Source organism: Paenibacillus sp. VTT E-133291, from assembly GCF_002264395.1.
Lineage (GTDB): Bacteria > Bacillota > Bacilli > Paenibacillales > Paenibacillaceae > Paenibacillus_AQ > Paenibacillus_AQ nitricinens.
Genome location: NZ_NFVA01000054.1, coordinates 1 through 48,054, shown reverse-complemented (window position 1 = coordinate 48,054; position 48,054 = coordinate 1). Strand labels below are relative to the sequence as shown.

46 protein-coding genes are annotated in these 48,054 nt (G+C 37.6%); 34 read left to right on the top strand and 12 right to left on the bottom strand.

From position 1 onward, the window contains the following. Positions 1-125: 125 nt before the first annotated feature. From CA598_RS20155 to CA598_RS20140, 4 genes are all read right to left on the bottom strand, one after another. Positions 126-1,202 carry a hypothetical protein gene (locus CA598_RS20155; RefSeq protein ID WP_094877666.1) on the bottom strand — a complete coding sequence of 359 codons (1,077 nt, stop codon included), beginning with the start codon at positions 1,200-1,202 and terminating at the stop codon, positions 126-128. Between the two features lie 172 nt (positions 1,203-1,374). Then, positions 1,375-2,718: an FtsZ/tubulin family protein gene (locus CA598_RS20150; RefSeq protein WP_094877665.1), complete on the bottom strand. Its 1,344-nt coding sequence runs from the start codon at positions 2,716-2,718 to the stop codon at positions 1,375-1,377. A gap of 12 nt (positions 2,719-2,730) precedes the next feature. Then, a complete protein-coding gene (locus CA598_RS20145) occupies positions 2,731-3,162 on the bottom strand; it encodes a hypothetical protein (protein ID WP_094877664.1) in 432 nt (143 codons plus the stop codon). 761 nt (positions 3,163-3,923) lie between these two features. Next, entirely contained in the window at positions 3,924-5,147 is a 1,224-nt protein-coding gene (locus tag CA598_RS20140) for a hypothetical protein (protein ID WP_094877663.1), read from the bottom strand. A gap of 621 nt (positions 5,148-5,768) precedes the next feature. Here CA598_RS20140 and CA598_RS20135 point away from each other — a divergent pair. Together CA598_RS20135 and lepB are read left to right on the top strand one after the other, a co-directional pair. Continuing rightward, positions 5,769-5,972: a hypothetical protein gene (locus CA598_RS20135; protein ID WP_094877662.1), complete on the top strand. Its 204-nt coding sequence runs from the start codon at positions 5,769-5,771 to the stop codon at positions 5,970-5,972. 251 nt (positions 5,973-6,223) lie between these two features. Further along, a complete protein-coding gene (gene lepB, locus CA598_RS20130; protein WP_094877661.1) occupies positions 6,224-6,814 on the top strand; it encodes a signal peptidase I in 591 nt (196 codons plus the stop codon). Between the two features lie 81 nt (positions 6,815-6,895). Here lepB and CA598_RS20125 read toward each other — a convergent pair whose 3' ends face one another. After that, positions 6,896-7,597 (bottom strand): hypothetical protein, encoded by a 702-nt coding sequence (locus tag CA598_RS20125; RefSeq protein ID WP_094877660.1) that lies wholly within the window; start codon positions 7,595-7,597, stop codon positions 6,896-6,898. Then, on the bottom strand, positions 7,587-8,372 hold the full coding sequence (locus tag CA598_RS20120; protein WP_094877659.1) for a ParA family protein: 786 nt from the start codon (positions 8,370-8,372) through the stop codon (positions 7,587-7,589). The genes CA598_RS20125 and CA598_RS20120 overlap by 11 nt, the downstream gene beginning before the upstream one ends. Before the next feature lie 829 nt (positions 8,373-9,201). Between CA598_RS20120 and CA598_RS20115 the strand changes: the two genes are divergently transcribed. After that, entirely contained in the window at positions 9,202-9,612 is a 411-nt protein-coding gene (locus CA598_RS20115; protein ID WP_094877658.1) for a hypothetical protein, read from the top strand. A 317-nt stretch (positions 9,613-9,929) separates the two neighbouring features. Here CA598_RS20115 and CA598_RS20110 read toward each other — a convergent pair whose 3' ends face one another. Continuing rightward, entirely contained in the window at positions 9,930-12,065 is a 2,136-nt protein-coding gene (locus CA598_RS20110) for a type IA DNA topoisomerase (protein ID WP_094877657.1), read from the bottom strand. 149 nt (positions 12,066-12,214) lie between these two features. Between CA598_RS20110 and CA598_RS20105 the strand changes: the two genes are divergently transcribed. From CA598_RS20105 to CA598_RS20095, 3 genes are all read left to right on the top strand, one after another. Continuing rightward, positions 12,215-12,868, top strand: a complete 654-nt coding sequence (locus CA598_RS20105; protein ID WP_094877656.1) for a hypothetical protein — start codon at positions 12,215-12,217, stop codon at positions 12,866-12,868. Between the two features lie 268 nt (positions 12,869-13,136). Then, positions 13,137-13,985, top strand: a complete 849-nt coding sequence (locus CA598_RS20100; protein ID WP_094877655.1) for a tyrosine-type recombinase/integrase — start codon at positions 13,137-13,139, stop codon at positions 13,983-13,985. Positions 13,986-14,119: 134 nt separating this feature from the next. Further along, positions 14,120-14,353, top strand: a complete 234-nt coding sequence (locus CA598_RS20095) for a hypothetical protein (RefSeq protein WP_094877654.1) — start codon at positions 14,120-14,122, stop codon at positions 14,351-14,353. A 273-nt stretch (positions 14,354-14,626) separates the two neighbouring features. Here the strand turns inward: CA598_RS20095 and CA598_RS20090 are convergent, their stop codons facing one another. From CA598_RS20090 to CA598_RS20080, 3 genes are read right to left on the bottom strand one after another with little or no spacing between them, the layout of a single operon-like run. Continuing rightward, positions 14,627-15,100, bottom strand: coding sequence for a YhjD family protein (locus CA598_RS20090; RefSeq protein ID WP_094877653.1), 474 nt, complete (start codon positions 15,098-15,100; stop codon positions 14,627-14,629). 11 nt (positions 15,101-15,111) lie between these two features. After that, entirely contained in the window at positions 15,112-15,411 is a 300-nt protein-coding gene (locus CA598_RS20085) for a hypothetical protein (RefSeq protein WP_094877652.1), read from the bottom strand. Then, complete coding sequence (locus CA598_RS20080) at positions 15,404-15,601, bottom strand: hypothetical protein (protein ID WP_094877651.1); 198 nt, start codon at positions 15,599-15,601, stop codon at positions 15,404-15,406. The genes CA598_RS20085 and CA598_RS20080 overlap by 8 nt, the downstream gene beginning before the upstream one ends. Before the next feature lie 153 nt (positions 15,602-15,754). Here CA598_RS20080 and CA598_RS20075 point away from each other — a divergent pair, with 153 nt between their 5' ends. From CA598_RS20075 to CA598_RS32005, 4 genes are all read left to right on the top strand, one after another. After that, a complete protein-coding gene (locus CA598_RS20075) occupies positions 15,755-16,042 on the top strand; it encodes a hypothetical protein (RefSeq protein ID WP_256990571.1) in 288 nt (95 codons plus the stop codon). A 59-nt stretch (positions 16,043-16,101) separates the two neighbouring features. Further along, positions 16,102-16,995 carry an ATP-dependent DNA ligase gene (locus CA598_RS20070; RefSeq protein WP_094877650.1) on the top strand — a complete coding sequence of 298 codons (894 nt, stop codon included), beginning with the start codon at positions 16,102-16,104 and terminating at the stop codon, positions 16,993-16,995. An 89-nt stretch (positions 16,996-17,084) separates the two neighbouring features. Then, the gene (locus CA598_RS20065; RefSeq protein ID WP_094877649.1) at positions 17,085-17,429 is read left to right on the top strand and encodes a hypothetical protein; all 345 of its coding nucleotides are present in this window, start codon (positions 17,085-17,087) and stop codon (positions 17,427-17,429) included. Between the two features lie 534 nt (positions 17,430-17,963). Further along, positions 17,964-18,284 carry a hypothetical protein gene (locus CA598_RS32005; RefSeq protein WP_143812431.1) on the top strand — a complete coding sequence of 107 codons (321 nt, stop codon included), beginning with the start codon at positions 17,964-17,966 and terminating at the stop codon, positions 18,282-18,284. 94 nt (positions 18,285-18,378) lie between these two features. Here the strand turns inward: CA598_RS32005 and CA598_RS20055 are convergent, their stop codons facing one another. After that, entirely contained in the window at positions 18,379-19,254 is an 876-nt protein-coding gene (locus CA598_RS20055; RefSeq protein WP_094877647.1) for a hypothetical protein, read from the bottom strand. Between the two features lie 1,557 nt (positions 19,255-20,811). On the opposite strand from CA598_RS20055, the gene CA598_RS20050 reads away from it, so the two are divergent. Both CA598_RS20050 and CA598_RS20045 read left to right on the top strand, forming a co-directional pair. Next, positions 20,812-22,140: a replication initiation protein gene (locus tag CA598_RS20050; RefSeq protein ID WP_094877646.1), complete on the top strand. Its 1,329-nt coding sequence runs from the start codon at positions 20,812-20,814 to the stop codon at positions 22,138-22,140. Positions 22,141-22,181: 41 nt separating this feature from the next. Next, positions 22,182-23,162, top strand: coding sequence for a site-specific integrase (locus tag CA598_RS20045; protein WP_094877645.1), 981 nt, complete (start codon positions 22,182-22,184; stop codon positions 23,160-23,162). A 113-nt stretch (positions 23,163-23,275) separates the two neighbouring features. On the opposite strand, the gene CA598_RS20040 is transcribed toward CA598_RS20045, so the two are convergent. Next, positions 23,276-24,157: a helix-turn-helix domain-containing protein gene (locus CA598_RS20040; RefSeq protein ID WP_094877644.1), complete on the bottom strand. Its 882-nt coding sequence runs from the start codon at positions 24,155-24,157 to the stop codon at positions 23,276-23,278. Between the two features lie 228 nt (positions 24,158-24,385). Here CA598_RS20040 and CA598_RS20035 point away from each other — a divergent pair, with 228 nt between their 5' ends. From CA598_RS20035 to CA598_RS19925, 22 genes are all read left to right on the top strand, one after another. Further along, a complete protein-coding gene (locus CA598_RS20035; protein ID WP_256990570.1) occupies positions 24,386-24,610 on the top strand; it encodes a helix-turn-helix transcriptional regulator in 225 nt (74 codons plus the stop codon). 230 nt (positions 24,611-24,840) lie between these two features. Beyond that, a complete protein-coding gene (locus tag CA598_RS20030; protein ID WP_094877643.1) occupies positions 24,841-25,236 on the top strand; it encodes a hypothetical protein in 396 nt (131 codons plus the stop codon). Positions 25,237-25,286: 50 nt separating this feature from the next. Continuing rightward, complete coding sequence (locus CA598_RS20025) at positions 25,287-26,009, top strand: transcription termination/antitermination NusG family protein (RefSeq protein WP_094877642.1); 723 nt, start codon at positions 25,287-25,289, stop codon at positions 26,007-26,009. A gap of 47 nt (positions 26,010-26,056) precedes the next feature. After that, a complete protein-coding gene (locus CA598_RS20020) occupies positions 26,057-26,515 on the top strand; it encodes a thioredoxin family protein (protein WP_094877641.1) in 459 nt (152 codons plus the stop codon). Between the two features lie 93 nt (positions 26,516-26,608). Beyond that, positions 26,609-27,013 (top strand): hypothetical protein, encoded by a 405-nt coding sequence (locus tag CA598_RS20015; RefSeq protein ID WP_094877640.1) that lies wholly within the window; start codon positions 26,609-26,611, stop codon positions 27,011-27,013. Between the two features lie 139 nt (positions 27,014-27,152). Further along, positions 27,153-27,656 (top strand): metal-dependent hydrolase, encoded by a 504-nt coding sequence (locus CA598_RS20010; RefSeq protein ID WP_094877639.1) that lies wholly within the window; start codon positions 27,153-27,155, stop codon positions 27,654-27,656. Between the two features lie 17 nt (positions 27,657-27,673). After that, positions 27,674-28,117 (top strand): type II toxin-antitoxin system PemK/MazF family toxin, encoded by a 444-nt coding sequence (locus CA598_RS20005; protein ID WP_094877638.1) that lies wholly within the window; start codon positions 27,674-27,676, stop codon positions 28,115-28,117. A gap of 698 nt (positions 28,118-28,815) precedes the next feature. After that, positions 28,816-29,211, top strand: coding sequence for a pilin (locus CA598_RS19995; RefSeq protein WP_094877636.1), 396 nt, complete (start codon positions 28,816-28,818; stop codon positions 29,209-29,211). Between the two features lie 12 nt (positions 29,212-29,223). Continuing rightward, positions 29,224-29,520: a hypothetical protein gene (locus CA598_RS19990; protein WP_094877635.1), complete on the top strand. Its 297-nt coding sequence runs from the start codon at positions 29,224-29,226 to the stop codon at positions 29,518-29,520. A gap of 143 nt (positions 29,521-29,663) precedes the next feature. Beyond that, positions 29,664-30,464, top strand: coding sequence for a hypothetical protein (locus CA598_RS19985; protein WP_094877634.1), 801 nt, complete (start codon positions 29,664-29,666; stop codon positions 30,462-30,464). Then, complete coding sequence (locus CA598_RS19980) at positions 30,461-32,362, top strand: VirB4 family type IV secretion system protein (protein WP_094877633.1); 1,902 nt, start codon at positions 30,461-30,463, stop codon at positions 32,360-32,362. Before CA598_RS19985 ends, CA598_RS19980 begins: the two co-directional genes overlap by 4 nt. Positions 32,363-32,366: 4 nt before the next feature. Beyond that, positions 32,367-34,895: a hypothetical protein gene (locus CA598_RS19975; protein WP_094877632.1), complete on the top strand. Its 2,529-nt coding sequence runs from the start codon at positions 32,367-32,369 to the stop codon at positions 34,893-34,895. A gap of 171 nt (positions 34,896-35,066) precedes the next feature. After that, complete coding sequence (locus tag CA598_RS19970) at positions 35,067-36,881, top strand: peptidoglycan DD-metalloendopeptidase family protein (RefSeq protein ID WP_094877631.1); 1,815 nt, start codon at positions 35,067-35,069, stop codon at positions 36,879-36,881. A gap of 88 nt (positions 36,882-36,969) precedes the next feature. Further along, entirely contained in the window at positions 36,970-37,404 is a 435-nt protein-coding gene (locus CA598_RS19965) for a hypothetical protein (protein ID WP_094877630.1), read from the top strand. 163 nt (positions 37,405-37,567) lie between these two features. After that, the gene (locus CA598_RS19960) at positions 37,568-39,769 is read left to right on the top strand and encodes a CpaE/TadZ family protein (RefSeq protein ID WP_143812428.1); all 2,202 of its coding nucleotides are present in this window, start codon (positions 37,568-37,570) and stop codon (positions 39,767-39,769) included. 149 nt (positions 39,770-39,918) lie between these two features. Next, on the top strand, positions 39,919-40,683 hold the full coding sequence (locus CA598_RS19955) for a stalk domain-containing protein (protein WP_179283719.1): 765 nt from the start codon (positions 39,919-39,921) through the stop codon (positions 40,681-40,683). A gap of 192 nt (positions 40,684-40,875) precedes the next feature. Then, positions 40,876-41,922, top strand: coding sequence for an S-layer homology domain-containing protein (locus CA598_RS19950; protein ID WP_094877627.1), 1,047 nt, complete (start codon positions 40,876-40,878; stop codon positions 41,920-41,922). Then, positions 41,919-44,966, top strand: coding sequence for a CARDB domain-containing protein (locus CA598_RS19945; RefSeq protein WP_094877626.1), 3,048 nt, complete (start codon positions 41,919-41,921; stop codon positions 44,964-44,966). The genes CA598_RS19950 and CA598_RS19945 overlap by 4 nt, the downstream gene beginning before the upstream one ends. 68 nt (positions 44,967-45,034) lie before the next feature. After that, a complete protein-coding gene (locus tag CA598_RS19940) occupies positions 45,035-45,619 on the top strand; it encodes a hypothetical protein (protein ID WP_094877625.1) in 585 nt (194 codons plus the stop codon). A 20-nt stretch (positions 45,620-45,639) separates the two neighbouring features. Next, positions 45,640-46,056, top strand: coding sequence for a hypothetical protein (locus CA598_RS19935; RefSeq protein ID WP_094877624.1), 417 nt, complete (start codon positions 45,640-45,642; stop codon positions 46,054-46,056). A gap of 22 nt (positions 46,057-46,078) precedes the next feature. Continuing rightward, positions 46,079-46,978, top strand: coding sequence for an SAF domain-containing protein (locus CA598_RS19930; protein ID WP_094877623.1), 900 nt, complete (start codon positions 46,079-46,081; stop codon positions 46,976-46,978). After that, positions 46,975-47,919, top strand: coding sequence for a CpaE/TadZ family protein (locus CA598_RS19925; RefSeq protein ID WP_094877622.1), 945 nt, complete (start codon positions 46,975-46,977; stop codon positions 47,917-47,919). The genes CA598_RS19930 and CA598_RS19925 overlap by 4 nt, the downstream gene beginning before the upstream one ends. The last annotated feature ends 135 nt before the right edge of the window (positions 47,920-48,054 follow it).

Below are 48,054 nucleotides of genomic sequence, written 5' to 3'. Positions count from 1 at the left end.
GCTACTACTGCCTTCGCCATTCGGGACTTCGACCCCATAGATAGCGCCCATGCTGGGCGCTCATAAAAAAAGAGATACCTTATCAGGTACCTCTTTTTAGTAGCTGTCTTTATTTTTGATTTATCCTACTTGCTCCATTGCGACTGATCTTCTGGTCGCTTCCGAAGAATAGCCATTTTGTAGGGCCCTTCAAGTCCATCTATCATTTCAAGTTTGAATAGCTCACTCGCCGCCGATCCATCCGTAAAACATTGGTGTATGTAATGGTAAGTCGAAGGTTCGCAATAGTTTCTTATCTTTCGACCAAATAATAGACGAAGCCGATTTAAGTGAAAACCACCTTTAGGGTAGTCATGAGCATCAATCAATATAAACCCGCTTGGAGAAAGCAAATCGTAAAAGAGTCTAAGAGCTGGCATAAGATTCTCAAGTTTACCAAAGGAAAACCAGAGGATACCTTTAGGATCGTAAATTATATCTTGAGGGTCAGTGATTACTTGTGGCAGCGCATAGGCATCTAATTGCTCATATGTAAACTCTACCTGCGATGTTGTTACTGGTGCCTGATGATCCATTGGAGATCCATCACTGGTCCACATTCTGATTTTACAGTTCAAGCGTGCAGCCAATTCTTCAGCTAGCACCAATTCTTCTTGGCCATTATTTGCAGCAGGAGCTACTATTCTCAGTATTGGGGATTGAACGGGCCAAATTTTCAATAAAGGCTCCAGTTGTTCTATGACAACTGGCATCCAGTTAATTTCCTTTTTGAACCTACGAGTCTGGTTTCCCCATCCAGCAAGCGGACCATATTTTTCATATTCGATCCGGTGAGTAAGCTTTAATAAGTGAATTGTTTTTGCACATATAATGAGATTAACACTCAAGATAAAAATTAAAGTAATAACCATAATTTTACACGATTGAAGTAAAATCTCTTCTGCAAAATCAAAAGGCATCGATACTACTCCAAACGCAGATAAAAACAGGTTTGTTAAAGTAATAACTAACAAAGGAATAAAAACATATATGCAAATGTACAAACTTATTATAGATAATCGGTGAAGTATACGGAACGCTGTACGAATTTTAGGGAATCGATTTATGGTTTTAACGAAAAAATATAAAAGCATTAAGGAAACTAAAACTGACACTCCAAGCCCCTTTAGTAGGACAAGTAAGAATTCTATAGCTCTATCCATAAATATCTCCTTCTTGAATGAAATTAGCCCGTTATACGAATTATGTTACACACATAATCTGATTCTTTTTATGGCTTTCTAGAAGTTGCAAAATCTCTTGTTGTGTTAGTTAAAAAAGTGGGAAACGTATCACTGTGATGACGTTTCCCACTTTTTTATTAAGTGCTTATTACTATTTAGTTGAATCTTTAAATGGATTATAGGCAACACTTTTCTTAGCTACCTTTGTATCTTTCTTATCGAATGGATTTGCACCAGTGATTTTTCGAGCGCTTACTGCTGATGTGCCCTGAAGTAGCGGCTCTCCCATAGTAAATCCACTCGCTTGCTGCTCTCTCTCCACTTTTTTACGGAGTAGTTCCTCTGCTTCAACTCTAAGGTTTTTTGCTCTGGCAGGCAGGCCGCTCATATTTGCGATCGTATAAACAAGGATTTGTCGAGTTGTGCTCGAGGTAACTAATCCAGTATAAACACTTACATCTGGTATTTCTTCATTAAACCTGTTTCTAATTATGCCGAGGGCATCTTGATTAAGTAAATCTTTCCGATCTTTCGGTATCACGATAACTAAACCTAAACTTTGAAGATCTTTACTGTAACTAAAATCATTAGCCAATACGTTACGTCCCTTGTACGTATCTACTATCTCATTTATTAGGTCTTCTCGTGTGTTTATTTCAAGCATGTTAATTTTTTTCTTTGCAAATGTTAGAATACCCCCTTTGCAGAGAATCTGATTCATCAAGTCTGTAGCATCCAGCGTGATATCGCCTTCCATGCTAGTCAGGACATTCCACTCATGCATAATTGACGCAACTTTGTAGTTACTATAAAAATCCCATGTTAATTTAGGTGCTTCTGGGTCATTCATGTGGTCTGTAAATATTTTTTCATTATCAAGGATTACTATATTTTCGAGTCCACGATAAATCTCCCCAGATAGATCTTCTCTAAAATCAGTCAATTTACTCACTAGTTCCGAAGTTGCGTTGTACGCATTAAGGCTCTCAACAGCATCCGGCCGTGGCAAAGAAATGATAGCACCAGTTTTTATTCGTAAACCATCGGAGATAGCATCTACAAGAACATTAATTGAACCAGTTGCAGTTCCTCCACCCATGGAACCTCCAACATAGATCATGTCACAATCCTTCATTACTTTAGCAATAACTTCGAATATTCTGGCTCCATTTTCTATAAACGCTTGCTTGCCTATTTCAGGATCTTTTCCGACCCCACGTTCGTAGCCTTCAAGCGAAAGCTGCATTGATTGAGGAATGTTTTTCAATTGGCCCATATCACCTAAGTTCGAGTTTACTATCATGCAGGGGTATATGGATTTTTGTGTTACTGGATTTTTAATTGCAGCAAAAGCATCTACAATTTTGGAGCCGCCTTGTCCTAAACCAATAAAACCATACTTTATTCCAGCAACAGCATTCTTAGTAGTCACGAATTGCTCAAGGGGCCATTTTCCGTCAAGAGATAAAGAAATCCGAGTAATTAGGTTTTCCATTGTTTTTCCTCCCTATTCTCTAGTGCCTGATATATTGTTTCTCTTTAATATTCCTTCTTGGTAGATTGCAGCTGCAATTTTACTTCCTCGTAATATTCTTTGATCAACTTCAAACAAGTCTCCTAATATTTCCTTTGCAGTCTCCCCAAATGGAGTTAAGTACAGCAAATCTGCTGTTCCCTCCTTACGTATTTCAACCATCATCGCTCCCTCCAGTTTTGCCACTCCCATACTTACCGGATAACGGAATTTAGTCGTCTGTTCAATTGAACTAGTATATCTTTTGAACTCTTCCTGTATTTGTGTCTTCGAAATTCCTTGGTCGGCATCCATTATGAGAGTGAAAATATCTAAAACCGTACCATGAAGATGATTTTTTACAAGTTCAAAAATAGGGATATTTTCTCCTGCATATTTATTTTCCAGGTCTGAAATACTTAACAAACTTATCCCCTCGCTTCTTAGGATTCAAAAATCCGCTATCTTTATTATACAATAAAAGGCGATTTAATTCAATTAAATAATACTAAATTGAATAAATGATGCACAATAAAAACCCTTATGTATAAAGGGTTTTTATTGTTTCGATGTATTAAGTTGAGCATAGTTGAATTAATGATGCACTAATGTTTTCTTAAAAAAGAATTATATAGATCAAATTTTACATGTAGTTTGACTTTGCTTACTTCTACCAGTGCTAATAGTGAAAAAACAAAAAGAGCCGTCCCAAGAATGGACGACTCTAAAATGTTAAGATCGATGCGAAAGCAGCTCAGTCTCATCATCGATTAATATGACATCATTGGCTTCTATGGCTGCTTTTGCTCCTTTAGAAAGCATACGCTTGTAGAAAGAAAGAACCATATCAACAATAAATAGCTTGTATCCATTAGCGTTAGCTACAGTTCGGATTTCATGAAGTAATCCAAAATCATAACCCTTATTATGCCGGGGAAATGGGATTAAAGATATTAGTCAGATGAAGTTGCTTCGTTTTGTGAGAGATACCCAATTGGAGGACAAGAGTTTCAGTGAGTTTGTCCTTAGTTTGTTGAATTTCCACTTTCAGCGTTTTCTCAATTTGCAACTATCTGCAAGTGGCTAGACTGATTAGATTCCTTAATGTACCAAACTGCGGCGGCTGCGTGAGAATTTCTGAGCAGTCTTTCTTTATCTTTATCCTCTTTCCTATATATCCAGTACATTTATTCTACAAGGTCCTGTTCTTCGGTTTGAAGTTTAAAAGGACTTTGTTTTCCATATCTTTGCTCAATCCACTGCTGATCAAATAAATCTACCCGCTCCCAGTATAAATCTTCGTCCTCATTAAAATCGAACGGATTAACAAATAGAAACTTTTCAGGGATAGAGTTCACCATATTATCAATCAATTCCGTTTGACTTTTTATATCATGTCTTATCTCGAAAGACTCACCTGACCACTCTCGGAGTATTTTCTTTCTTATATATCTTACAACTTCCATGGCTCCTCCCTGTAGAGGATTTATTTCCTGCCTCAATGTATAATCTGGGTGAGTGTTATCATCACCTTCTACTCCAAGCGGATCAAAAATAATAGGTACCGTTGTAGTACCTGGGAAATCGCTATTTGTTTGGTGAGCTCTTATTTCTTTGTTGTTTTGATCTACTAATTTTGCACTATCACCCGGAGCTTTTTGTATAGCATACTTAGTTATTTCCACTTCCCTATCAGGAGAGAAGGTTGTAACTTCATACTCTGCTCCTCTTACTCTTAGATGGCTTCCTTCAATAATGCTAATATTCATTACTGGGCTGATACCTAGCTTCTTAAAAACACTTGGGCCTAAACTCAAAAGTCTCATTCTAATCGACTGTTCAATAGAGTCAGCCACCGTTTCTATACTTATACTGTAAGTTTCATTCGCATTAACTTTAGGTCTAATCCCCTTGCAGAATACTTCATGCAGAGAAAATGGACGCCATGATGGGAAAAAATCACGATCCATGAGTATTCCTCCTGTCCCAATGACTTCCCAAGTGAAGTCTTGATCTGGGAGAATTCCGATTTCCCAACCATTCCCTCTAAATTGCAAATCCATACGAAACATTTTAAATTCATTAGTGGATTTGTTTAAAAACACTCCAATAATAGAAGACTCACAATCACTTTCCAGGTCAGCCATGATAGTTTCTAAAACAAATTTGAGTGGGCTGTCAGCTTGGTCCACATTCTCAAAATTTAATTGATCCTTTATAGAAGGGAGAATCTCTTCAAGCTTCGGCAAGAGAAACGATGGCTTCCCTGCCATGTAAATCATCAATCGGTCATCAAATCCAATATATTTGAGCCCTACATCTTGTTGAACGTGAGTTACTTCATTAGTCATCCGAAAGTCACTAATAATGCAACCTTGATTTTCATTTTTTATTGCTGCAATTAATGTCATTATGAAACCTCCTAATTATCTCATTAACTTACAAACACACTTTTTAATACAGCAATACTTACGTAATGGCAAGAAAGCTAGATTCAGAATTATTATAGAACTTTAGTAATTTTTTTATACCTGTATTTGAGCTAATGATGGTATTGAGATCGGACCGCTTTTAACACATCACTGTAAATTTTGATTTGTGCTCTATTCGAATTGGTTTAGATGGAAGCGCTTTTAGAAGTTACTAGAATCAATATATTTATGTACTATGGCTTGTGTTTGTGTACACAAATAATTACAATAAAGTAGATTGTACACTCGTCTGTGACCAATAAAGCGCTAGACTAGCAAAATAAATTATTAGTCTGATGTCGATGGCGAGAACCAGTAATCAACCGGAGGTAGTATGGAAGTAGAAATGGCGAACGCTCCCTTTGAATCGTTCGTGGACTCCAGGATGCTTTGCTGATTTCAAACGCGGGGTAACAACGACCGGTCACCCTGCCAGGCGCGTTTTGTGGAAGTCTAATGCTAAGTCGATTATGTGTTAGACCTTTGGTGCATGGAACAATCATAGTTGAGTGTATACTGATACATTTATAATTAATTATACCTACTCTGGAGGTACTGAAAATGAATGAAACTCAAGGAATGAGAGATCAATTGCACGATTGTTTTTTAGATATAAGAGGTGTTAAACCGAGCGAAGAACAAATCATAATTGTTGCCGAAGAAATCCCATCTTTCATTAAAGGATTAGCTCAACAATGGGGATGGTTTGATACAGAAGTTAGAGAAAAATTATACCTGTGGTTAGAGTCTAAATATTCGAAATAATAACGAAAATACAGTAAATTCCATGACCTTAACCGCTGCAATTAAGTTGGCTAAAAGGAAGTTAATGTTTACGAATAATAAAGATTTAGACTGAACGTCAGCTCCGGCTGCGGTGGGCGGCGCAGCTGTGTAAAACTTATATCTATTAGAAAACTGGGGATATTTCATCTCAAAAATAATGAATCGCCAACAAATACATTATAGGCTTTATTTTCTTCGTTCAATTATCTGATTAAATAAGGGATGGTTACATGAAAAATAATACTATCGTTGATGACTCGACATCTAAAGAAAATTCATTCACTATGAGATTATTTACTTCCAGCTGGGAGCTAATAAAAAGTGTTATTTATGCAATAGTTATTGTTGTTTTAATTCAACATTTTGTTGTATTACCTACTATTGTATCCGGTGATTCAATGAAATCGACAATGATAAACAATGAAAGGTTTTTATCCTTAAAAGCGATTTATTATTTTTCAGATCCACAGCAAGGTGATATTATCACCTTTCATGCTAGTAAAGTTAATGATTATGTTAAAAGGGTGATCGCTCTCCCTGGACAGGTGGTGGAGATAAAGAGCAATGTTGTTTATATAGACGGATCCCCTTTGCCAGAAAAATATCTACTTCCAATTAGAGAGTACTATGCTCAGAATGGAACAAGTGTCATAATGAAAGATTTTGGTCCTTATTCTGTTCCTTCAGATAGTTACTTTGTAATGGGAGATAACAGACCAAATAGTTTCGATTCGCGTGATTTTGGAGCTATCAAAAAAAGTAAGATCATCGGAAAGGCGGTTATTTCTTTTTGGCCACTTGATAAAATAAGATTTCTTTGAACTTGGAGTTTTCCTTTGATTACTTCGAAAAAAAGCTACTGCAGATTTTCTGCAGTAGCTTTTTGAATATATGGATATTTATTATTGAGGTCTTAGTCGATTAACTAAATGTGGATATTCTTGATGGATTAACAATCTAATGGCTTCATTCACAAATCTATATTTGAACCCTGTATCGTCACCAGCTAGTTCTTCAATTATGAGCGCAATTTCGTTTTCGATGTAATAGGACCTTTGTGTATGGGTATCTATAAGTCTTTCCTTTTTAAAGTGTTTAACTTTATAAGGTACAGGTTGTGTCATTTCTGCGTTAGAAGTATTCATATTTTGTGTATCTACAGCTCCTTGAAGGGCGTTTCCCCCGCCCATTTTGTTGTTTAACGCTTCTATTTCATCTTGTATTGTTAATTCTGGATGGGTATCTGTAGAGTGTTTTAAATGTTCACCACTTGCTTGTCGACCCTTTGCCTCTTCTTGCCCTTTTAAGGGGTCAGAATCGACTTCAGGAGGCTTAGGACCGTCTTTATCTTTCCCCTGTCTTTCTTCTTGCCCTTTTAGGGAATCAGGATCGTCTACAAGAGGGTTTGGGCCGTCTTTATCTTGGCTTTGTCCTCGTGATTCTCCTTGCCCTTTTAGGGGATCAGAATCGACTACAAGAGGCTTAGGATTGTCTTTATCTAGGCTTTGACCTAATTCACTCACTTTTTTTGGAAACAAGGCACTATCTCCGGTAAGAACTCTACTTTTCATCCTTTCCTCGATAGATTTTATTTTAGCGGACATTATCTAACAACTCCTTATAGAATGGTTGATATTGTTTTATAATTGCTTTCAAATCTGGATTATCATCAAAGCCAAATGAAGGAAGTCTTCCGACAGCAGCTGTGCGTTTAATAATAGTATCAAATGTGTAATCCGGGTAAGTCTCAGCCACAAGATTTGAATAAAATTCATTGTCTTTTCGTCTGCTATCTATCATAGAGCGTAAAATCCCTATGACTTTTAAATCTGAATTAAGATGGTCCTGAACTTTTTCAACAGTTTCCAAGTAGCTTTTTAAGGAAGAAAAGCAGAACGCGCTTGTCTCAAAAGGTATGAGTACATAATCTGAAGCTGTAAGTGATACGATACAAATTTCTCCCCGCGCAGGAGGACAGTCTATAATTATAAAATCATAGAGATGTTTAACTTTTTCAAGTGCCTTTTGTAATGTGTGCTGATAGAGCACCTTTCTATCACGAAGTTCTATGTGAAAGTAGGGTCCTAGTGTATTGATGTTTTCATCACCTGGTAGGATGTGAAGCTTCTTGTTAATTTGATATATGTAATTACTAGCATCTTCATCTAGGATGGCATTATAGACCGAATTGTCAGTAAATTCGAATATATCCTCTACACCTGTTAATAATTGTGTGAGATTTCCTTGGCCATCTGCATCCACTGCAAGAACCTTGTATTTTTTACTTAGCAGATGGCATAGGATGCTAGAAACAGTTGATTTTCCGGAACCACCTTTTGTGATGCCGACAGAAATAGTCTTCGCGGATGAGTCCGCCATATTCGTAATACCTCCTATATTAAATAGTGGTTATGATGCCTCATTTATAAGTTTAATTGATTTTAAAATAGTATGTCAATCTAAAGACAACTTACGTTTCAATTATACCTTTCGTTCTAACACCAATTAAATAATTAAATTAAGATATATAATTAATACTAATCATGCATTTATGTATGAATTTAAACATGCATGCATAAATGAATCTATACATAAATGTATTTATAAAAGTAAATTTACAACTACATATAAAACACAAAGATCAACACATATATAATTACAATCTGCAACGTATAGTTATATAAAAAGTAAAATTATATTTATATATGAATATAGTTTTATAAATGTAAACGTATTAAGAATTTAATTAGAGAATGCATTACAATCTATTGATAAACGTATATATAGATTTAAAATTGTAGTTATATACAATATTGTATTTAAATTAGGATATGAAGTTGGATTTATTAATGTAAGATGTTTTATATTGTGATTATAAAATAATATTTAATCTATATTTATATTTGTTTGCATTATTAAAGAGGGTGATATTTATGAGGTATCCACATTTCTTTATTTTGAATGGTTAACATAACTTAAAACAGGTAAACCAGCTACAACCCGTATGAGGGTTGCAGCTCGTCTCCTGGTTGTACCTCCGGAAATGCCGATTCGTTGCGATCGTTCACGATGTTGAAAAGTCCTGAGGATCTTAAACCTCCATCTCATGCTCCTGAACCGCCAGACTTAATAGAACCATATTAGCATTCACTTTATCATCCATATAGATTCATAATTAGTTATGAATCTATAATGGAGAGTGATTATATTGTTTATAAAAGCTGTAGGTAAGGATATGAAAATAATTAACAACAATAATACTTCTGTAAGTATCGGAGGAACTGTCAATGGGCACTGCGTAATGGATTCTCCAAATACCATTTGCGGTTTTCCAAAATTTGAGAATCCACTAGAATTAATTTTTCTTGAAGTTGAACCAGAAGGGCAACCTGATTTCTACAAAGTTCCTTATGAACCGACTTATATTTTTGAAAGTAAAATGAGAATAACTCGTTCTATTTCCTTGGATGAACTTAAATCCATGGATAGTTTCTTTAAGGAGCGTTGTGAACATTACGAAAAGGAACTTCAAAATGGACAAATTTCAAAAGTAAGTAGGCCTGATAACAATTTTCAGAAATTCATAAAATCATTCACTAGAAAGAAAACTGAATCTTAAAGCACAACTGCAGGAGCGAATTCATGGAAGAGGATCGTTTGGATAATAAGGTTACGAAAGTTTGATAGATCGAAAGATCGCACGATCGCACGATCTTGGCATACGTTTTGTTTGAAATGTGAAAGACTGGCGAGGATTTATAAAATGGATTGGTGTCAGAATTTTTAGTCTGAAAATAAAGTAGTAGGTAGGATCGTCAGTATACGTGCTTAGCTGGAGCAGGGTAGATCTTGTGCCGGTGCTTTAGGATGAGTTACGGCTTTAAGCGCAGTTCCAGCATCAGTCTACTACTTTATTTTCTACTTTCAGAGATAGATTTACTTCTTTAATTTCCTGCTGTTTACAAATTCGAGTTTAATTTCAGCATTCATTAGTATAAGTTTTGCTTTATATTCAACCTTAGATTTATTTTTGAATTTTATAGTTTCCGTTTTTCCTTTACTAATCAAATCATTAACATGTTTATGTGAAATCGTTTTTCCATACTGAACTTTCCATATCGTAAATTTACAACCTTCATTGTAACGAGAGCAACCAAACCCTCTTGTACCCTCTATAATTTTACCAGCTTTACAAATGGGGCAATCACCAAAATCATTCTGAATTCGATTCGCAACATCTGTTTGTTGATCCTTTATTTTCTGTACAATTTTATTAGTGAACTGTATAACATTATGCATGAACTTATCATGGGCTGCTTGACCTTTTGCAATCTCGTTCAGCCTCTTTTCCCACATTGCTGTCATTTCAGCACTTGTTAAAACTGCTAATTCTAATTCTCGTAATTTTGATACTAATTCTCTACCTTTTGAGGTGGGAGATATTTTTCTTCCCTTCAGCTCGATATAACTCTGATCCTTTAATTTTTCAATTACAGAATCTCTAGTAGCTGGAGTACCTAGCTGTAGATCAGTCATTCCCTCTTTTAACTGAGTGTCTGATATTTTACGTCCAACATGTTTCATTGCTTTGATGAGTGTGCCTTCAGTGTACGCTGGTGGAGCCTTGGTTACACGTTCTTTAGTATTAGAACTAATGCAGAAAGACATTTGTTCAGGGTCGAAATTGAAGTTCGATATTTCATTCATTTCCTCACTGTTTTCTGTATTCTCAGTATCTTTATTTTTATTTTCATTTTTTAATGTCTTATAGACCACTTTCCAACCTTCATCCATGGTTTCTCGAATGGAAGTCTTAAATTGTTCGTTCTCAATTACAGTGTTGATTCGATGATGCCTGTAGTTCGCGCTAGGATAAAAATGTACTATAAAACGACGTACGATCAAGTCATAAAGTTTTTCTTCATCTATGTTTAAATTGCCTGGTAATTTTTGTGTCGGAAAAATAGCATGGTGGTCTTCAACTTTCTCTGGTCTACAAATGTTTTTATTACTGGAAGAAACTAAATTTGTATCTCCAGCAAATATAAGAGTCTGGTATTTATCTAATGATCTAAGTAGATTAAAAACCTTGTGCATAACTGGTATGTTGTCAGCTGCAACAAAGTTTGATGATGTTCTAGGATAATGAATTATCTCGTGATCCTCATATAGGGATTGTGCGATTTGTAGAGTCTTTTTAGCCGAAAAACCAAACATCCTGTTTGCGTCTGACTGGAGATCTCCTAAATCATATAGTAGAGGAGGTTTCTCTGCTCCGTCTTTTACTTCGTAAGACTCTATCCTGCCAACTTTACCCTTAACCTTATTAGAAACTCTATCTGCTATTGTACGATCGACTACGTCTTCCTCTGTATGCCATAATCCAGTATAAGAAGTATTTTCTTGTTGAAAGTTGGCCTCAACTGTGTATGATGTTTGAGGTTTAAAGCGTTCCAATTCATCTTGTCTATCACAGATCATTGCCAGAACTGGAGTTTGAACCCGACCAACAGATAATACATTTCCTGGACCGCCAAATTTAGTTGTAAAGGCACGTGTTGCGTTCATTCCAATTAACCAGTCTGCCTCGCTTCGGCAGCGTGCGGCAGTCAACAAAGGATAGTATTCTTCTCCATTCTTCAAATTTTTAAAACCCTCACGAATAGCTTCTGGAGTAAGCGAAGAAATCCATAATCTTTGAACCGGTTTCTTAATATTAAGGTACTGGAGGATATATCCAGCAATCAATTCGCCTTCGCGACCAGCATCACAAGCATTAACAATAGAAGAGCATTGCTTGGACAATGTATGTATAAGTTTAAGTTGATCTTTTGTTTTTGTGGAAGGAATTAACTGAAATTTATCAGGCACAATCGGCAGATCTTCAAGGTTCCATCGTTTATAACGATCATCATAATGGTCAGGCTCAGCTAAGCCTAAAAGGTGCCCAACAGCATAAGTTACGATATATTGGTTGCTTTCGAAATAACCCGATTTTTTTGTTAAGCCACCTAATGCTTCAGCAATCTTTCTTCCCATATCTGGTTTCTCGGCAATTATTAGAATAGTCATTTTAAAGCCTCCTATATTCTTTAGGGAGTCATTTCCTACGAATATAGTAACAAACATATAATTTACTGTACATAAACGTTTACAATAAAAATGTTTATAGTATGATTTACATACAGGCAACAATACTAAAGAATAGGGTGTCGATAAAAATGATCACGAAGAATACTAATATAATTCTGAGTACAACTGATAGCCGACTGGTAAAAATAGAAAATCTTCGAAAAATAATGCTTTCATTTTGTATTAGACAAACATCACAAAAAGATACTTGTCAACAAAATGAGTTAGAGAATAGAAGAAGGCAAAAGAAAATGTGGATACAAGCTTTGATAATTATAAAAATGTATTGTTCTACACTTACAGAATTGATTGATGAATTAACATTGTGTTTAAGATGGATAGAGCGTGAACGATTAATACTAGATGCTCCAACATATCTCACAAAAGAGTATGAATCCTTAGGCAGACAGCTGGATCACATGAATGAAAACGGATATTATGCTGGAGAAGCCATGATTAGAGTGGCTCTATTGCTCCAGAATAACCATTTGCGCTTGGGAGCATCAGAGATACAAGCTGTATTCTCACTGAGTGATATTGAGTGGCAACAGTATGCAGCTAAATGCAAGCTGAACCAAGTCGAGGAAAATGATATAATCCATGTGCTTACGGGAAATGTGGGAACAAAAGCAATTCAGGATTTTGTAATTCATGTTTTTTTTAAGAGAGCCATGGAAAATAACATTACAAGAGATAAAGTGAAATGGAATGCTGCTAGTATTTTCAAAAACATATTAGTTTGATATTATCTAGAAGAAATAGGGAAAAACTCAAGCAGATGAGGCCAAGTTATGAATATAGCCTTTCTGCTTTTTGTGTATTTTACTGTTAAGGACAATTTCTCCGAATTATCTTTGCCCTTTATTTTACATAACTCAGTTCTATTGAAACTGGAAATTAAACCTTTCGAACCGTTGGTTATGCTGCAAATATAGCAAGTGGAATATTTTATATGGAATATATTCTTAAACTTTTGTGAGGTACAATAAGCATGTGAGGGGAGGCTGAACTATGAGTATATACAAGCAGGAAGAGTTTGAGAAATATCTTATTAAATCCGATTTGACAGAGGCAACAGTGTATACGTACCTTGTTGAAATCAGGAAATTTATGAGTTGGTTTCAGCAAGTTTATCCTAAAACTGAGTATTTTAATATAAATCAAGAAATTATCAAAGGGTATTTAAAAAATCAAGAAATTGACCAAAAAGCAGTAACAACAATAGATAAAAAAATCTCTATCATAAAAAAATATTTTGATTTTTTATGGATGAACAATTATTTGGCTGGTTATGATCCTAGCGTTAAGATAAAAAGAAAGGGAAAGAGAAGTGATCGAGAATACTTAACTGAACCTGAAATAAATCAGTTGATTTCATTGTTAGAGATGATAGCTACACGGGATGATGACATCATTACGAAAAGAATGCGAGCACTTACCTATTTATACATGTATACAGGATTACAGATGAAAGAAGGGGGATGTTTACTAAGAACAGATATTCTTCCCATTGAAAATGGATTTCAAATCTTCATCAGGGTTGGATCTCAGCGAATAGTTGAAATCACAGGTGTTTATGCTGAACCGTTAGATGAGTATTTGACATTGTTGAATCAAAACGAAATGTACGTCTTCCCTGGTCGTGGTGGAGGGCATCTTCAACCAAAGTCTATACATTTAATATTTCAGGATTTATCCAACAAAATGGGAGGGATCTCTATCCTGCCCCGCAAATTAAGAAATACCTACGCTGTAATGCAATATAAGAGTGGGGTATCTATCGAGAGAATAGCGGCAAATATGGGGGTTAACCAGTTACAGCTGCCACAAGAAATATTAGCTTTAAATATAAGTCAATAAAGTGAAGTAGGGGAGCACCAGAATGGTTACGACTCATTTGAGATCCGACGACTTTTGGATAGTGGGGTTTCAATTGTTGAAATTAGCAAACAGCTAAACAAAGACTATCGCTATAGTGAAGGGAGCGTAGGTATATGGAACTGAGTATAAGGACTGTTGAAGAGTGGAAAGATGTATTGCTGGTTAAAGAAGGTCCGGAGTATGGTAAACCTAAAAATACAATTGACTTGTCAGCAAGAGTATCGGTTGAGGTATGGATGCTTATAAGCCAAGCAAAAGTAATTCATGTACCTGAGGTTATTCTGCTCTTGGAGATTGAGAAAGTTTATGAAGCTTATTTTTATCTTATGCCGAGAATGCGAGAGTAGAAATAATTTGATCAACTTAATTACCACAAGATACACACAGAACAACTCATTTTGTACGCTTATTTGTCAGTGGCCGCTCCTGGTTTCTTGATGATCGCAAAATATGTTTTGCGTAGTCTATGAACAAGTACTAATCGTTTTTTGTATCGTACGCGTCATTGACAACGCTGGATTTCCAAGTGAAGATCATGCTATCAATATTACAACTTCTTCAAGACCCTAGTAACAATATGCAAAAAATCCCGCCGACCAATTATGGTTGACCGGATTTCGTTATTTCAGGTGGTCTTTTAATATTACTCCGAGTTCAGCTGTATATTTAGTCAACCTTAAACTTATCTGTGTACGCATAACATCTCGAGTTAATCCAAAGCGTTCCTGATATCCTCGACAAAAGATTTTGTAATACGTGATAAATTCATCTTGCTCATCCGCCAGCATTTTGATATTCCGCAGCTTCAGTTCTTTCTGCAGTCGATATGTATCCTGCATGATCCGGCGCTGTATGGATTCGCCAGCCATCAAGAAGGTGCGTTTAAGAATGCTGCTGGAGTGTTCGAGTTCCTTCAGGCTCTTGCCGACCATCGTATCTATGTAGGGAAGCAAAATGAGGTCTCGAACCATCGTGCGTTCCTCCGTAGTTATCATTTTATCTGGGTTCTCACGCTGCTGTTCCTCGTACTTCTCAACATGCTCAGTCATGATCATTTTCGTTTTCCAGCGTTCATTACCGTCTAATTTGGTCATAGTGACCCCTCCTAATGATAAAGCCAGTAATCAATATTAGTACCACCACTGCCGCTCTCTGCGCCTTGTTGTGGCGTTTTTTCGTACGGCACGTTCCGTTCCCAGCCCTCGATAATAATTGTTGTCTCTATAGGCTTAGACACATCCCAATCTATATAATGCTCCGCAGATAGCACCTTAAAACCCTTGATTATCTCCGCCGGGTGGCGTCCGCTCAATCGTCCCAACTCTTTGATGTTTGGCATCCGCCTGAATTGATATCTAAACTGCGATATAATTCGCAGCAGCTTGCGCGGAGTATCATCAAGCATGATGCTTCTCCGCCACAGGCTGCCACGAGAGGACACTCGCTACCAAGAATACACGCGGCGCTCCAGTGGTCAGGCAAGTAGCCCTAATACGGCCGGCACGAATGCCGAGGATCTCGATCTTGCGTTGCGTTATCTTCTCCGCCTTGTCTTGGTATATAATTTCAACTATTTGGCCGGCATTCATTTTCATGTGACCGCCTCCACTTATGAGAACATTTGTTTGTATTATAACCGTATTAGAGAAATTTAAGCAATGGAAAAAAGAGACAGCAGGTCCCATAATCCAAGACTTACCTGCCCTCCCCTGTGCATCAAAAGATTATAATTATGGAGAGGTGAAACTATGTTTATATCCCCTATGTTATTACAAACTGCTGCTGGACCATTCAGTCACAGCGATTATATATTTGAACCGAAGGATGTGCGTGGGTTGCCCCTGATGAGCCGTAAAGAGATACTGGCGGGATTAACCCTACCGTCTAATAGCTTTGGAGTAGTACCGCACGTAGAAGGTGATGGAGAGGCATTATTTGAGCAGATCGTAACTCGGGGTATGGAAGTCGTAGTAGGTAGTATCTACATAAAAGTGTACATAAAGAAATATGTACATAATTCTCAGTTATACCAGTGATCCCATATACCTCTAGAATGCTCATCATGATATGTTGATTATGGAGAGGTGTAGCATATATGTTAAATCAATCAATCAAACCTATGTTGCTGTATCCGTTGCAGCCTAATCAAATAAAAAGCTGGAAAAATAATAGTTTGAAATGGGATGGCTTTAGAATACTGATCCACTATGAGAATGGTAAAGTTCGTGCATTTTCAAGGCACGGTACGGAAATTACATCGAGATTTCCGGAATTGTTAAATATACAGCTTCCCGTAAAATCAGCGATCCTGGATGGAGAGTGCATAGTATTTGATTTAACCCAGCCCAAGGATCAGCCACCGAAATACTGGTGGGATGATGCTATGGCAAGATTTAATATCAAAACTGAGTCAGGGGTTAAACGAATTGTTACCACGTTAAGGGCTCATTTTCCTTTGTGGGACATTTTATACTTGAATGGTGAACCGATAACACAGAAGACCTTTAAGGAGCGCAGAGAAGTCCTAGAATCGGTTGTAAAACAATCAGAGACATTATCAGTAACCCCTTTATATGATAACGGGCACGAACTGTTTCAAAAGGCTAAAGAACTGGGTCTTGAGGGTGTGTGTCAGTATAATGGGGATGCTCCAATGATTTTAGATGGGCGTTCAGAACGTCACGTTGTTAAGGTAAAAGCGTATCAATACATTACGTGCCAGATAGAATCTATGCGGATCAAGGGGAGCTTTGGGTGGGGTCTATCAGTAAACGGTAAGTATGTTGGTATGCTGGAATTTCCGCCTGGCCATGTAGAAATACGTGCGTTTAATCATATATCGAAGCAGCTCATATGTGGCGAAAGTAAAGGCTGGCGTTATCTTGAGCCGTTAATAAGTTGCAAAATCAAATTTCAATGTTTCACTAAAAACGGAAAACTTCGTTCTCCTAAGTTTGAAGGATTTTGTACACCTATTTCTGTACAATGAAAAAGCTGAAGATATCCTTGGTCCACAAGCTAAAGGATATGTTTGAGTATTTATGTACAGGTGACTTTATGTAGATACTAGGTAAGCGTATGAACAGCTTATACGAGACTGGACGTAGATCTCACGCATGGCAAAAGGTCATCAACTGGACCTATGCAGATGTTTTCATAACCGGATATCGCAAACAGGAATTTGGTTGGCTAGCTGCTGTACCGTCCGGTTCATCTGGTGAATTACGTCCAGCTGGGATTATAGAACTCGGTGCGTCACCGATCCATAAGCAAGCATTCAGAAGCGTTGCCCATCAGCTTGTAAAAGGCGAGGATAAGGAGTTTGTACATCTTGAGCCAAGATTACAGGCAAAGGTGCGTATGAGGAACTGGACCAAATCTGGAATGCTACGAAGTCCAGTATTTACAGAGTTTATAATATAAAAAAGAGTCACCCAGGATTGATTAACTAAACATTTATGTATCATAAGTACATTTTAATTGTGTTAATGTCGCTTAATGATGCAATATGTAAAAATAAAGTAATAGACTGAAAATAAAGGGCAAGTCGGTATGGAACTGAACGAGAAGCGCCAGCGGCATGGCCAGCAGTTGCAGCTCACGCCCCTACTATATTCCCGATGAAGTCGAATAGATGATAGGTATCTTTAAACCACGTACCCTTCTAAAAGATGGGTACGTGGTTTTTTCGGGGCTATAGTCTGCGTTTTCGTTTTTTTTGTTCTATGAACAACTTCAAGCTAATGATAAAGAGGGAATTAAAATGTGTATACAAAGTTGTATTTTAGAAAAATATAAGGATGTTACACATACAATTTTAGAGGAAGATGAGGAGGGATTGTCCTGAGCAAAAATTTTAATTTTGATCTCAATAATCCTAGAAATGTAGTTGGGATCTATTGGGGGAAAAATCCCATAAAAAATGGAGAGGATCTATTATACGAGGGTCTTCCAATATTGATGTGGATTGATAAAGACGGAAATCCTTTGGAAGTTAGCGCGTACTATAAAATATACGGTAGACATAGTCCTGCCCCACCTGAAGTAAGGGCAGCGTATTCTGAATCAGCGTGTAAGCCAGAGGCTCAGAAATTAATTTATGGATGGAATAACCCTCCTGAAGGCGAAGGTACTTACACATATGTATTGCATAAAGTGGAGTTTTCTCGGTCAACGGACGAAGATTCTCATACTACTAATCCTACAGGGCATGGTACAAACTGGGAAGGTTGGGGGACTGGCCACTGTCATGTCTACTACACAAAATCACCCAAATAGAATCATATCGTATTGGCTAACAATAACAATTAAGATGTAAATTCAATAAAACAGCAACCTTAGATTCTTGGGTCTAAGGTTGCTGTTTTATTGATTAATTTCCTTCAATTTTAATGTCTTTAGAATTAGATTGAAACTTCATCATTAACTCAGTCATAGAATGCATGTGTTCTTTAGTTAATTGGTCTATTTTTAGGTTGCTATTTTCTTGCCACAAAGACTTTTCTTTTAATAAGGTTTCTTTTGCGGTCATCTCCATTTCTTTTTTTAGGATTTCTAGCTCACGTTCATGAGCCTTCATTAATTGGTCGATTTTTGAATCATGCTCTTTTTTTTTCATATCATTGTCTTTTTCTAGTTCTTCGTTTTCCTTACGTATTCTGATTACTTCCTCTTTTTGCATTTGTAATTCTTGTTCATATGACTTTCTTTGTTCTACTAATTCATTTTTAACCTTAATTGCTTCTTGTTCGATATGTAGCTGTTCATCAATCTTCGCTTTCAATTCTTTTAATTTATCGTTATTCAAACGATTTAATTCCTCAAGCGTAGCTGCTGTTTTCTCTAAAAGATCCATTTTTGTTCGAAGATCTATTTGCGTAGCTGAAGCCTCGATTAGCTCCTCCTCTTTTTGTGAAAGGCGCTTCTGGATATGAGAAAACTCAACACGAAGAGACTCTAACTCTTGGGATAAATTAGATGCTTCTTCTAGAGAGTTTAATTTTACCTCCTCAACCGAATCCGCTCCACGTTGATAGATCCGAATCAAGATATGATAGACACGGTTCATGTGCTTCTCAAGATCCTTCAGGTCGTATTCAACAGCTGGATCGTGTTTCTGGATCTCTTTTATCACTTCTAGCGCCATGAGGGACTCTAGCCACTCACCAGCATCCATTCCGGATGCTTCAATCCTACTATTTACTACTTCTAGTGCTTCTTCGCTCATTTTAATCCCTTTTGTCGCCATCTTTATTATCCCCTTATTTATGAAATTGGTTAACCAATAAATCCTTATTTTATAAGGAAGTTAACTGGTTAACCGCGCAAAATAGGTTAACATTTTGTCTAGTATAGCATAAATTTCACCCATAAAATAGTAGATTCGGACTGATGTATGGTGCTATAATGAGACAGCGTTCTAACTTCCGATAATGGAAGTGTATCGGAAGTTAGAACGCTGTCTTTATATGGAGTTAAAAGAGGGAGGAGATGTGAGATATGTTGCATTACAATAAAGTTTTGTTCTAAACAATAAAGTTTTGTTCTTAGAGGATAATTACAATAGAGTAGTGTTTTTAAATGGGGGAACATGTGTTTATTCGGTCCAGTTTTAACTATATAGACCAAGACTTAATTGTGAAAATGCGGCAGTACAATTGCCGTAGAGAACTAAACTTTATTGTAAGTAACACTTTGCGTTGTTTGATGATTTTTAGATTTAGAACAAAACTTTATTGTAAGTTGAAAAATGAATGTCCCAAAAAACGTTGATTTTTCAACAGGTAAGAGAACAAAACTTTATTGTAATGACACAAGATAGTGTAGTGTTGCTTTTGGAGAAGAAAAGTTATTAGCACTGAAATGTGATTGAGAGAATTGTTTAACCTAGGTTTTATTAAACAACCGTATTTAAGGTTTAAATAATGTCCATAAAAACGGAGTATAACAAGTATGTAGTTTTCTTCTTTTCTATTAATTTGAATAGGAAGTTAAAAAATCATAATTTTTTTAAGAGTTTATCTTTGAAAAATAGTGTTTTGGACTAAATATTTAAAACTCGAACAGTCTAGTTTTTGAAATAATTAAGAATATTATAGATTTGGCTCCTTTTTTATAGACATATAACTGTATTAGGTCTCAGTCTGATATTGATTTTCTATTAGGCGACATATATTTTAAAAACTCTGTATGTTTCTATTATTAATTTTGTTTATATTTGTTTTATTATGTTTTGTACTGTTAGGAGTTAGTAGAGTGCTAGAGCCATATGGGTTTGAGAGGCTATATGTCCATAAATAAGGAATGAAATGTCCATATAAAAGGAGTGATATGTCCTGAAAAAGGGAGTCATAAGACCAATCAAACGGAGTGATATGTCCATATAAAAGGAGTAATATGTCCTGAAAAAGGGAGTCTCAAAGATAATTGATTCAAAAAATGTATTGATATGTCCATATAAACGGAGCCATTCAAACGTATGAGAGATAATTTATTTAAAACACAGGATATATATGGAATAAAGAGTTGCAATAGCTCCTTATTTCTGGACATATTACTCGTACGCTCCGTAAATCAGGACATATAATAGTAAAACCTCTAAAGTCGCTCCTTATTTCTGGACATTTACATTTGCATAAGATCGCTAGACTCCCTATCTCTGGACATATACATAAAAAACTTAGCTTTTTGCATAACGGAATAGCTAAGTGGAAGTTATATGACAGAGAAGAAGGATTATGAAATATAGGGGATTCGCTCAATCAATATACTTCTTTTAATATTAATAAGAGGAGGTGGAACGGTGATGGGGTTTATAGAAATACATGATAACGATGAAGATACACTAGAGTACGATGGGGAAGGCCAATTAGCTATGAAATTTACTACAGAAGTGGCTGAAATAAAACCTCACTATTGGGTCAATCAATCTAGGGAAATGATAAATGCTCGACATGATCTAAACATTACAGAAATGAAAGTAATAACTTCGATCATAAGCCTTGTTCAACCTTCAGATAGAGAATTTAAAACTTATACATTGTATGTCAGAGATTTAGCTAAATTATTTGGACAGACAGGGGCATCATTATATGAACGTGTCGAGCAAACAATAACGCAGCTACAATCTAAACAAATTACTTTTGAGAATGATAAAGAAATTAAACGTATAACATGGGTTCAGAGTGCTACTTATTACAAGGGTGAGGGTCGAATTATTATTAAACTCTCTGAAGATTTGGCACCATACCTGCGTGAATTAAAAGCATTCACAAAGTACCGTTTAATTAATACTATTCAATTAAAATCAACTTATTCTTGGAGAATATATGAATTACTAAAAGAAAGAGAATTGCAAAGTAGTCGGATTATTAAAGTCAAAGAGCTTCGACATAAGTTAGCTATAGCGGATGATAAGTACACAATGATAAAACATCTGAGAACGGTCATCGAGTCAGCTCAAAAAGAAATTGAGGAAAAAACAGACATTTCTTTTAGTTATGATGTTTATAAAAAAATAGGAAGAACAATTGAGTCATTTATCTTTCATATTCGGAAGAATAATCATAACGTGGAAACAAGGCAAAGCCTGGATCAAACTACATATGACGTAGAACGTATCCTTCATTTACTTGTGAAAAATGGTATCCATCGTAAAAAGGCAACCGTGCTCCTGCAGAATTATCACCCATATTACATAGAGGAGAACGTTCGTCACGTACAAAGAATAAATGCAGGTCAAAATATTAGTAACCTTGCCGGCTATATTGTTAAGTCTCTTGAGGAGAATTATGCCGATTCACCTTATGTAAAAGAGAAAGTAGCTGATCCTTTCTTTGGTGTTGGATTGTCTAATGCAGCAGGGGCATTAGAGATGGTTACGGCAAAGAACATTGATTCATTAAAGGAAATTGTAATGACTTATCAGGATATAGTAATGCGCGCTGCTGCAGAAAAATCAGGAGATAAGATTATTTCTCTTGGTAGGGAGCGGGACGAGCTTCTAATCAATGCTATAACCAATATTCAAATAGAACGAGCCAAAAGTAAAATGCCACCTCTTATATTTGATGATGTAAGCAACGACTCACAGCTAAGAAAGGCATTCCAACTATGGCAGAGCAGTGCGGAGTAATACATTGATATATGAGTTATTGAAATCGGAGGTGGTCCGCGGTGAGTAAAGAATTAATTCTTGTAGATAATGAAACTGATCTGAGCAATACCGCGGAGGATCTTGAGGCATTAAATTTGAGCGCTTTTGGATACTTAGGTAACTCAAAAGCAGAAAACACGAAGAAAGCTTATGAAAGTGACTGGCGTGACTTTCAGAATTGGTGTTTGAAATTCAATCTTATATCTTTGCCTGCAACAGCACATACGATTAATCTCTATTTATCATCGTTAGCGTTAAGTGGGATAAAAGTAGCTACAATTCAAAGGCGTGTAAGTGCGTTGGTAAAAGCTCATGAATACGCAAAGTACGAAAATCCGGTCGATATTACTGTTCGAGATACAGTGGCTGGTATTCGTAGAGAACATGGTAGTAAGGAGACAGGTAAAAAGCCGATTTTAGTGGAAATGATAAAGCAAATGATTAATCAGGTCCCAGAAAATAATAAAGGGATAAGGGATAAGTCACTTCTGCTACTTGGTTTTGCCGGTGCTTTTCGGAGAAGTGAACTCACAGCTTTGGACGTTGAAGATATTCAAGAATCCTCTGGAGGTTTGATTGTTCAAATTAAGAAATCGAAGACTGACCAGGAGGGTGAGGGAGAACTGATTGGTATACCGTATGGTAGCCAACCTTTAACTTGTCCGGTTCAGGCCTATTTGAACTGGTTGAAGATCTCAGGGATTCAGAATGGACCAATATTCCGAAAGGTAAACCGTCACGGTCAGATAGGAATGAATCGTTTATCTGATAGAGCAGTTGCTGATGTAATAAAATTATATATAAGAAAATGCGGGTTTGACGCTGATGATTTTTCAGGTCACAGCCTCCGTTCTGGTCTAGCGACATCAGCTGCGATGGCTGGAAAAAATGAAAGAGAAATCATGGGGCAAACCAGACATACGTCAGAAAAAATGGTGCGTAAGTACATTAGGATGGGTACACTTTTCCATGAGAATGCTGCTAAAGATATCGGTTTATAGTATTTTTTTCGAGGAAATCAAGGAGTTTGACTGGAGTTGTTGATTTAAATTGAAAAAAGCGTCTACACAGGTTGGTTTTAGCAATCTGTGTAGACGCTTTTTTTGAAAATCACCTATTCATTTGATTCTTCATCAGTTGCTCTTTGATGTGAATCTTCTAAGACATTCATTAATAATGAAACGATTTTTTCTTTATCGCTTGCAGACATTGGCTTACCAAATGCTTGAAAGCTGTTTGAAGCAATGAAATCAATAAGATCAGGCAATTTTGGCATTTCAGTATGATAACCATTTGTTTCATCGACATATCCATATAAATAATCGGGGGTGACTTCGAATATTGGAGCTAAGCTATAAACATCCTCCAACCGCGGTCTTGCTTTCCCGTTCATTAACTCATTGAGTTTTATGTCGGTAATGTTGGTCTTAAGGGAAATAAACTCTAAAGGTAAGACTGATTGATTAACCAATTCAGTTAATCGTTCTCCGAATTTTTTAATACGTTCATTGAAAATTTGAGGCTCCTCAGATTTCACGACGCTGTCGCCGACAGTATAACCAGCCATAATGAACATTTCTTCTTCAGGAACTTGGTATGCATGAGCAAGTTTTCTTAAAGCATCAGATGAAACTCCGCCATCTATTCGATCGGTCTTACGGGTGGAGCCTTTCTCTAGTTTTGCAATATAAGAATGACTTAGGCCAGTAAGTTTCATAGCATCTCGAAGTGACAGTCCATGAGATATTCTTAATTGCTCAAGATATCTTCCAAAGCTAGTTTGCGTTCGAGATCTTTCTAGTAACTCTTCTTCAGAGAGTTCCTCCACAATCATTTTTGTAGTCTTGCCTTTTTTCTTTTTTACTGATGAAGAAGACGTTAAGTTAGATAGTTGCATTTCAGCTCTTAATTTTTCTCTCAAAAAGTTACGCTGTTCTTCTCGCATTTCATTCATTAACTCATTCTTCAATAGTTCTCTTTCATCTGAAGTTAACATAAGAGTTCACCCTTCCTAAATTTGCCCATTTTTACCCGAAATGAATCATTTGTAATCAATAAAATACAATAAACAGTCAATTTACTGTATATGATCGTTGACAGTTACTTGGAATACAGTTATATTATGAGTATAATTTCAAATGAGTATTCAAAATATAAACCACTCTGGCCCACACCAGAAAAGGTAATACTGCTTCCTATCATACTTTAGAAAGGACGGTAATCGTTGAAAGCTTGTTCCACTCCTCAATACATAATTACTAATGACCTTAAGGGAATAAGAAAAGCAAACCAGCTAAGTCAACAAAAACTAGCTAAGTCTGTAGGGGCAGACAGACAAACGATTATCAAGATAGAAAAAGGAGGTTCCCCTGAACTTTGGTTGGCATTTGCTATTGCAAGATATTTTAAAATGGATATCAACGACGTTTTTTTTTGCGAAATTCTGTAAACATATGAATACAGAAGTTTGTGTTTGAATTAATCATATCAAATTGTTATAAAAAGTCAAAGTCACAAAAGTATATTTTTGATACAGAATTTTATATCCTGTGTATTTAGTCATTTACATTATAACACATCACATCAATCGCGAATAGAATACTTGCCACAATTCGACAAATGGCGACAAAAAAACATGAAGCGTAATTGCCTTAAACACTAAAGTGAAGGAGGTGCCATGTGAGCAGCTATTTAGAAATGAAGGCCAGTTATCAAAGTGATCGAAGCAAAGCATTAAAAGGTCGAAATAGAAAGACAGTTGTTCATTTAGGTGATTATTTTAGTCAAGAGGAAAAAGAAGCGCTTTTGAATCATCGTTTGAGTAGCAGTGCAGTATCATCTTGCAACTTTGCTCTTGATACCTTAGGCATTCGAGGAGAAAAAATTGATGAAGAGTTGTTGAAGTTGTTAGATCCTGTTGAAGAGAAGGTAATTGTTCTTCGGATTGAAAAGCAAGAAGATTTTTCTTCCATTAGTGATACATGCCAAATACCCATTCGTGAGGTTATGGAAATACTTCGGAAAGCTACGCGTAAGATCACAACGTTTATTCGATTAAACAGGATTCAGAAATAAAAATGCTGTTATCTTAGATCAAAATTCACATTTACAAAGGAGAATGAGCAATGTCTTGGTACGCACTTCAAGTTAAAACGGGTCAAGAGTTTGAAATAGCCGAAGTGATTTATAAATATGCGAACTTCAAGAACTTAGCCGACAAAATTACGGACATCTTCTCCGGTGTGAAAAAGATCGTAAAGATGACTAGTAAAGGTCGTAGGATTGACGCTGAGCCAGTATTAAATGGTTATATTTTTGTTAAGCTTTTACAAGATATGACTGGTGAAATATGGCATCTATTAAAAAATGTACCTGGTGTATTTAAGGTACTGGACATGCTGCCAATCAGTGAGGAAGAAATAGAGCACTTGCAAAAGAAATGTGTTGGGGAAATCGAATTTAAAATAGAAGTAAAAGATGAAACTGAGTTGGACAAACAAGAACACATTACAACCGTAATAGATGAAAATGAAGAAGCACATCTATGTAGTGATACTACGCTCAATGAAGTTAGGAATGATCTGAATGGAACTGATGCATCTGATAAATTAGAAGTGAATAAGAAACAAAGATTTTCACAAAAAGGGGAATCTACTCCTTACAGCTATATAAAAACATTGATGTACTCCTTCATAAAGGGAGGAAAAAAAGTCTTTCGTATCCCGCTTCCCGTTTATCGAGAAATTCTGGAGGCAGATGAATTACTTGAAAATCCCCAGAACGAAAGAAATCCGTATTTCATTTTATGGGTCGCCAAGCGGCATTTCAGAAAACTTTTAATGACATGAGAAATCTCAATTACTTAAAAATAAAATCTGAAATCTTGGGAGGAAACATGAAAAAGAGAAAGCGAGTAGGATTCATTACATTTGGTATAGCAATTGTTTCCATTTGTTCAATTATTTCGATAGCCCTTATAAAAAACTACACATTGGCACCAGAAGAAGAAACAAAACAAGATGTAAAAACTAATTTCATTGCTTCTCTTCCACAGCAAATGAAGGAAGTTTCTTCTGAAGCATTAGTTAGCCCAAGAGAAGACGACTATTTGATTTTTTATTATTCCAACGACTGCATTATAAGTGAAAATCTCGTTCCATCTATTGAGGAATATAGTAGTAAGAGCAATGCGCTGCCCATTTATGCAATCAATGTAATGGATGAAGAGAATGAGAAGTTAGTGGAACAGGAGCATATTATAGGGACTCCAACCGTTATACATATGAGGAATGGAGAAGAGGTATGGAGAACTATTGGTAAGCTTGATCTTAACCAACTCCCAACTATATTATGAAGTCAGACACTTTTGTTGAATATGCGATGAAACGCATATTCGGTAAAAGTGTATTTGTGTTTACATACAAAACTATCTTCAGAAAGGAGAGTTATGGCGAAATCTAATCAGAACAAGTCAAAAAAAATAAAGGATGAGAAACTGGCTTTCATAATTCAGAGACCAGATCCTTCGACCGTTCCTATTTGTCGAGTTGCTATTTCCCAATACTCTACCATTTCAAGCACTCTCACTATGATCAAAAGTATCATTAATCAACTCAAAAGGCATCCAGGTAATCGTATAGTTAAAAGAATTTCAATTCACAGTCATTGGTTAGAGGTTGAGTTGGACCTTTCTAATAGTTCAACACCTGATTTTTGCGTATCAGAGTTAATCCAAAAGTTGAGTTTTAGTTTATCTCAAGTCGGAAATTATCCAGCCGATTTGGAGTTGAAAGAAGTACTAGTGGACAATGAAGGTATAGTAACGATTAAGAAAGATAGTGTAATCTATTGAATACAGAAACAACATGTGTTAAGATTAATTCATAAATTACTTAATTATTTTCGCAAATGAATAATTCTTATATTTCTATTTTTAGAGCCTTCCAATTGGAGGCTCTTTTTATGTTCTCCAAAAAGAGAGGGGAGAGAAAATGTACGCGAAAACACATGTTATTGCAGGAGCTGTAGCTGGTTATTGTATGTATCCGTCTTGGGCAGGTATTTTAGCTGGTTCGATTGGTGGATTGATCTCAGACATTGACGAAACTAAGAGTTATCTAGGACGATTAGTTCTTCCAATATCCGTTATCTTAAAATATACGATAAAACATCGGACACTCTCGCATTCCTTGCTATTTGCTAGTGGGTTAACCATTGTATTAGCTCCTATTCTGTTTCTTTTTTTTCATACGTGGTTAATTTCATTGGCCTTTTTTGCAGGGGTAATTTCTCATATTCTGGGCGATATGATAACGGGAAGGGTACAGCTGTTTTGGCCATATCAGAAAAAATACGGAATAAGGATGCCTTTTCTGGTATATCGGTTTGTTGATATATTTTTTCGATCTGCCTTAATTGTATTGATCATATACAAATTAATTTCAGGTGATGTTATTGCACATCTCCTTGCAAATACAAAAGATCTTCTGGGATAGAGAAGGGAGTCGGCAACATGGGGATGCCAGCAGTAAATGAACGAGGTGCTACTAGTAATCATTCTGATGAATTTAAAAAGGGTAGGATATTAAATGAATCTAAAAAAAAAAGAATGATGGTATCAAGAGGAGAAATTTATTGGATTAAGGATACTCATAAGGAAGTAGGAAGTGTTCAAAAAGTAGATGGTTTTAGACCGGCTTTGATTATATCAAACAATAAAGGTAATTATTACTCCACTACGGTTGTGGTAGTAATGCTCTCAGGTCAAGTAGAGAAGGCGATGCGAAAAAAATTGGATTGTCAGATTATCATAGATACCATTGTAGGAATGCAGGTTGTTATGTGCGAACAAATCCGAACCGTGGACAAAGTTCAACTTGATGACCATATAACGAAGTTATCAAAAGAACAAATGCGAGCTGTCGAGGAGGTGCTGAAGCTGCAGCTAAATTTATAGAGAATTATTTTAAAGGAGAGGGGAATAGTGTTAATTTATTTATTCGGAAGTTTGCTTATACTGATTAGTTTAATTGATCTGTCATTAACCATGAGGCGAAAGATCATTAGATACCCAAACTCTCATTACAAGTTTTTTTGTATACGATGGCTAAAACAATTTGTTATGTACGGAGATACATGGAATGGATTTAGAGTAACGACATTGATAGATCGGATTTACAACCGTGTACTTCTTATAGTTGGATTGCTGGCTGTGAGTAGACTGGATATAGACTATATTGGCATATATCTGCTAATGTTTGTTCCTTCAATTACTATTGTCATTTTGATTGAGTCTTTAAAAAAGATAATAACAGGTAGAGATATAAGTGTGGGATTAGCTATTGTTCGGAGCATTTATTTTACATGTATTTTATATTTACTGGTTGGTAGTATGGTTTTTTTATACCAAAATGATCACGATGGAATCCGAATAATTTTATTTCTTTTGGCTTTGCCTTTCTGTAATTCAATCTATAGAAAATTCTATTTCAGGTTGAATCGAGATGTTACATAAAATAATTTGAGAATAGAAAAAAGACTTCTCTCTTTCATAGAGAGAAGTTTTTTTTTAGGGTAGGGGGTGACTTGGGATTTTGATGATGAATTTAATTTAGGAAACCGGGCCAATAACACTTTGACATGGAGGATAAAAGAATGGGGATTTTAAAGACAAAGCGATTTTGGTTTGAATTGTTTTTGGTAATGGTAGTATGCTTTACTTTTGCAGCAGTCGCACACGCCACAACACTCGATCCAACGAATGGTAATGCATTAAAGGAAACCATTAAGGGCGGATCTACAAAGGCTGTTGAGTATTTTCGATATTGTGTAGGTTTTCTAGCTGTTGCATTTATTGTTTGGGCTGGTATCCTCTTTTTGACTGCGAACGGTGATTCACAGAAGATCCAAGCAGGGAAAGAAAGAATTAAGTGGACTATCGGGGCAGTTGTATTGGTAATTCTCGCAGATAAAATTGTCGGTGTTGTTTACGGCATTATTCCAGATTCGACTCCTGTTGACCCTGGGACAGCAGCGGCGCCAAAAAAATAGGGAGGCCATCTTATGTATGGAGAACAACATTTATTGGCCTTTAAGAGTAACGAAAAGAGCACAGTCATTTATAGTTTGACCTACCCACAAGTTGGATGGTGGGCGCTCGGAGGGTTGATAACTATGAAATTGGGGGGGATTATTAGTCCGATTCCTGGTATTGGTCCTTTCGGATATATTTTTCATCTCATTCCGTTCTTAATTTGCTTAGCTTTTGCACACATCAAACATCCAAGAACAGGTTTGTCGCTTCACAAGTATATTTTTAATTATATTCATTGCCGAATTAGAAAGCGTAAATTTTTGTGATGTTACAAAATGACATTAACACTGTCAAGTCACTCCCTTGTTCACTCGGCAGAGAATTTATAAAGGGAAGAAAAAAGGCTCGCCATACAGGCGAGCCTTTTTTTGATTAGAGATGAATATGGAAATAAGGGAGGATACACAAAATGACGGATTACCTTCTGGTCGCTGGACTGGTTGCAGTATATCTATGGCTACATTTTAGCGGGAAGAGGAAAAAGAAAGGATCAAAGAAAACTAAAGCTGCAGATTGGTTTACGGTTAAAAAAGTTGATTCAGATGGATTAATCTATACCGAAGACGATCGCTATTTTTACATGATTGAAGTGCTCCCAATATCATTTGTTTTGAAATCAACTATTGAGCAAAAAATCATATGGAGTACATTTCGAGATTTTATTAATGCTATTCCACATCCCTTAAGATTGAAAACTGAGAGCCATCCTTACAAACTTGAAGATTATTTTGACGAACTCGCTGCAGAAGCAACGGACACGGGGGATGTTAATAATATTGAATATGTCGAAGAACAAAGATTGATGTTTACAGCATATTTGGAAAGAAACCAAATCTCTGACAGGTATTATTACGTTTTTTTGGAAACTGATAATCGATATTTAAACGATATGGGGGCAGAGTTTTCTAATCCTCTTTTGAATGATATTTTACGGAAAAACAGTGCTAAAAATTCATCTCAGGATATTGATACAGCTCGTCAAGAGCTAACAAATAGTACAAGGATCTGTGAGGGTGCATTGCGAAGTATCGGAATGTCAACTAATTTAATGGACCGTAAAGAAGTGCTGAAGTATCTTTATCGGTCTGGAAATCGTGAAATATCAAGTTTGATCACACTGGAAGAAATGATCAATCGTACTGCTGAAGAAAACGAAACACTACATTCGTTTAGTAAAATGCACTATACGAAAGGAGCGTCTGCACAGTGAAGTGGTTCTTCAAAAAGAGACAGACAAATACCGTACCAGCTGAACAGAAATTTATAGTCGAAGAGGGATTTACGGAACATGAAAAGCAGCTTATAGCTCCTCCTTCCATGATAGAACGTCTACCTGGTGAAAACAAAGCAACAGATTATTGGCTAGAAATCGGTGATAATACTTTAGGAGCTCGTTATATTCGCTCATGGTACATGAAGTTCACTGGACGCACTACATGGATAGGCATGCTTGATCCTATCATGCTTGCAGAAGGCGATGGGGATGTGGACTTAACTATAGTAATAGAACCTGCTGAGGCTAGCATAGAAATGAATCGGCTGGCCAATCGAGTGGCGATATTGCAGGCTGAACTGGAACAGGAACGGAATCCGGCAAAGCAAGGGAACATCCGACAAGAGTTATATGATCTGAATGCGAAAATGTCACGTCTTCGGATCAACGAAGAGAAATTGTTCAAAACCTCAGTTATCATGAGTGTTGCCAGTCAGACTCCTGAGATGCTTCGTAGATTAAGCCGAACGATTATTAAAAGGCTTGGTGGAATTGGGGTGAAATTCCAATCAGCTGATACAAGACAGCTGGAGATGTGGCGTGCATCGCTCGGCATCGGTGATAAAGCACTTATTTCAGAAAATATGATGGATATGGAAACGAGTAATGTAGCTGATTTTTTCATTTATGGATACGGTGGACTATCGCATCGAACCGGTGTTATCTTGGGCTTTGACCAGTATCGTCGTCCTGTTTTTTATAATGGGTGGGACAGGCGTCTAACTAACCAGAATATGGTCGTGTTTGGGAGGTCTGGTTCTGGTAAATCATTCGCTATTAAAATTCTTACACGACGAAGCGCAGCCCAAGGAATAAAAACAGCAATTGTAGATCCGGATCGTGAATATAAAAACACGGTGTTAGCTATGGGTGGAGCATACGCAGAGTTATCTCCAAAGTCAGAAGGCTACCAGCGCATAAATCTCTATGATGTTGCGGAGGAAGAGGACGAGCATGGCGTAGTCAAGGTTATCATGGATGAGTGCTATAAAGCTGTGCAGGCGTTCATTTTTAAAATGATACGTATTGTTAGCCCAGAGGCTCTGACTGGACAGGTAAAGGTTAAGGTATATGAAAGTATATTGCAGTTGTATCGAGATTTTAAAATAAATGAGGACCCGAGTAGTTTATATGAATTAAAAGATGGAGTTTGGGTACAGAAGCCATCACCAACTTTACATGACCACTATCAACTTATGCTGAAATATAAAGAGCTGGAACCAATCTGGGGTGTTGTCAAGCTATTTACCCGAGAAGGGGGTGATCCATCGAAAGCCATTTTTGATGGACAATCTACTTTCTCTATTGGCAGTGCTAGTGCTTACGGTATTTCTGTTGCAGACCTGGAAGAAGAATGGATGAAACCTCTTGGAATTTTCGTTTCAACAAAATGGATATGGGAGAAATTCGCAAAAAAAGACCGTACTCAGAAAAAACGAATTGTTGTCGATGAGTCACAACTTATGATGGAGGAAGAAGAAGAAGCAAAATGGTTGGAGAATTCATATCGACGTGGTCGGAAACTAAATGTTTCCATGTGCGCGGTAACTCAAGGGTTCGAAGTTTTCCTGAGAAAGCCTGAAGGAATGGGTATTCTGAAAAACGCACCTACTAAACTCCTACTGCGTCAAGAAGCAATTGATATCGAAGCCGTCCAAGGAAAGTTCAATCTTGCTTCAGGTGAAGCCGCTTTTCTCCTAAAAGCAAACAGTGGTGTTGGTATACTGAAAGTAGATGAAGAGTCTACAATTGTACAAATGCAGGCGACTGATAATGAATATTGGTTATATACAACAAATCCTAATGACTATGCGGAAGCGGTTAAGGGAGTGTGATTAAGTGGCTGAGATGCGGAAGCGAAGACGGTTGCCGGCATTTCTCTTTGTCATTCTCCTTTTAATCGGATTTACTGTATCGACCATATCGGTACAGCATGCCTATGCTGAAGGGAATAAAAGCAATCAAACTGAATCGGAAAATAAGATGGATTCTCTGAAAGACCAAATGCTTGGAGAATCATTCAGTAATGAAGGTAAGGATCCTTCTTATTTGGAGAAGACGCTGGCCAAACTCTTTACAGGATTCACAGATTTTCTTATTCATGTACTGAGTTTGAAAGATTATAACGAACTAATTTTCAATCAGGATAATCCAAGTCTTATATTAAATACATTTGATGTTGGGGTATTCAATGTCCTTAATGATTTCTATAGTTCATTCATTGGTGTAAGTGCTTATTTGGCTGTTATAGCGGTATTAGCATGGGCATTTATTTATATGTATAAGGGAAACACCTTCCAAGGACAGTCTACACTTGGTGGTATGACACGCGGCTTAATCTTCTATTTTTTAGGATTGTATCTTGCTGGATATCTATTTCAAATCGTGTTTTTCCCAAACAAAGTGATCGTCCTTTTTGCCATCGATGGGTTATATAAAGCAACAGGATGGGATGTTTCGCAATTTGACTTACTTGGAATAGTTGCTGTAGAAGGTGTAACAAGCCTCCCAGTAGCCATTCTTTATTTGGTTATGGCTGTTTGTATCGGTATGATGAATTATCAATACGCAATGCGTATGGTAACTCTCTTATTTCTAATGGTTATCTTTCCTTGGGTATCTTATGCGAGTATATTTCCTGGGAACCAAAAAGCGATGGATCTGTGGTTTAGAGAATTGGCTTCACAGGTATTTATTCAAGCGGGTCATGCTCTTGGATATGCTCTCTTTGTGGCTGTACTTGTGAATGATGCTAACTTCTGGGTACTCTTTGCTTTTCTGATCGGAATGCCTACACTAACCAGCCTTATACGTTTGTTATTCGGAGCTCCTGGTGGTGGTACAGTTAAAGGAGGTTTGGGTGGAGGAACACTTGCAGCTATGACAATGATGGTCAAAGGTATAAGTGGTGGTTTTGGAAATAATGGTGGTGGTAACATGATGAATTTAGGCGCGAATGGTATTGGTAAAAATTCATCATCCATTGCAGGTGGTGCAGGTGCTATGGCAGGAGCTGGGTTATCTTCAGGATTAAATCAAGCTATTAATAATACTGGCGCTCTTAATGCTCCTTCTTTTAACGGAATGAATAGTGGAGCTCTTAATGTTCCTTCTTTTAATGGTATGAATAGTGGCGCTGTTCCTGGATATTCGATGAACGGTGCTGGAAGCAGCGCTGGCCAAGGGGTAGAGTCTGGTTTCGACTTTGAAGGAGAATCTGGAAATGATGGGCAAAGTTTTAATAGTGGATTGCGAGCAGCTACAGCCTCCAGAGGATTAAAGGGAGGGGCAGCGTACGCCATAGGATCTACATCTTCAAAAATGTCGAGTGGTCTTAAATCTGGTGCAAATAAGGCTCTTAAAGGAGCACCCACAGCAATACTGGGTGCTGCAGGGTTTATAGCGGGTTCAGCCCTAACTGGAAATTTTGGCGGAGGTTTTGTTGGAGCTTCTCTAGGGGCAAAAAGCGCGGGATTTATGAAGCAACACGTTGGAGCAGCGGGTGGAGCTTTAAAAGAAGGAATCGCTGGTTGGCGCGAATATCGAAAAGATAATCCAATAACACAAGTTGAACCCGCTCCCCACCCTTTAGCGCTTCCACCAAAAAGTGGGGATCCGCTATTAGCATTACCTGCAGGTGTGGGTATGTCTCCAGGGAGAGGCCCACTTGAATTGCCTGGAATAGTTCATACTCCTCTAGCAGATAACAGTGGAGTCATGGTTAATCGAACGCAAGATAAAAACATGTTCCCTACGTTTCCTTCCCCTATGAATCCATCAGGTTCGCTTGAGGGGCATAGCGGTGGGAGTGGAATGGATTCGTCCTTTGATTACGGTCCCATTCCACCGCTGGAAAGTCCAGGATCTGGTGGCATGGGGGGAGAGAGAATGGGGTTTAGTTTCGGAGACAGGGGGGTTGGGAGTGAAGATTCAGGACCTCAAGGAAACATTACCAGTCCTTCTGGTAATGGAGCAGCTAACATTCCAAGTTCTCATAATGTTCAAGGATCAGCTCCAATTCCGAATGGTGTGGAACGCTCTTCTAGCGTATCCGGTTCTGTAAGTAATCGAACCCCAGACCTTTCAGATCCGCGTAGTACACAAGGGCCAACAAGCTCAAATACTGATAATTTGCAGCTTTCAACTAGCAAAAGGACTCTAACAGGCGGACCTGTTAGAAATAACGACACAGGGGCTGTGGGTTCAGGACACAATAGTAACTCAGGATCATATAATAATGGTTCTATACCATCAATTGGTCAAGATTCCTCTAGAGTTGTGAATCCCCCAGTACAGTCTGCAGGTCCTTCTCGAACTATTTCAGAGGGGGCGAAAAGACAGGTAAGTGATGAAGGTCATTCCAATTAAGATAATGCGCCTACGCTGTTTAGGTTGCTTTTAAGAATGATAATTCTCCAAGTGGACAGGAAACAGATTTATAAGGGCTAAGTAAAAAGGCTATTTTAGACAGTACAGAAGGATCCAATCTGCTAAGACAGATTGGGTCTTTTTTTATTTAGATAGGAGGTGCTATTACTGATGGACCTTGAGAGTATGCTGCAGCGGGGCATGCAAGCAGCAAAACATCTTATAAAGCACGTTTTAAAACAGGTCGGAAAGAAATTACTGAAACAAGTAGTACTCAAAATATTGGCTGTAGCTGGTCCATGGATACTAGGTATCTTATTAATTGTGATTTTATGTTCTGCATTTCTCTCAATATTTTTAGATAAGCCAAATGAAACTCGGGTAGCGACCGGATCACCTTCTATTTTCGCTTTGGATGATGGTGATACAGAATGGGACTTGGAAAAAGACAAGAAACTCATTGAGCAGTATAAGAAATTGTCCGAAAATGGACTCGGTTCAGCAGCTGATATGAGTTTTGGATCAAAAGAAGCTGGACCTTTTTCTCTTAGTCAATTTGAACAGGCCAAATCTTACAATGTGAGCTGGGCCTTAATTGCTGGGGCGGATCGCTTAATCGGAGATCCTTATACGGGAGATGGAATACATCGTAATCCTGATCCTGAGAAAACTTATAAAGCGCTTGGACCAAGATTTTCATGGAAAACAACCACCACAGAAGTAACGGAGTGTAAAGCTGTAACTCCACCAGTGGTTGAAGGAGAAGAGGGAGAAATTGATACAGTCACCGCTCCCAAGATTAAATGTTCAACGAAAAATTATGAATCCAAACTTCTTTCTAAAGTAGATAAATTCAATGAAGTTGTTACCTTGACTTATAAATCGCAAACGCAAACTACAGGTACAGCACCTGATACCACAACAGTAACTAGAGAGGTTATCAGTCAGATTATCACTACTCCAAGATCAAGTGATCGGCTGACGACATACGTAGTCGACAACGGACTAAGTAAGGATGATACGGATTTAGTAATTGAAATTGCGAAAGCTTATGATCCGAATTTCTCTGAATTTTTATTTCCTCCCGGAGCTGCGCAACTTGGCGGGAGCGGTTATGTAAGCGCTCAGGTACCAGCTGAATTTCTTCCTATTTATGAGGCAGCTCAAGCCAAGTATGGCGTACCGTGGTATTACCTTGCTGCAATTCATCGAGTCGAGACAGTCTTTTCAACTGAACCAACGATGGTTTCATCTGCCGGTGCAATAGGTCATACCCAATTTATGCCGGCTACATGGGTTGGATGGACTTACAATGTCGGTAATGGTCTAGTATCTACTGATTTAGACATTACCAACCTTGAAGTTATTCGATCAGGAGGCGGTTATGGTGTGGATGCTGATGGTGATGGTAAAGCAGACCCTTGGAATATTTGGGACGCGATATTTTCCACTGCAAATTACTTGAACAAGAACGGTATGAATTCGGACCCTAGGAAAGCAATCTTTCAATATAACCATGCAGACTGGTATGTAGATGATGTTCTAATGTTTGCAGATCTCTTCTCAAAGCCGGCCCCACTCTGGGCAAGCGCAATACTTCCGGTAGATTCTGGTTTATATACCATTTCAAGCCCCTTTGCTGTTCGGACAGATCCCTTTACTGGGGAATCTAAGAATCATAAAGGACTAGACTTAGCTGCAGTCGCAGGAACACCTGTAAAGGCTCCTCTTGATGGTGTGGTAGCTTATGTGGGCAAGCAAACAGGGTATGGGAATCTAGTGATCATTGATCATGGGAATGGTTTCTCAACGGCATACGGTCATTTGTTGGATAATAGTGTTTTGGTTAAACCCAAGCAGAAGGTAAAAGCTGGTGAGCAAGTTGCAGGGGTAGGATCTACTGGAAGATCAACTGGAAATCACCTTCATTTTGAGATTCGTGTGAATGGCGTACAGGTTGATCCTACGGAATATATGAGATTTTAGACTAATTCGAGGAGGTGAGAAATCCGTTGGAGCTAGAGGGAATTCAATCATTAAAGATAATAACTATGAGAAGGGAAGGAAAGGGAATATGAAAAAATCAGGTATTCGAGTATTTAGTCTGATTGTGTTTATTGTTTTTTGCTTTGGTGCACCTGCACATGCGGCGCCAGGAGATAGTCAGACAGGAACCGTTACTAATAATCAATCCATCAATCAATCAACTGGTGATTCTCAAGGGGCTATTGATATTACACCAGTAACTTCAGAAAGGTTTGGAAAAGGCATGACAAAGATGGGGAACGATTTATCAAAATTTGGTGAAAGAATATCTTATCCCCTGTTTCTTATTGCACTTATACTTGGTTTTGTTCTGTTACTTTTCGGCATTTTTTCTAAAAAAGCCTTGGCGGCAGGTGGGATTTCATTGGTAGTTGCTTTTACTTCGCTTCTATTTATGGGTGACATGACTAAATTAATGAATATAGTAAATGATATTACGCAAAATATTCGAAACTATTTTTAATAGAAGCGTGCTGGCTCAGGCTGGCATGCTTTTTTTTCATCAGTAGGAACTGAAATTTAGATTTCTTTACAAATAATTGAAGGGAGAATAATTAGTGAATATTAGATCTGGTGATAAGGAAGTTGTTAAAGTCGAAATTAATTCTCTTCAGGAAGAGGTGTAAATGATGCATATAGTAATTATCTGCCGTCCACAGCATTACGAGCGGCTTTCAGGATATATAAAGCATGTTTCAACTAGAATTTCTATTTCCCCGTTGATTTCAGATTGGAATGCAGCGATGGAATATTTGCAAAAAGCCAAGTTGGACGGGGTGCTGATTGACCAGAACGTCAGTTTTTATAAAAATATTGTAAGTATGCCTATACCTTCTCTCGTATATCAAGGTCAACCACAAGGTTTTGGGTCAGAAGTTCAGGAATGGTTGAACTCGTTGAATGTAAGTAATCATGAAGCCCCACCTTCTCGTTCTTCTGATACAAAAAGCTTAGCAAGTAATGAAACTGAATCTGAAGTACCAATCGTATCAGAAAAAGCTTTGATTAGTGAAAACGGAATTAAGGTGGCGTTAGTATCTACAACAAAATCTATCATTGAAGCAGTAAATAGGCTTTCCGGAATTTCAGTCGTGGCTACTTTGTCTGATTTACAAGATGCGAAGATTGCAGAAAACCTTAATAATGCAGATACCATTCTTGTTGAAGAAAGTGTAATGAATGAGGAGACAATTACAATACGAGAGTTGAAAATGTTACAACTTATCGAGGAATATAAAGGAAGTGGTAGACGATTAACATTCCTTTTATTCGAAAGATCCAGTACATCGTTTATGCAAAAGCTTGTGAAAAAAAGCTTTTATGACTTCCTCTGCACAGAATCACTCTCACTTTCGGATATTGAACGGTTAATTAAAGTTCCAAAGTCCCTTAGCGAAGTCGCTAATTATATTCCGAAAGAAGAATTGAATCAGGCACCAGAAAAAGCAACGATAAAAGCAAATAGCTCAGAAGTAGTCCCATCTGTGCTTACTAAGGATGATATTGATCAGAATGTTAAAGATAAAGCTCACCGTCCAGCGGAATCATTTGTAGAATCAGCTAATGAAAAAGTTGAGGATAGCGTAGAAAGCACAACTAGTACCATAGAGATCCCAGACGGAACCCAGAACCAAACGGAATTTATTAAGAAAGTTTCCATTGATACACAAGAAGCAAGTGTGTATACGAACGTTAATGTTCAGAGCGACCTAGCCGCCGAACCCACTACTATTTATGAGAATATAGAAGTTAAGGGTAAGGTTACTGCAGAAGACATTCTACCAGACACCGACAACGAAACAAACACTACCTCGATAACAGATTCTGCCCGAAAATTCATCAAAGCGTTAGGGCAAAAATTATATCAGCATAAAGAAGAAAGCAACACGAATTTGAATGTTCCAAACGATGAAAACGACTTTGAAAAAGGAGATGATACACAAGTAAATGAAACAAGGCAGGATTCTGATTTACCTACAGGAAGCTCTCTCGTCGGAAAAATACAAATCAAAATAAAAAGTATATCTCGACCTAGATCAATTCGCGGGGAACGGAAAGAACTGAAGGACGAACAAGAAGTTAATGTAACTCTCGAAAAGGAAACAGGGGAGTTTCCTGATTTGTCTACAATCAAGCTTGGTAAAAAGATGACAGACAATATTCAGAGTCCAATACAGTTTACAGTACCACATCGAGTCGTTCTGTATTCCCCAAAAGGTGGTGCTGGTTCAACAAATATCGCTGTCCAACTGACACAAGCTTCAATAGAGAATAATATTGGATTAGCTGAGATTGCATTTAGCTATGGTCAACTTGCCGGACGTTTAAATCTTAAGCCACAGTATAACATCTCGGATATTGAAGAAGGGATGGAAGAAATGGCGGTATGCAACAACCGATTTTTATGTGCGCCGTGGGTATTTCCAGTGAAGAAAACATTCAATGAGTCTTTATTAAAAGAATGGTTGAATCGATCCCAGCGAGCATTTCCTGGGAGATCAATTATTGCAGATTTGCAAAGTCAAAGTTCTCCAGTGATTATTCATACAGCAATTGAGTGGGCTACTCGTTCTGTTTGGGTTGTACAAGATACTGAGCAGCACCTTGGAATGGCTGATATTCAAATTTCAAGCTTAAGGAAAATGGGGGCTGATGTTGGAAAAATAGGTTTAGTTGTTCAAGAGGTGACTGGGGCTAAAATACCATGGAGTGATGTTTTAGGTGTACAAGTTATTGCTACATTAAATCGCGATTTAAAATCGTTGAAATGGAAAAAAGAATTGTACGATGGTATAGCAGAACACTTAGGATTACTGGCAATGGTATAAAATTTATATAACTGTATATTATTGTGTACAGAATGAAAAGGTTAGAGTATAATATATGTTGTGGGACAGGGTGGGTTGTACCGAAAAGGTGCAACCTATTTCGGTGTATATAGATATTAATATACGATTTTCAGATGGGAGGGGATATAATGAAATTGTTTTCTAAGCAACTCCTGCAGTATACAGCTTTAATAGGCATTGCAGTTTCTCTTATATCTGATAAAACAACGGCTATGTCATTAAATGAAGTGACTGGTACTAGAGATGAAACAATTGTTGTTATAAAGGATGGAATCGAACTAGAGTTAAAGGATGCAAGGGGTCTTCGAGTAACGCCAGTAACGATAGATAACACGACATATCTTCCCTTAAGGGCTATTTCGGAGAATATGGGATGGGATGTGGGTTGGGACAATGATAAACGCACCATAACTTTAGACGAAGCAATACAGCCTGAACTTAAAGAGGAAGTAAACGAAAAGAGTCCAGAACCAACAACTCTTACGGATTTCGGTGGAAGTATTGATAAAACATTAATGCTAACTAAAGTACCTACCGATTTGAAAGTGGGAACGATGCAGTTTATTCAGGGAGGCATTCTCAAAGGAAGTAGCGCAAGAGCGGCGATAGATCTATCTAAAAACCCATATGCCAGCTTATCTACATATATGGCTGTAAAGAAAACCATAACTTCAACTAATAAAGCTGCATACGCGAATACACCAGTTGAGGTTAGAATTACCGAGGTGATCAACGGGAAGGAAGTATCCTATTTCACAAAAAATATCTACCCCAACGATGCTCCTGTTCATGTTGAATTAGATTTAAGAAATAAATCAAAAATTAAAATCGCTCTTAAGAGCGACGTATTAGATACACAACTAATACTTGGAGATGCAATTTTTAATCCGTAAATTCTGTATTGATTTGTGTACAGAATTGTGATAAACTTCTGTTTGTAGCAAGTTATGAAAGTGCGGCCCCCCCCGGCTGCTTTTTTTTTTATAAAAACCCATCTACAAGTTTCTTGGGGAGTTGTAAATAGTTAGAGTCATGATAACTTTAATACAAGATAATTGAAGCGAACAGAAGAGGAGGTCTAGTCAATGCGAAATTCGAAAAAAATTAGACATGGAATCATCGTTGCTCTTACATTTGTCACTGTTGCGTCAGCATCGTTTGCTAATGAATCATTCAAGGATGTTTCAGATCAGTATTGGGCACACGACACGATCACTTGGGGAGTAACACAAAATATACTACAAGGTTATGAAGACCATACTTTTAAACCTAATCAGACCGTAACGGAAGCAGAATTTCTGACCATGCTTATCAATACCTTTGTTGGAAAGCAGAATCCAGTAGGAACAGGAAAATGGTATTCCGGATATTATGCGTTTGCAAAAAAGTATAATTGGTCTCTTAAAGGCATTGATGATTCAACAAAAACTGCTGAAAAGTTGAGCAGAGGACGAGTGGCAGAAATCGTAAGCGGGGCTGCTGGTGTGAATTATTCTGGAGATAATGCAATTCGCTATATGCTGGCAAATGATCTGTCCCAAGGGCGTACAGACAAGCCAAGTGTTAAGGGTTATGCGGGAGCAGAGTTACTAACAAGAGCAGAAGCGATTCAGTTCATAAAAAATGCAGTTGACCATGGGTTCAATGAAGTAAAGCCACGTCCAACTACTGCATCGGACACGACTAAACTACCAGAGTTTCCGGATGATAGTGCATCAAATTCATCTAATAATTCTAGCTCTTCACACGGATGGGAAAATAAAAATGTAGGCGACTTTACATTGAAGGAAGTAAAGAAGCAAACAGTTACCAATACGATTTTGTCCCGTGCTATTGGTTTTATGCCTATAGACAAAAAGAGTGAATCTTTTATGCATCAAGTTATGGATGCTATTCAGGTGAAAGATGGGATTGTCACAATCGACTTCCCTAATAATATTCCTAGTGGTTATAGCGTATATTTGGTCGGAGAGAACGGGAGCTCAGCAATGGTCGATGTTCTGGCTGGCGAAACAAAAACCTTTAAGCTAAAAGGGACGTTCGGTATTTCGATGTATGTAGGTGCAGAGGCAAAACAAGTTAATAGTATCTCAGCTGACGGAGCTGTTATCTGGGGGGCAAAGCATTCATGAACATAGTTCAAACCTCAGATTTAAAAAAGAAGCGTGTCCTTGTGACAACGCTTCTTTTAATTGTTCTGATATTTCTTGTTACCTTTATTAAATCCGATGCAGCATCACCTCAACCGGAATATGGGGTTAGATACTATCCGTATACAAAAGAGGTTAAAACTCAAGTGATAGGAGATTTAAGAGCAAGTGGTCCTGAACAAGGAGATCATTTACTTTTCGCATCACGGAAGGCTTACGCTCTTTGGGACGATGTTCGGTTTAAAAACGTCATTACTAGTACATGGGCAGATGCAACTCCAGGAGGGAGCTATCTACCTGTCCTTTTGTTTCAAATACTTGAACAGGAGTCTGCTGATAAATTCGATGCTCGTGATGGTTACAGACTAGTTCCTTACTATCCGAATGGTGATGTTAATACCACACAAAAAGGAACTCCTATTAAAAAGGTTGCTGATTGGGCAGGCGGTAATCCAAGTTATGTGTTAAACAAAATAAATACTGTTCTGAATGGCAAAGCTTCAAGTTCTAACGTATTATCGGCAGATAATTTTTATTATGTCGGAGCAATTCCTCCAGTAGACTTAACAGAAAATCTATTCTTTCGTTTCAATTCAATTGTTAGTCTTTCGGGTGGAGGAGTGGATGAAGGTGATATGATCGCGCAAACACCAACAAAAGGTGTAAACCGTGGTATCACATACCCGGCTTTTAAAACGACATATTCAGTGACTTCATGGCCCAAAATACATGCTGTATTTGGAATGGAAAGTAATGGTGAACAGCGTGAATTAGTTAGTGCAGCGACTGGTAAACTGAAAATATCAACTACCACTTATTCTTATTCAGGTCACAAGCAAAAGATCTGGATTATGAAGGGGAGTAAAACATTTGGTGACGTTCTGAATTACATGAACTCAACAACAGAAATGTCAGGAGCAAGTGACCAAACACGTTTTAATGATTTTTCACCAAATATCTATAAAATTTTTGATGCTTCTGGAAAACGAACGTACAACTACAATAGTAGTATTCCTATGTCGGAAATGAGTTCACTTATTACACCGGATGGTACCGTACAGAATTTCACCATGGTCGTCAGTGATGCCTACGATCGTATAGCAGTTACAAATTTCAAAGTAGGCACCTATAAGAACGACTTGGCTATAATTCCATCAAGCGTTAAAATCACCCCTGGGAGTCCCCAGACTGCTGGTACTGCAGCCAAAGTTACTGTGAATGTATCGAATAAGGGGAGTAAAGATATCGCATCAACCTATTTGGCTTGGCGCTGGAACACGGCGGGAAATACTGTATCGAAAATTCCGATCAATAACTTTAAGAGAGGAGAAACGCGTAGCCTAACGTTTGATATTACTTATCCGCCTCAGTCGGCCTTACTTATACTGAACATTAATGCGAATAAGGACGCACCTACGAACGAGATCGATTGGCTCAATAATCGAACAGAAGTAAGAGTCGGTCCCGTACAGATTAATCTAAGAGCTAAAGAGGTTCGGTTAAATCCGACTAAGCCACAAATTGGTAACTCAGTGAATTTTGAGGTTTTAGTGGAGAATGAGAGCTATACAGAGACGGTCACTGATACTTATCTGGACTGGTGGACTAACCAAACACTACAATCACAGCCTGCGAAATTCAGCTTGTCACCGAGAGAACAAAAATGGATTTCAAATCTAGTTCTTCCTATTGTACCAGGCGGAAATTATCTTTATTTTGATGCAGAAATAAATAAAAATCATAACAAGCCTGTTAATGAGACTAAAGCTGATGGGACTAATGCTTGGACTGATAATAAGATCAGTAAAAAGTATCAACTGATGTCCAAAAATTTAAATTACTTCGTGAAAACAATTTCTGCTAGTTCAGCTACTCAGAATTCATCTGTGACCACACGTGTTGTGGTCGGACGGGAACAATTATCTTCTGATACTAACGGAGAGAAACAGGCAGCCGTTAGACTGTATATTCTAGACGCCAACGGAAATGCAAGTCTTATAGAGACTAAATCGATTCTACTCCCATCTCCTGGTGATACAAGAACGGTTTTCTTTGATTGGAATAGCGGAAATATGGCCATAGGCAATGGATACAACTTGATGGCAACAATAAATATACAACCAGTTGATCCGGAAACGACCTACGCGGATAATACTCAAATTGCTTCATTTGAAATAACTGGTTCTACGCCACCAAATGGAAACTTTTGCTCAATTGGTGCAACCACAGGTGTTTCTGGAACTTATTCGTATTGTTCCCGTTATGAAAATATTTATCATCCTGTTACTGGAGCCTATATTGGACGTGATTGTGTCAATTGGAACGAAGGAAATTACTATGAATATTTCAACGCCTATGTATCTTCAAGCCTGTCGGGGTCATATGTGGAGGAAAATGCAGATGAAATAAACGGTATTGATGTTCCTCTTGTTCAAGGTGGAAGTTCTACAGTACAAGCTGGGCAAGGATTTACATTTGCAATTGATGCCAAGTATACCGAAGATCGAGGACGTCAAGGTAATCTTACAAGAGCAGTTGCACACTTTCCAAAAGAGGATGGGACGTTACAGGATATTGACCTAGTAAAGATAAGGACAGCAGGTAACGAAGTTACATGGGCGATGCCGACAGCATGGGTCGCAAAGCATGGTGATGAAGTGGTATACCAAGAAGGCTCAAATCCAGGATCAAACGATCCGAACGATACAAACTATTACTATCCTGGTGGTAGAGCGTTTTATACCAGTTTAAATATGCCAGCAGGAACTTTTATAGTTTCCGTGGATTTGTATGCAGAAGGAGTTAACGCTCTTCACCAATGCGTGCTTATGCAGTATACAGTCTCTGGAACGGTAATGGACGACTTTTATGTAAGACAGATTAATCCGGAAGAACCTTTTCCATCACCACTATTCCCTTCTGGACCTACTTCTTTGTGGAAAGATAATTATGACGTATTGCAAAGTCAATCACTGATAGATTGGGATAACTTTGATGAGAGTATGTGGAATTGGCCTAAAGATTAAACCTTCCTCCCGAAAGGGAGGTTTTTTTATAAGAGTAGAAGGAAATTCAAAGGGAGGGAAATAGAGAAATGATTTTGAGTAGTTTGATTCTATTAATTGTTTACAACGGATTCAATATGTATTGTGATGTTCGTTGGAGAATAACAAAGAATTTATGGCATGTTCTTTATTTGCTGTTATTTTTAACTCTTATTATTGTACAGCAAGGAACTGCTGTTTTATGGGCAGTTGGATGGGGTTGTATCGCATTTCTTTTCTATGGATTATTACTTGAGGCTGCGGGATCTACAGCTCCTGGCGATACTAAAATGATGATGACTAATGGTCTAGGGATTTGCTGCTACGTATTAGCAGTTAACGGGGGATTTGTGAGAGATGAAATGCGATCAGCGTTAAGGATATTTCTCTTTAGCCTTGTTTTGATTTTATTTCTTATTGATGCTTATCGCTTTGGTAGGAAATACGGGCTTAAACGTGTAGTTAAAGCGATCTTTGAGAACACCATTGGCTATATCATGGCCAAGGCGGGCATGAACGCTTTTGCGCCATCCAGCAGTTTGGATAATAAAGATTTTCGTATCTTACCGGGAGCAGTAATGATAACAATGTCAGTTGGAATTACACTTTCATTTTTTATCCCTGCCTTCGGTTAGGTAGATAGGAGGAGTCATAAATGCAATCACCCGCGAAGCTTTTATGGTTTATGATCTTTATTTCGCTAATCTTCTTTCTGCTCGACATTGTTGACATTGGCACAAAAAAGTTTGTTGTTGAGGATGGAGCGAGGAATACAACGCAAACTGCGCTGATGAGATCAGTTGAAGAAGGAGGAATACGTACAAAACATAAACCGCGTACTGATTTAAATGATTTTTATCATGAATTCTATGTGTATGGGACGTTGAATGCAGGAGAAAAAGCGCTACAAAGTAAATACACTGCGATTTACGATGTACAACGACTTGTTCCATATGCCGCAGCCCAAATGTCTCTCCCCGGTGAGTCCAAGGCTATGAAGTATCTCAAGGCAGATGATGTTTGGTATAACCCTCGTCACAGGGTCATTTTTATCTGGGACGAAAAACAATAAAATTCAGGAGGAATTACAAATTATGAAGAAAAGAAAATTACTTGCTTTAATGGCAGCTTTGATCGTTGTGGGTTCATTTTATGCAATCAGTCAGTTTCGAGTAAATTCAGAACTGGAAGAGACCCAGGTTTATTTTGCTAAGAATGATATTCCCCCTCATACCGAGATTACTGCGGATATGATAGAACACACAAATGTACCTAAAAAAGGACTGCCTCCAGGCATTGTGATGGATATGACGAAAATAGTAGGTCAGTTTACACAGGCATCATATGGACTTTCACAAAACAGTTACTTTTTTCAAAACAAGATTGTCAGCGAACAAGAATTATTAGATTATGCTAAACGTCAATTGGAACCTGGGCAAGTGCTTTGGACTGGTAATGTAAACCTACTTGAAATTGCTGCTGGTAATGTAATCGAAGGATCTAAAGTAGATATTTGGTTCCAAGCGGTTGAAGGAAGCAATGCAACATCTGGTACGAAAGAGCAGTGGGTTTCAGGAAAAATGTATAGAAGCATCAAAGTAATAAGTACAAAGAACAAAAAAGCAGAAGACTTAACAACTAAAAACACAACCAATACTGTAAATTCTCAGGGTCAAAGCGTTGCTCCTAAAAAGGAATTGTATCCTACCGTGGTACAACTGGCTGTTACTGAGGACCAATTCAGAATGTTGAACAGTGCGACATCTAATGCGTTCAGAGATTCTGCCATCATTATGGTGCCAAGTGCTGATGAAAATACAATTCCAGACCTGGGTGAAAAAGATCCATACGATATTAAACCATATATTCTAAGTAAAGAATTTGATATCAATAATATCCAGAAGAAAGAAACTTCTATAGAAGGTACAAACGTAAGTTCAACAATAGGCATTGATCAGATCGGCGACGCTAATAAAGGAGTGACTGGGCAATGATAAAAAATAATGTGAATGAAGGTATTGAGACGGTAAACAAAAGAACAAGTAAAGTCATTACAGGATGGTCTTGTGATAGTGGAATGGGCGTAAATACGTTTCTACGTGCAGCTGCAACAGAAACAGCAAGTCGGGGGATTCGGACGGCTCTAGTAGAACTAGATCTGTTTCATGCTTCTACAGCATATTCAATGGGAATGAGTCATCCTACTAGAAACCTTGAAACCTGGATTTCAAAGAATCAGGAGGGGGAGGACTATAGGGATGTGAAGGACTTCTTACTGAACAGCAATATTTGGTCGCATGAAAAGTATGATGATAGTAGACAGATGCAAGACGTTGTGGCGGAGCTGCCTCAGGACTTGTTTCTATTAACACCTTCTCAAAACCTAGATCGTTTTTTTGCGGGATCTTTAAAGTTAAAACATGATATGCCAGCATTTATTATTGACTCTCTAGATAAACTAGGGTTTCAAGCGATCTTTATTGATGTTCCTAGTGAGCTGCTAATGGCTGTTACACCGGCAAGTTTGAAACTTGCTGATGAAGTAGTTGTATTAATTGATGGACAAGTAGCCCATTGCATGTATACAGCTAAAGAGTTAAAGCGACTTAGCCGGGAAATCGAAAATGACCGAATCAAACTTGTTCTAAACCGGACACCTCAGCCACTGGTAAAGGTCATTGAAAAACTAATGGAGCGTGAAGTATTCACTATACTTCCAGAAGATCCGACGATGGCAGAGCGTTCGTTGGACCTTCTACAGGGAGGCGGGGATGATTTCAATAGTGCCGTCAGTACCTTTATTGATAATGTTGGTTTTCCAAAGAAAAAGAAGACAGCTGCAAAAGAAAGTCCTTTCGAAGAATCAAGAGAAGGTAAAGAGAATGGAGTCAAAGGCATTACACGTAGGTTATTCCGATTTACAAAGAGAGTATAAAAATTCAAAAGACCAGTGCGATTGAAGGCGCACTGGCTTTTCTTTTATTAAGTAAGAATATATTTGAAGGGAGATTTCTCATTATGAGCACAGTTGATGAAAAGGCTTTAGTAGAGGGTAATGAGCAAAACAACT

What these genes read in the sequence shown, in the direction of transcription:
- CA598_RS20155 (WP_094877666.1), bottom strand. Translation starts at nt 1,202, where the DNA reads ATGGATAGAGCTATAGAATTCTTACTTGTCCTACTAAAGGGGCTTGGA.
- CA598_RS20150 (WP_094877665.1), bottom strand. Translation starts at nt 2,718, where the DNA reads ATGGAAAACCTAATTACTCGGATTTCTTTATCTCTTGACGGAAAATGG.
- CA598_RS20140 (WP_094877663.1), bottom strand. Translation starts at nt 5,147, where the DNA reads ATGACATTAATTGCAGCAATAAAAAATGAAAATCAAGGTTGCATTATT.
- CA598_RS20135 (WP_094877662.1), top strand. Translation starts at nt 5,769, where the DNA reads ATGAATGAAACTCAAGGAATGAGAGATCAATTGCACGATTGTTTTTTA.
- lepB (WP_094877661.1), top strand. Translation starts at nt 6,224, where the DNA reads ATGAAAAATAATACTATCGTTGATGACTCGACATCTAAAGAAAATTCA.
- CA598_RS20125 (WP_094877660.1), bottom strand. Translation starts at nt 7,597, where the DNA reads ATGTCCGCTAAAATAAAATCTATCGAGGAAAGGATGAAAAGTAGAGTT.
- CA598_RS20120 (WP_094877659.1), bottom strand. Translation starts at nt 8,372, where the DNA reads ATGGCGGACTCATCCGCGAAGACTATTTCTGTCGGCATCACAAAAGGT.
- CA598_RS20110 (WP_094877657.1), bottom strand. Translation starts at nt 12,065, where the DNA reads ATGACTATTCTAATAATTGCCGAGAAACCAGATATGGGAAGAAAGATT.
- CA598_RS20105 (WP_094877656.1), top strand. Translation starts at nt 12,215, where the DNA reads ATGATCACGAAGAATACTAATATAATTCTGAGTACAACTGATAGCCGA.
- CA598_RS20100 (WP_094877655.1), top strand. Translation starts at nt 13,137, where the DNA reads ATGAGTATATACAAGCAGGAAGAGTTTGAGAAATATCTTATTAAATCC.
- CA598_RS20095 (WP_094877654.1), top strand. Translation starts at nt 14,120, where the DNA reads ATGGAACTGAGTATAAGGACTGTTGAAGAGTGGAAAGATGTATTGCTG.
- CA598_RS20090 (WP_094877653.1), bottom strand. Translation starts at nt 15,100, where the DNA reads ATGACCAAATTAGACGGTAATGAACGCTGGAAAACGAAAATGATCATG.
- CA598_RS20085 (WP_094877652.1), bottom strand. Translation starts at nt 15,411, where the DNA reads ATGCTTGATGATACTCCGCGCAAGCTGCTGCGAATTATATCGCAGTTT.
- CA598_RS20080 (WP_094877651.1), bottom strand. Translation starts at nt 15,601, where the DNA reads ATGAAAATGAATGCCGGCCAAATAGTTGAAATTATATACCAAGACAAG.
- CA598_RS20075 (WP_256990571.1), top strand. Translation starts at nt 15,755, where the DNA reads ATGTTTATATCCCCTATGTTATTACAAACTGCTGCTGGACCATTCAGT.
- CA598_RS20070 (WP_094877650.1), top strand. Translation starts at nt 16,102, where the DNA reads ATGTTAAATCAATCAATCAAACCTATGTTGCTGTATCCGTTGCAGCCT.
- CA598_RS20065 (WP_094877649.1), top strand. Translation starts at nt 17,085, where the DNA reads ATGAACAGCTTATACGAGACTGGACGTAGATCTCACGCATGGCAAAAG.
- CA598_RS20055 (WP_094877647.1), bottom strand. Translation starts at nt 19,254, where the DNA reads ATGGCGACAAAAGGGATTAAAATGAGCGAAGAAGCACTAGAAGTAGTA.
- CA598_RS20050 (WP_094877646.1), top strand. Translation starts at nt 20,812, where the DNA reads ATGGGGTTTATAGAAATACATGATAACGATGAAGATACACTAGAGTAC.
- CA598_RS20040 (WP_094877644.1), bottom strand. Translation starts at nt 24,157, where the DNA reads ATGTTAACTTCAGATGAAAGAGAACTATTGAAGAATGAGTTAATGAAT.
- CA598_RS20025 (WP_094877642.1), top strand. Translation starts at nt 25,287, where the DNA reads ATGTCTTGGTACGCACTTCAAGTTAAAACGGGTCAAGAGTTTGAAATA.
- CA598_RS20020 (WP_094877641.1), top strand. Translation starts at nt 26,057, where the DNA reads ATGAAAAAGAGAAAGCGAGTAGGATTCATTACATTTGGTATAGCAATT.
- CA598_RS20015 (WP_094877640.1), top strand. Translation starts at nt 26,609, where the DNA reads ATGGCGAAATCTAATCAGAACAAGTCAAAAAAAATAAAGGATGAGAAA.
- CA598_RS20010 (WP_094877639.1), top strand. Translation starts at nt 27,153, where the DNA reads ATGTACGCGAAAACACATGTTATTGCAGGAGCTGTAGCTGGTTATTGT.
- CA598_RS20005 (WP_094877638.1), top strand. Translation starts at nt 27,674, where the DNA reads ATGGGGATGCCAGCAGTAAATGAACGAGGTGCTACTAGTAATCATTCT.
- CA598_RS19995 (WP_094877636.1), top strand. Translation starts at nt 28,816, where the DNA reads ATGGGGATTTTAAAGACAAAGCGATTTTGGTTTGAATTGTTTTTGGTA.
- CA598_RS19990 (WP_094877635.1), top strand. Translation starts at nt 29,224, where the DNA reads ATGTATGGAGAACAACATTTATTGGCCTTTAAGAGTAACGAAAAGAGC.
- CA598_RS19985 (WP_094877634.1), top strand. Translation starts at nt 29,664, where the DNA reads ATGACGGATTACCTTCTGGTCGCTGGACTGGTTGCAGTATATCTATGG.
- CA598_RS19970 (WP_094877631.1), top strand. Translation starts at nt 35,067, where the DNA reads ATGGACCTTGAGAGTATGCTGCAGCGGGGCATGCAAGCAGCAAAACAT.
- CA598_RS19965 (WP_094877630.1), top strand. Translation starts at nt 36,970, where the DNA reads ATGAAAAAATCAGGTATTCGAGTATTTAGTCTGATTGTGTTTATTGTT.
- CA598_RS19960 (WP_143812428.1), top strand. Translation starts at nt 37,568, where the DNA reads ATGATGCATATAGTAATTATCTGCCGTCCACAGCATTACGAGCGGCTT.
- CA598_RS19955 (WP_179283719.1), top strand. Translation starts at nt 39,919, where the DNA reads ATGAAATTGTTTTCTAAGCAACTCCTGCAGTATACAGCTTTAATAGGC.
- CA598_RS19950 (WP_094877627.1), top strand. Translation starts at nt 40,876, where the DNA reads ATGCGAAATTCGAAAAAAATTAGACATGGAATCATCGTTGCTCTTACA.
- CA598_RS19945 (WP_094877626.1), top strand. Translation starts at nt 41,919, where the DNA reads ATGAACATAGTTCAAACCTCAGATTTAAAAAAGAAGCGTGTCCTTGTG.
- CA598_RS19940 (WP_094877625.1), top strand. Translation starts at nt 45,035, where the DNA reads ATGATTTTGAGTAGTTTGATTCTATTAATTGTTTACAACGGATTCAAT.
- CA598_RS19935 (WP_094877624.1), top strand. Translation starts at nt 45,640, where the DNA reads ATGCAATCACCCGCGAAGCTTTTATGGTTTATGATCTTTATTTCGCTA.
- CA598_RS19930 (WP_094877623.1), top strand. Translation starts at nt 46,079, where the DNA reads ATGAAGAAAAGAAAATTACTTGCTTTAATGGCAGCTTTGATCGTTGTG.
- CA598_RS19925 (WP_094877622.1), top strand. Translation starts at nt 46,975, where the DNA reads ATGATAAAAAATAATGTGAATGAAGGTATTGAGACGGTAAACAAAAGA.